Raw genomic sequence first — 57173 nt, 5'->3', positions numbered from 1 at the left:
GGCGGGTCGGGCCGTCCGCGCGGACATGCTCGAGCGCTTCGCGGCCCGCCTGCGCAAGACTCTCCGCGAGGCCGGGACCGGAGAGGCGGGTGAGGCGGGTGAGGCGGGTGAGGCGGGGTGTCCCCTGCCGTCGGAACTGGCCCCCATGCTGGGAATGTCGCTGGAGGAGGTCGAGGCCCTGGCCGGGGCGCTGGGTTTTCGGACGTGGCGGGATGAGGCGGGCGCGGTGCTGTACCGCGCCGAGCGAGGCGGGCGGCGCGCGCGCGGTCGGGAGCGGTCGGAGACGGCCGAGGCGCGACGGCACCGGTTGGCCCGTGGTCGCGCGGCGGCCTCCGACTCTCCGTTTGCAGTCCTGGCGGAAAAGGCCAGAGCCTGACATGCCGGAAGACACATTGCGCATCGACAAATGGCTGTGGTTCGCCCGCTTTCGCAAGACACGGGGGCTGGCACAGGACCTGTGTACCGGCGGGCATGTGAAACTCAATGGCGCGACCATCGCCAAGCCGAGCGTGCTGGTCCGGACCGGGGATGAACTGGAGTTGATCCTGGGGCCGTACCGTCGGCGGGTGCGGGTGCTGGCGTTGGGCGAGCGGCGAGGTCCGGCGCCGGAGGCGCAGACGCTCTACCAGGATGTCGCGCCCCCGGAACGCCTGCATGATCCCGTGATGGCGCCCACTCCGGTGCGGCCGGCGGGGGCGGGGCGCCCAACCAAGCGCGAGCGACGCGCCCTGGAGGCCTTGCGGGGCCGCGACGTCGGGTGATCGCCGGGCCATGCGGGCGGGCGGTCAGGCCTGCGCTCGGTGGTGTGAACGGGCTTGCGGCCCCGGACCATGGGTGGTTTAGTGGCGCGCGTCTTGATCCCGGTTCCGTGCCCCCCTTTTTTCGGCGGAGATCAGGATCGGGTCCTGCTTCACATCGGTCGACGAATGGATCGCGCCCCCATGCTCGAAGCCTTGCGAAAAGTTCTGTTCGGTGACGATTCCTCCAAAGTGGCTGCCGGTCACGACGAGGTCCAGTTCGCGGTCGCCCTTCTGCTGACCGAAGCGGCGTCCATGGACGGGACCATCGACGACGCCGAACGCAATCGCATCCGGACGTTGCTGACCAAGCGGTTCTCCCTGACCCCCGCCGCGGCCGAGATCCTGATGCGTGATGCGGTGGCAGCGCAGGCTGAACGGGTGGAATTCTACGGGCCGTCGCGCACGCTGAAGGATGCCTTCACCTACGAGCAGCGAATCGAACTGCTGGAGATGCTTTGGGATGTGGTCTTCGCTGATGGCCTCGTGCATGACCACGAATCGAATCTGATGCGTCGCCTCAGTGGTCTGTTGTACGTGGACGATCAGGACAGCGGCGCGGCGCGCAAACGGGTGCTGGATCGGCGCGGTCTTTCGTAGGTTCAGCCGTGTGGCGAGTGGAGTTGAAAGCCGATGACGTACGTGGTCACCGAGAACTGCATCAAGTGCAAATATCAGGACTGTGTCGAGGTCTGTCCCGTCGACTGTTTCTATGAGGGAGAGAACCTCTTGGTCATCAATCCCGATGAATGTATTGACTGCGGTGTCTGCGAACCGGAATGCCCCGCCGAGGCCATCCTGCCGGATTCCGATGACCGTGCCGCCGACTGGATTGAGATCAACCGGGAATACGCCGCCCGTTGGCCGAACATTACCCGCAAGGGCGATCCGCTGCCCGATGCCGATGATTGGAAAGACAAGCCGGGCAAGAAGGAATTCCTGAGCGACAATCCCGGCACGGGCACAACCTGACGCGCCCCGTCCCGTCCTGTCCACTGGGGCAAATTTCTCACGGCCTTCACAAGGCGGTGGGATTTTTGGCGCATTTGTGTTAGACGGATGGGTCCGTAAGGTCTTTCGGGGCATCCTCGTAGAATCCCGAGCATCGTTGAAATCCGACGCGCGCCGTCGGGGAAGGGGCAACGTGGATTTTGTGCCCGCGAGGCATTGGTGGTTTGCGGGATACGGGGTTGTGCCCTTTATCAGAGGGGCGTTACGGGTTTCATGAGGACCGTGGACCGACCGGTTTCTGGTGTGTGTGGAAGCCGGACGAGGGGGGTCGTCATCACGGTCGCCGGCCGAAAAGGGGTTGGCGGCCGATTCCATGACCGGGACGCGCCCTGGCGTGGCGCGGACTGAAGCGCGGTGGCATCGCGTGGGAGCAGAAAGGCTGCAATAGGCGATGGGACGATCCGATGCTTGAACCGCCGTTCATTTGAAGAGTGAGGCCATGACAAAAAAGGCGCCGTTTTCCGTGGGTGATCATGTTGTGTACCCGACGCATGGTGTGGGTCTGATCGAGGCGATCGAAACCCAGACCATCGGCGGCATGGACCTTGAGTTGTTCGTCATTTCGTTCGAGCGGGATCGCATGACCCTGCGCGTGCCGGTGGCCAAGGCGCCGAAATCCGGTTTGCGCAAACTCTCCTCCCGTCAGGAAATGCAGACCGCGCTCAGCACCCTGAAGGGCCGCGCCCGCGTCAAGCGCACCATGTGGAGCCGGCGCGCCCAGGAATACGAACAGAAGATCAATTCCGGCGACCCCGTGTCGATTGCCGAGGTTGTGCGGGACCTGTTCCGGGGTGCGACTCAGCCCGAGCAGTCCTATTCCGAGCGCCAGATCTACGAACAGGCGCTGGAACGGCTCGTCGGCGAACTGGCAGCCATCGAATCCATCGATGCCGACACCGCGACCCAGAAGGTCGAGAAACTGCTCTCGGCGGCCTGACGCCGGGGCCTTTTCCGGCGCCGGGTCAGCCTTGCCCGTCACATGCCGCGTCGTCTCCGGACGGCGCGGCCTGTGTTTTGGCGCCTTGACTCCGCGTGACCGCGCGGATCCAACGGGATTGTTGTGTGATGTCCGAGTCGTCCGTTCCAGCCGCCCTTGATGCCGATGCGGAGGCCGTGCTGGCCGCCGCGCGTGAGTCCACTGCCTGGCCGTTTCAGGAGGCGCGGACGCTGCTTGATGATCGCCTGAAGGGCAGGACGCCGGACAAAGGATACGTGTTGTTCGAGACCGGGTATGGCCCCTCCGGTCTGCCCCACATCGGCACCTTCGGCGAGGTGGTGCGGACCACGATGGTCCGGCGTGCCTTCCAGCTTCTGGCGCCGGACATCCCGACCCGTCTGTTCGCCTTCTCGGACGACATGGACGGCCTGCGCAAGGTGCCGGACAACATCCCCAACAAGGAGATGGTCGCCGAACACCTGGGCAAGCCGCTGACGCGCATCCCCGATCCGTTCGGCACGCACGAGAGCTTCGGGCATCACAACAACGCTCGCCTGCGGTCCTTCCTGGATTCGTTCGGGTTCGAGTACGAGTTCCAGTCGGCCACTGAGTGCTACACCTCGGGCCGGTTTGACGCGGCGCTGCTCCAGGTGCTGCGCCATTACGACGCCGTCCGGGATGTCGTCCTGCCGACGCTGGGCGACGAGCGCCGGGCGACTTACTCGCCCTTCCTGCCCGTTTGCCCGAAGACGGGGCAGGTGCTCCAGGCCCCCGTGCTGGAGACCGATCCCGAAGCCGGCACCATCGTCTACGAGGACACCGACGGCTCCAAGGTCGAGACCCCGGTCACCGGCGGCCGTTGCAAGCTGCAATGGAAGGCCGATTGGGGCACGCGCTGGTATGCGCTTGGCGTCGATTACGAGATGTCGGGCAAGGACCTGATCGACAGCGTCCGGCTCTCCGGCCGGATCTGCAAGGAGCTGGGCGGGACACCCCCGGTCAACCTGACCTACGAGCTGTTCCTGGACGACCGGGGACAGAAGATCTCGAAATCCAAGGGCAACGGGTTGGCGGTCGAGGACTGGCTGAAATACGCCAACGCCGAAAGCCTCGCCCTGTTCATGTACAACAAGCCGCGCGCGGCCAAGAAGCTGTTCTTCGACGTCATTCCGCGCCATGTGGACGACTACCTGACGTTCCTGGGCAAGTTTCCCAAACAGGACGCCAAGGCGCGCCTGAACAATCCGGTCTGGCACATCCACGACGGCGCGCCACCGCGTGAGGCGGCGCACCTGTCCTTCGGCATTCTGCTGAACCTGACCAGCGTGTGCCATTCGGACGACCCAGCGGTGTTGTGGCACTACATCGGTCGCTACGCGCCCGGCGCGACGCCCGAGACGGCGCCGATCCTGGACGGGCTGGTGCGCCACGCCATCGCCTACTACCGGGATTTCGTGCTGCCGGCGAAGCAGTACCGCGCGGCCGGCCCGGCCGAGGCCAAGGCGCTGGAGGACCTGCGCGCGACGCTCGCCGAGGCGCCCCCGGACGCGGACGCAGAGGCCTTGCAGACCCTGGTCTACGAGGTCGGCAAGGCGCACGGCGAGACCTTCGGCGACCTCAAGGGCTGGTTCAAGGCGCTCTATCAGATCCTGCTGGGACAGGATCAGGGGCCGCGCATGGGGTCGTTCATCGCCCTCTTCGGCCGCGACGAGACCCTGGCCCTGCTCGACCGCGCCATCGCGGGCGAGGATTTGTCCACCTGACCTCACGGCAAGGGAGACGACGACCATGCTTGGCCCTAGCGACCTCACCGTCTACCTCTCCGGCGAGATCCACACCGACTGGCGCGACCAGATTATTGCCGCCTGCGAGACCGTCGGCCTGCGACTCGACTTCACCGGTCCCGTCACCGACCACGGCGCGTCGGATGATTGCGGCGCGGCGATCCTGGGCGAGGAGGAGAACCCCTTCTGGCGTGACCACAAGGGCGCCAAGATCAACGCCATCCGCACCACCGTGCTGATGGAACAGGCCGATGTCGTGGTGGTGCGCTTCGGCGAGAAATACAAGCAGTGGAACGCGGCCTTCGACGCCGGCTACGCCGCCGCCCTGGGCACACCGCTGATCGTCATGCATCCGCCCGAGCACACCCACGCCCTGAAGGAGATCAACGGCGCCGCCCAGGCGACCTGCGAGACGCCGGAGCAGGTGGCCCAGATCCTGACCTATGTGCAGACCGGGCGGCTCTCCGGCCGGTGAGTCTGGACGAGGCAGAACGGGGGCCTTTCATCCAGGCCCACACCGCCGTTGCAACGGCGCCGCTGGTGCCTGAGGTGCGTCTGCACTTGGCCACCGAGATCACGCCGCTGTGGCAGGCCTCCGAGGATCTGTTGCGCAAGACCGGCGTGCCGCCGCCGTTCTGGGCTTTCGCGTGGCCGGGCAGTCAGGCTCTGGCGCGGTATGTCCTCGATCATCCCGATACGGTGCGCGGCCGCACGGTGCTGGACTTCGCCGCCGGCTGCGGCGTCGCGGGTTTGGCGGCCGCGCGGGCCGGGGCGGCGTCGGTGACCTGTGTCGATATCGACCCCATGGCCTTGGAGGCCGTGACCATGAATGCGGCGCTGAACGGTCTGGGCGGGACCGTGGCGACCGCATGCGCCGACCTGACATCGGACGAAAGCGGGGGCGGGGAGGGCGCGTGGGGCGTCATCCTGGCCGGAGACGTCTGCTACGAAAAGCCCATGGCCGAACGCGTGACCCGGTTCCTGACGCGGCAAGCCCGGGCCGACGCCCTGGTCCTTTTGGCCGACCCGGGGCGCGCCTATCTGACTCGCGAGGGCATGGAAACCGTGGCCCGGTTCGCCGTTCCCACAACGCTGGAACTGGAGGACCGGACCCTGCGGGAGACCACGGTCCTGCGGCTTCTCAGACCGTCAAATCGTGAGCAGGAAGGTGCCTGATGCTGGAAATGTCCGAAGGGGTGGCCGAGTACGTGCGACAGGTCGGCATCGATGAACCCGCCCCCTTGGCGGCCCTCCGCGCCGAGACCGAGAACATGGAAAACGCCCATTGGGCCAGCAGCCCGGAGCAGGCGGCACTGCTGGGTTTCCTGGCGCGGTTGGTCGGGGCGCGCCGGGCGCTCGATATCGGGACCTTCACAGGCTATTCCGCGCTGGCGGTGGCCTATGCCCTGCCGCCGGATGGCGAGGTGCTGGCGTTCGACGATTCTCCGGATTTCGCCGACATCGCCCGACGCCACTGGGGCCGCGCCGGCATGAACGACCGCATTCATCTGCACGTGGGGCCGGCCACAGATGGTGTGGCCATGCTGATCGCCGAAGGCCAGGCGGGGACCTTCGACATGGCGTTTATCGACGCCGACAAGGAAGGCTACGACAGCTACTACGAACAGGCGCTCCAACTGGTGCGTCCGGGCGGCCTGATCGCGCTCGACAACATGCTGTGGAAAGGGTCGGTCGCCGACCCCGCGAACACCAATGCCCAGACCGTGGCGCTGCGGGCGCTGACGGCCAAAATCTCCGATGATAGGCGTGTGGATTCGTGCCTGGTGCCGATCCGGGACGGCCTGCTGCTGGTTCGACGGCGGCAATGACCTTGCGAGTGATTAGCATTTGCGCAAATGCATTGCTGTCGGTATAGTCCGGGCCATCCCGTGAAGCCAAACCGGATCGTCACCGCCATGTATGTCTGCAACTGCAAGGGCCTCAACGAATCCCGAGTGCGCGGGGTGATCCGGGAGGGGGCGCGCCATGTCTCCACCGTGTTCCGCGAGTGCGGGGAGAGCGCCCAGTGTGCCCGCTGCGTCCCACGCATCGCGGCCCTGATCCGCGCGGAAAGGGGGGACGGTCCCCCGGTGGCCTGCCCACTGCCGGATCGGGCCGCGGTGTCCTGAGTTCGGCGCGTTAAGCCGCGTTGCCCCTACAATATGCGCGACGGAAATCCCACATGGTTGTTTGCGCCACGCGATCCGGCGTGTCGCGAGACCAACCATGACCTTCGCCACAACTGGGGGGACCCGCGCATGAAGGGCGATAAGAGCGTTCTGCAACATCTCAACGCTGTGCTGACAAACGAACTAACGGCCGTGAACCAGTACTTCCTGCATGCCCGCATGCTGAAGAACTGGGGATACCTGCGGCTGGCCGACACCGTGTATCACGAGTCCATCGAGGAAATGCAGCACGCCGACTGGGTGATTGAGCGCATCCTGCTGCTGGAAGGGCTGCCCAACCTCCAGGACCTCCATACACTTAGCCTTGGCGAGGCGGTACCCGAGTGCCTGAAGGGTGATCTGGCCCTTGAGTATGGGGCGCGGGAGACGTTGGTGGCAGGTGTGACGCTGTGTGAGGAGAAGAAGGACTATGTCAGTCGGGATCTGCTGCGAAAGATCCTGGACGACACCGAGCATCATATCGACTGGCTGGAATCGCAGGTGACGCTGATGGAGCAGGTGGGGGTGAGCGGCTATCTGCAACAGCAGATGTTCGAGGGCAAGGAGGGCGGCGGGTAATCCCCGTTAGGCGAATTCGAACCGGTCGCGGCTGTCGCCGAACGCCTCCAGGGCCGGTCCCGTCAGTGGCGGGGGAAACCACAACCGCGTCAGCCCCCCGCCATCGCTCAGGACCTGCTTCGTCCAACGTGCGTCGGACGCATCCAACAGCGGCCAAGCGGCCGGAACGGCCGGAAGCGCGCCCGTGATGCTTGATCGTGTCGCCTGCATGTCCGGGGCAGCCAGGACGGACAGGAGCCGCCGCGCCGTCTCTGATGCCGGGGCGTTCACCGGAATCCCCAGACCGTCCAGCCACGCCCGGCTGCCCTCGGCCGGAACGACGGCGTGGATCGGGTCCGTCTCCGTCCAGGCGCGCGCCAGGTGACGGATCAGGACGTCCCAGGCGAGACCCGCCCGTCCCGCGCCCTCCCTTCGGGCCTTTGCCAGACCATCGAAAAACGTCGCCGTGTCGGTCCACAGCGAGTCCGCCTGCCGACGCCACGGCGCCAGAGTGCCGTCGACCGCGCGGAACAGGTCTTGGGCGGCCTCCTTGTCGCGGCGCGCGGCTTCCAGGCCGCGTCCGTCGGGATCGGTCAGGCGCAGGGCCAGCCAGACGGCGCCGTCGGGGTCCAGCGTGACGCGGGATTTGAGCGCGGGGTCGAGCAGGACCGACCAGGACGGTGGGCCGCCAGACTGACCCCCGGGGCCGGCGATGGGCTCGGGCATGTCCGGTCCCATTTCGAACAGGACGTCCAGGCCCAGCGACAGCGGCAGAAAGCGCGCCCGCCCCCGGGCATCCAGGGCGCCATGGGCGGCGAGAACCCCTTTCCAGGCCACGGGCATGTCCGCCGGCAAGGGCGATAGAAGGCCGCCGGCGGTCCAGTCGCCCACTGTTTCCAGGTCGAGACAGACCACATCGAAGGGAGCATGCCGCCGGTCGCTCGCGGGCGCACCGTCCAGCGTCGACCGACGCACCCGGTCCATGACCTCGTCCGGCGTGGCCGCCACCGTGACATCCAAAACAAGGCCGTGGTCGCGCGCTAGGTGCTCCCGCAGGGCCGGGGGCCACTGGCCGTCTTGAGCCAGGACACGCACCGGCCCGGACGCCGTTCGGGCCGCGCTGGATCGTGGCAAGACGGCCCCGGCGGCCGTCACAGACACCCCGGAGAGAAAGCCGCGCCGGGACAGGGGGAATGGCGCGGCGGACCGGCTCAATGATCGACGCCGGACCACTTGAGAGCTCGGCCGATCCCGACAATGGCGCGGTGAACTACGATGTAATAGGCCACAAACATGAAGACGATCCCGATGAACATGGCGAAGTAAAATAGAACGCCAAGCATCATCAGAACGATGAAGGACCAGAACGTCTGAATCGCCTGATCGAAATGCGTCTGCCACATTTCTGGCGCGTTCTTGCGAACGAAGTACGAGAACAGGGCCCCCAGGGCGAGCGGCACGACGGAAAGCCAGATCGGCAACACGGTGATGCCGTGGATGGCCATCGCCAACGGCACCAGCAGCAACGGCAGGCACAACAGGTAAAGAACGTGCACCGCGATCACCATGACACGGCTGAGCCGGTCGCGATCAGACGGGGGGGATTGCTCAACAACGCTTTCCATCATGGGCTCCCTGCCACTCTCATACTCTCGGCGGGCGAACGGCGGACGATGTAACGGGGCCGCCGGGCTCACAGGATCGTTCGGGGCCCAGTGATAGCACGCCCGCGTCCGGATCGTAGAGCAAACTCCATCCCGTCGCCCACCTCTTTCCGCGCGCCGCGCGGTCAAGCTGGATGTGGATGGCGCAGACACATCAGCGCGGTCAGGTCATCGCTCAGTGGGCGCGTCACCCGGTTCAGGAATGGGTCCAGGATATCGGTCAGGGTGACGGATGCGCCCCGTGCGGCGATGGCCCCGCCGACGAGGTCCCGGACCCCCTGCCGGCCCAGCGCGCGGCTCTCTTCCCAGCCGGATTCCAGCAGCGCATCGCTGTATAACAGAAGCAGAGAACCCGGCGGGAACGGAACCGAGCGCGTTTCATAGAGGATCCCATCGGCAATGCCGAGCGGCACCCCGGCGCTTTCACATTGTGTGGTGGCGCCGGTCGCGGTATCGGCCAGCACGGGGGGCGGGGCGCCCGCTGCCGCATAGCGCAGCACGTCGGCCCGGGTATCGACGACCGCGTACAAAGCGGTCGCGTACTGACCGGTCGGCAGAAGGCTCTTCAATCGTGCATTGAGAAGGCTGAGATAGTCCCCGGGGTGCTGCATCCACTCCGGAAATTCGCTCAGGAGTGCATGCAGGCGGAAGGTGTTCAGGGCGGCGGCGACACCATGTCCCGAGAAATCCACGGTCCACAGCGCGAACCGGTGGCTATCGATTGCATGCAGTCCGAACAGGTCGCCGCCCAACTCGGACGAGCTCTCGAAATGGCTGTCCAGCCGCACGGTGTGGCGGGCTTCGATCTCGGTCATGAGTTCGGCATCCGGCAAGAGGTCCTGCTGCATCTTGCGGGCCGTGCCCAGGTCCTCGTCGAGGCGGGCGCGATAGGCTTCGAGGTCGGCGCGTGTGTGGATCAGGCGTTCCTCGACCGATGCCAGACGCATGTGATCTGGTGGAGTATCCGCGAGGGGGGAGGCGCCGGACCGCCCTTTTTCGTGATTCGGCGTCGAGGTGCGATCCGTCGGGTCATCGGGCGCAAACACAACGGCCGTGACTTGGTTGCCCTGACCCCGATACGTCACGGAATCGAAGCTGATGCTGCGGGCCAAGGCGATTCCGCGTCCGTGGGCGTCGAAGACCCGTTGAGGGTCCATCTCCAGATAGCGCCGCCAATCGAATCCCGCGCCCTGGTCGGCGACCGTCACCTCAATGCGCCCGGGGTCTTGCCTGAGGCTTACCTCCACCGTCTTATCGCGGTGTTCGGGCTGATCGAGGCGGGCGGCCACCTCTTCATCGAGGCGTCCACTGGCCAGAAGGCTCGTTTTCTCATCGTAGGTGATGCCCAGGTTCCCGTGTTCGACGGCATTGATCATCAACTCGGATAGGCCGATGACCTGCCGGGGGGGGTCCGGGAACGCGGCCGCCAGGGATGTTGCGAGGTCGCGGGCCTCGGTAATGGTGCGGAACTGGAACCGGCCGTCGCGCATCATCAACAGCGCGGAGACCCGCGTGTTAACATCGCGTTGCAGCGCGCGCACGCGGGCATGGTCGGCCACGGCGGCGGCCGTCACGGACAACAGGGCCTGCGGTTGGTAGGGTTTGGTCAGATAGTAAAACGCCCCGGCCCGGATGCCCTCGATCACCTCGGCCTCGCTGTCGGCGGCCGTCTGCATGATGACGGGAAGCGCCTTTAGGGCGGGGGTCGCCTTGATGCGGGCCAGCACCTCCATACCGTCCATGCGTGGCATGCGGCGGTCCAGGAGCACCACGTCGAAACTGCTTCCTTCCCGCTCAAGACGATCCCAGGCCTCGTCGCCGTCGCTGGCAGGCACGACATCGTAGTCAAGCGCCCCCAGCAACCCGGCCAGCATCTCCCGGTTGCCTCGGTTGTCGTCGACCACAAGTGCGCGGGGTGTCGTCATGATACGGAACCATGCTCGCTGGCGGGGTGTCGGGCGCGACAGTTCATGTCCGCGCCTTTTCCCGGCGTGATACAACGGCCCGCAGGGATGCCGTCTGGTTTTCCGGGATCTCCAGCCTGACATGGGTAGACAGGTTGGTGTGGGCAACAATGGTGCCTGTCACGTTTCCCAAGTCCGGGAGTGTCATCCGAAACTCCTGACCGCGCTCCTGCTTGAGGACACGGTCAAGGGTCGCGACGCCGCTGAAGGCGATCTCGTTCAACAGGCAGGGCACGGCGTTACCATCGCCGAGATCCAGGGTCACGGCAACGTTGACGGTGCGAAGAATGTTGTTTTCGCGATCCTCGTCACTGGTGGACCGCACGATTCGCTCGAGCGCCTTCTGCATGTAACGGATGTGGTTTCGCACCTCTCCGGACGAATCTTTAACCTCGCGGGCGTGCCCCCCGGTCGTTTCACTGCTATCGGACACGCGATCGATGTTCTCTGAGGCGTCCTGCGTATTGTGCGCGGCCTGTTGAGCGTTCTGCGAGATTTCCTTTGTGGCCGCGCTTTGCTGCTCGACGGCCGTCGAGATGGCCGTCGTGGTCTCGTTGAGTTGTTCGATGACGGTCGAGATGGCTTGAATCGCATGCACCGCCTGATCCGTCGCGCTCTGCATGCTGGCGATCTGGTTACCGATGTCTTCGGTGGCCTTGGCGGTCTGGTTGGCCAGAGTCTTGACCTCGTTGGCGACCACCGCGAAGCCCTTTCCGGCCTCTCCGGCCCGAGCGGCCTCAATGGTGGCGTTCAGCGCCAGAAGGTTTGTCTGCTGGGCGATATCGCTGATCATGTTGACGACATCACCAATCTGGTTGGCGGCCTCGGCGAGTCCACCGATCCGTTGATTGGTGGTCTCGGCCTCCTCGACCGCCCTGTGGGCCACGGCGGCAGCATTGGTCACCTGGTGCCCGATTTCGGCGATGGAACTGGCCATCTCTTCGGCGGCCGCGGCGACGGCGTCGACGCTGTCGGACGCGTTGCGGGAGGCCGTCGCGGCGGCTCCGGCACCCTGTTCGGTCTGCGCCACCGATTGGGCCATTTCCAGGGCGGCCTCGTGCATGGCGTCGGACTGCTGCATGACGATGGATATGGCGCTGCGCACCTCTTCGTCGAGCGCGTTGGTCAAGGCCAGCATCTCGCCTTTGACGCGGCGCTCGTTGCGGCGGGCCTGGGTCGTCTGCTCGGTTTGGAGGCGTTGAACCTCCTGCGCGTTTTCCTTGAAGACCTGGACGGCGTGGGCCATTTCGCCGACTTCATCGTGCCGGTTCTGGTCGGGAACGATGGCCTCCAACTCACCCCGAGCCAGAGCGGTCATGGTCTTTGTCAAGTTCAACAAGGGGCGCGTAATGCCGCGAATGATGACGAGGGCCACGCCGGCCGCGACGGCCAGAACCAGAGCAGCAACGCCAGACAGGCGCAGCGCCTTGTTGACGGCGGCAGCGTCCACATCACTGACATAAACACCCGTACCGACCATCCAGCGCCATGGTTCGAAGGGTTCGGCCCAAGAGACCTTGGGTTCGGGGACGTCCGATCCACCGCGCGGAAAACGGTACGACACAGACCCGCCACCAGCGCGCGCCGCCGCAATCAACTCCGCGATCAAGCGCTTGCCGTCGGAATCTGTCAGGTCGAGCTTGTTGGTGCCTTCCCACTCCGGGCGAGGTCCCATGACCCGGTTGACGCCCTCATAGTCGTAAACAAAGACGTACTCCGCGCCGCCATTGTATCGCATGTCGCGAATGGCGTTTTTGGCAAGTGTCTGCGCCGTCTCCATGTCAATCTCGCCGGCTTCGACGCGGCTGTGAAACCCGGCAATGATACTGACCGCCGATTCCGCCACGGATTGCACGCGCCCGACGCGCTCACTCAGGATTTCGGCCCTGACCAGCATTGCCGCGAACGCGACCACGGCCAGCAGTCCCAATGCGGCGATGATCGTGGGAAACCAAATTTTCCGGCTGACACGAATGTTTTCCAACGACATGAAAGCCCCGCTCGTACGATTGGGTGGGACAGACAGCGATCAGAGTTCCAGATACGAACGTGCCCTCTTCGTTGATGAGGTCGCGGTGTATGACTGCACAGTATACATTTGAACATTGATTATGTATCGATTCTCAAACCCCCGCAGCCAGATAGTCCGGCCAGAGGTCGCTCTCGGCGAACCGGGCGAGGGAATCCTGACCCGCCAACAGCCCGCTCTCCACGAACAGACAGCGCAATCCCCCTCCGCGCGCCCCCAGGATGTCGGTGTGCGGACTGTCCCCGACCATCAACAGGCGCTCCGCCGCGACATCGGGAAAGCGATCCTTGAGGCGTCCATACAGGGCGGGAAAGGGTTTGCCGAGGAAGTGGACGTCAACCCCATGATCCCGAACGGCCGCGAGGCCCAAGGCGCCGGGTTCCAGCGTGATCTCTCCGTCATAAGGGCAGGCGACATCCGGGTTGGGAATGATGAGGGGGCGAGGGCAGCGGCGCAGAATCGCCCGGAACACGTCAAGGTCGTCGGGAGTCCAGTGGAAACAATCCACCAGGACGAACCCCTGGAGGTCATCCCAGGCGGACGGCGGATGCGCGGTCAGATCCTCGACAATCCGCAGGGCCGGGAACCGGGCCGCGATGTCGCGCGGATGGATGGCGATCACCCCCCAACCAGCGCCGTCGCCGACGGCAGCCAGAGCCTCCGGCAGCAGGTCGCGGCCGGAGACCACCTCGTCGGGCCGGATGTCCAGGCCGCGCCGGTGTAGGCCGGCGGCCACGCCCGCCGGCTCATGCGTCACGTCATTGGTCAGAACACACAGCCGCAGTCCTCGACGACGCACATCGGCGATGGCCTCCCGCGCGCCCGGCAGAGCTTCGCTGCCGGTGTGCAGAACGCCGTAAGCGTCCAGGACCACAGCGGCGATATCCTCTGTTTCCAGCACCTCGGCCAGTCCTGCCACCCGACGCGGGGTCACCGGCGGAGGCGGGGCGGGAAACCACGGGCCGGCGCGCAGATAGGTGTCCCAGGCGGTTTCAAAGTCCTGGGTGAGCATGGCGGGAATCCTGGACGGCGGAGAACGTGGGCGGGTGGAGGCGTGGATACGCCGCCCGGGCGCCGTTGTCCAGCGCGCGCAAGGACGTGGACGACGCGGAACGGAGCCTGATAGCCTGTGCGGCCGTTCCGACCCCGATGGACGCTTCAATCGTGTCAACCGTTTCCCTTTCGCCCGCCATACGGCGTGGGCGCAGCCTGTCCGTGATTCTGGTCGCCACGACAGTGGTTCAGGTTCTGGTGACGCTGGCGATGCTGACCGTGGCAACCCTCGGGCCGGAGATCACCCGCACGCTTGGGGTTCCGGCCCAGACGGTGGGCTATCAGATGAGTCTGGTCTACCTCGCCGGGGCGGTGTCGGCGGTGCTGGCGGGTGGGCTCGTGGTGCGCCATGGCGCCGGGCGCACCAGTCAGTTTGCTCTGCTGTTCTGCGGCGTGGGATGTGCGCTGGGTGCCTCCGGCGGACTGTGGACCCTTGCCGTGGCCTCGTTGGCCATCGGTTGGGGGTACGGGATGACCAATCCCGCCTCGTCCCATGTGCTGTTCCGGTTCACGCCGGCCGGGCGGCGCAATCTGATCTTCTCGCTCAAACAGACGGGCGTACCGCTGGGCGGTGTGGTCGCGGGGTTGATGCTTCCGGCCGTGGGGCTGGCGTTCGGGTGGCGGGCTGGCCTGCTGGTGACGGCGGCTTTGGCGCTGATCCTGGCCGTCCTGTTGCAGTTGGTTCGGGCGGCGTGGGACGATGACCGCCGTCCCGGCGCGCGGCGCGAGGGCACGCCTCTGGCTGGCCTGGGCGTGGTCTGGCGGCACCCGCCGCTGCGGGCGCTGGCGTTGATGACCTTCTGTTTTGCGGCCCTGCAACTCTGCCTGAGCACGTTTCTGGTGACCTTGCTGGTGGAAGAACTGGGGCGTTCGCTGGTGCTGGCCGGAGCGGTGGCCTCCGTGGTGCAGGTGGCCGGCGCGCTCGGGCGCGTGTTCTGGGGCTGGCTGGCCGACCGGTTGGGGGGCGGACTGCTGACCCTGGCCTTGATCGGGGGGATCTCGCTGGCGTGCGCCCTGCTGACGGGCCTGATGACGCCGGACTGGCCGTTGTGGGCGATTGTGGCTGGGCTGACGGTCTTCGGAGCCTCTGCCATCGGCTGGAATGGAGTCTTCCTGGCCGAGGTGACGCGGCTGTGCCCGGCGGGGCAGGTGGGCAGCGCCACGGGCGGCGCGCTGTTCTTCACCTTCGGTGGCGTGGCGGTCGGGCCGGCGCTGTTCTCGGCTCTCGTGCCGGTGCTGGGAGGATATGCCGTGACCTTCGCCGCCGCCGGCGTGTTCGCCGTTGCCGGAACCGCGCTGATCTTGAGGGCGCGCCCCCAAGAGACGCGGTCATGAGCCCCTGGGATCTGATGCCCCTGCCGGCCTACTCCGCGACCCAATGGGTGGTACTGGTGGTCGCTATGGCCCTGGCCGGGGTCATCAAGGGCGCCATCGGGTTCGGTGTGCCCATCGTGATCCTGTCGATCCTGACCCTAGCGCTGCCGGTCAAGGAGGCCATCGCGCTGACGGTTCTGCCGTCCTTCGCCGGCAATCTGGCCATGATGCGCGAGGGCGGGCGAGTGCGCGAGATTCTGGCGCGATTCTGGCCGCTGCTGCTGACAAAGGCAGTGTGCGTCGGGGTAGGGGCGGTGGTGCTAGCCTGGATTCCGACCCAACCCCTGTTCCTGATTCTGGGTGTGGTCATCATCACGTTTTCGCTGTTTGGGGAACGCCTGCCTCGGCTGCACCTGCAACCGCGTCAGGAGAAACTGGCCGGCGCCGTGCTGGGGGCGATCAGCGGCCTGCTGGCCGGGACCACAACGATCTTCGGTCCGCCGATCATCATGTACATGACGGCGCTACGTCTGGACCGGGCAACCTATGTGGCCACCATCGGCACGCTGTGGTCGATCACCAACGTCTTCATGCTGATCGCCTTCGGTGGCACCGCCCTGTTGACCCTTCCGCTGGCGCTGGCGTCCCTGGCCATGGCGCCGGTTCTCCTGGCCGGTTATCCAGTGGGAAAGACCCTGCGCCAGCGCCTGAACGAGCAGATGTTCCGGCGCCTGATCATGGCCGGCCTGCTGCTGTCCGGCGGCCGCCTCATCGTGGCCGCCCTCGCGTGATCGGGGAGAGGCGTGGTCAGATCTCCATGGGCGCCACGTTCCAGATGTCACGGGCATAGGTGTGGATGGAGCGGTCGGACGAGAAGTACCCCATGCGGGCGACGTTCAGGATGGCCTTTCGCGCCCAGGCGTCGGGGTCGCGGAACAGGTCATCGACCCGGGCCTGGGCGTCGACATAGGCGCGGAAGTCCGCCAGCACCATGAAGTGATCGCCTCCATCGAACAGCGTGTCGCGGATGGCCTGGTAGCGGTTGGTCTGCTGCGGGTTAAAATAGCCCGACGTGATCATGTCCAGAACCTGCCGCAGATCCGCGTCCTGCTCGACGACCTTCCAGGGGTTGTAGCCTTTGCGCTTAGTCTCGGCCACCTGCTCGGTGGTCAGGCCGAAGATGAAGATGTTGTCGTCGCCAACTTCGTCCTTGATCTCGATGTTGGCGCCGTCGAGCGTGCCGATGGTTAGGGCGCCGTTGAGCGCGAATTTCATGTTGCCGGTGCCGGAGGCCTCGGTGCCCGCAGTGGAGATCTGCTCTGACAGGTTGGCCCCCGGAATGGTGATCTCGGCGTTTGAGACGTTGTAGTTGGGCAGGAAGACGACTTTCAGACGGTCGTTCACCTGCGGGTCATTGTTGACCGTCAGAGCCACGTCGCCGATGAGCCGGATGATCTGCTTGGCGAGGTAGTAGCCGGGCGCCGCCTTGCCCCCGATGAAGACCGTGCGCGGCACCGCATCCGTCACGAGGCCTTCGCGCAACTGCCTGTAGCGATGCACGACATGAAGGACATTCAAGAGCTGGCGCTTGTATTCGTGGATGCGCTTGACCTGCACGTCGAACAGGCTTTCGGCGTCGGTCGCGACGCCGGTCTCGGCCTCCAGGTGTTCAGCGAGGCGTTGCTTGTTGGCCACCTTGATGGCGATGAACCGTTCACGGAACGCGGCGTCCTCGACCAGGGGCTCCAGGTCGTGTAGGGCCGTGAGATCGGTTTTCCACGCCGGGCCAACGGCCTCCGTGATCAGGTCCGACAGCATCGGATTGCATTGCAGCAGCCAACGGCGTTGGGTGACCCCGTTGGTGACGTTGACGAACTTGCCCGGATACATCTCATCGAACTCTGGAAACACGGTCTCGCGCAGCAACCGGGTGTGCAGGGCCGCGACACCATTGACCTTGCTGCTGCCGACGATGGCCAGATGGGCCATGCGGATGCGTTGGGTGTCCTCGTCCACCAGGGACATGCGCCGCAGCACCTCCATTTCGCCGGGGAAGCGGAAGCGGACCTGTTGCAGGTGGTCGTGGTTGATCAGGTAGATGATTTCCAGGTGGCGGGGCAGCACGTGCTCCAGCATGCCGATGGGCCAGGTCTCCAGAGCCTCCGGCAACAGCGTGTGGTTGGTGTAGGAGAATGTCTCCCGGGTGACCTTCCAGGCCTCTTCCCAGTCCAGGCCGTGGATGTCCACCAGCAGGCGCATAAGCTCGGGAACGGCCAGGGCCGGATGGGTGTCGTTGAGCTGAATGGCCACCTTGGTGTGCAGACGGCTCAGGTCTTCGTGAACCCGCAGATACCGGGCAAGGATGTCCTGCAGCGAGGCGGAAACGAAAAAGTACTCCTGCTTGAGGCGCAGTTCCTGACCCAGGACGGTGGTGTCCATGGGGTAGAGCACCTTGGAGAGAGTTTCCGACGTCGTCTTGTCCTTGACCGCCTCGATGTAGTTGCCTTCGTTAAAGAATCTGAGGTCGAAGTCGGTGGTCGCGCGGGCCGACCACAGTCTTAGATTGGAGATGACAGGGCTGTCGTAGCCGGTCACCTTGAGGTCGTAGGCGACGGCGTGGACATCGTCCGTATCCACCCATTCGCAGCGTTCGCGTCCCGTCTCGTCGCGGAAGCACGCGATCCGGCCATGGAAACGAACGGGGTAGACCACGTTGTGGCGAACGAACTCCCAAGCGTTACCCCGGCGTAGCCAGTTGTCCGGGTGCTCCACCTGCTGGCCGTCCTCAATGGTCTGGGAGAACATGCCGAACTCGTAGCGGATTCCGTAGCCGTATCCCGGATAGCCGTGCGTCGCCAGGGAATCGAGAAAGCAGGCAGCCAAGCGCCCCAAACCGCCATTTCCCAGGGCGGGATCGGGCTCCTCCTCGGCGAGGACATCGAGATCCTGCCCGAGCGCCTCCAGCGCCGTGCGCACGTTGGCCTCAAGCCCCAGGTCGAGCAGATGTTTCATCAACCGCCGGCCGGTGAGGAACTCCATCGAAAGGTAGTAGACCCGCCGCGTATCATCCCCGTACTGGGCCCGGCTGGTCTTCATGCCGCGTTCCGACAGGATGCCCTTAATCACATGCGCGAGCGCCAGGAACCACTGGCGCGGGCCCGCCGAGCGGGGGTCATGGCCCACGACCCGCACCATGTAGGCGATCAGGGCGCGCTTGATGTTCTCGGCGTCCTCCAGATTGACGCGGAAATCGTCCTCAAGAGCTTCCTTCACCAACTCGTCCATGGGTGGGCGTCCTCGTGTCGATGGCATCGCGGGGGCGGATCGGGCCGTCATCCGGCCTGGGGTGGCCGGTGTTTTAGTCAGCGTGGATGACTTCGCCGTAAAGGCCAAGATATTCTCGCGCGACTCTGTCCCAACTGTGGTCCAGGCCCATGCCGGTCAACATGGTGGCGCGCCAGGCTTCGGAGTCCTGATACAGCGCGACGGCCCGGTGGACGGCCTGGATCAGGTCGCCGGGGTCGGGATGATCGAACACCAGCCCGGTCCCGCCTCGGGCCTCGTCCACATCGGTCACGGTGTCGGCCAACCCGCCCGTACGGCGGACCACGGGCACTGTCCCGTAGCGCATGGCGTAGAGCTGGGTCAGGCCGCAGGGCTCGAAGCGCGACGGCACCAGCAGGGCATCGCACCCGGCCTGGATGCGGTGCGACAGCCCTTCGTCGTATCCAATGTGCGCCGCAACGGAGCCCGGCAGTGCGCCGGCGGCGCCCCGGACGTGCCATTCAAGGCCCGGGTCGCCGGAGCCGAGAATCACGATCTGCCCGCCGCTGTCCACGATGGTGGAGATCACCGACAGGGCCAAGTCAATCCCTTTCTGTTCCACGAATCGGCTGACAACGCCGAAAAGTGGCGCGTCCGGCCGCTCGGCCAGTCCCATCTCCCTTTGCAGGGCCGCCTTGCATACGGCCTTGCCGGAAAGATCCTCGGCGCTGAAGGGCGCGGCGATATGGGGGTCCGACGCCGGATTCCAGTCGTCCATATCGACGCCGTTTAGAATCCCCTGAAGGGTTGGCGCGCGGTTCGACAAGAGTCCGTGAAGACCCTCGCCGCCCATCTGCGTCTGGATTTCGCGCGCGTAGGTCGGGCTGACGGTGGTCAGGAAGCGGCTGTAATACAGACCGGCCTTCAGGTACGAGACGTGGCCGTAAAACTCCAGACCCTCGATGGAGAACATCGAGTCCGGCAGGCCCAGCATCGGCAGAACCTCGCGGCCGAAAATCCCCTGATAATGCAGGTTGTGGACGGTGAAGACGGTGGCTGGCCGCCGCGCGCCCAACAACCGCAGATAGGCCGGGGTCAGGCCCGCCTGCCAGTCGCTGGCGTGGACCACGTCCGGTGTCCAGTCGGGCAGGGCACCCTGGGCGCCGACCATGGCGCCGACTCGTCCCAGCAGGCCGAAACGCAGGAAGTTGTCCGGCCAGTCGTGGCCGTGCTCGTCGAGATAAGGACCGCCGGGGCGCTCGAACAGAGCCGGGCAGTCCACAAGCAGAAGCGAGCGACTGCCCTCTGGGTCACGCGCGGGGATCAGTCGGGCGCGCACATTGGGCAGGACGTCGCCCAGGTTCAACGCCGGCCCCGTCACCTCGACGCGGTCGAGCAGACCGGCATAGGCCGGCATCAGGATACGGGCATCCACGCCCAGGCGACCAAGGGCCAGGGGCAGGGCGCCCGCGACATCGGCCAAGCCGCCCGTCTTGACCAGCGGATGCGCTTCCGATGTCACGAAAAGGACACGCATGAAAGGGTTTCCCGGTGTCTGTGGCAATGTGGGCGGGACATTACCCTTCCGCGACCGCGAAGCAAAGCCTCGCGGCGCGAATGGTGGGGTTTTGGTCCGGATCGTACCGAGAGTTTCCGCATTTGCGCACCGTCACATTCCGTTCATTGATTGACTGGCAAGGTCATGTAATTGTCCCGACAACGGGTTGACGGGACCCGGCAAACGGTCACGGCATGGAAGAGGAGCGGACTGAATGACAGACCACACGGGCGGGCCATCGTCGCGGTATGGCCACGCGATCGCGGATGAGCTCGCTTTCGCCAACGATGTCAATCGGGCGATGCGCGGGACTCTGGCGCTGGTGCTCGCCGGTGGTCGTGGGTCCAGATTGCTTGACCTTACCGACAAGGAAAGCAAACCGGCGGTGCCGTTTGGCGGCAAGTACCGCATCGTGGACTTCCCGCTGTCGAACTGCATCAACTCCGGCCTGCGCCGTATTTGCGTGTTGACCCAGTACAAGGCGCATACGTTGATCCACCACATTCAGCGCGGCTGGGGCTTTTTCCGGGCCGAAGTCGGGGAGTTCGTGGAACTGTGGCCGGCCCAGCAGCAGACCGCTTCCGCCGCCTGGTACCAGGGCACGGCGGATGCCGTGTATCAGAACATCGAACAGATTCGTGCCCACGGCGCCGATCATATCCTCGTTCTGGCAGGGGACCATGTGTACCGCCAGGACTACTCAAAGATGATGGCCTCTCATCTGCGCGCGCACGCCGACGTTTCGGTGGCCTGCATCGAGGTGCCGCGCATGGATGCCACGGCGTTCGGCGTGGTGGATGTCGACGACAACGACACCATCACCGGCTTTCTCGAAAAGCCCGCCGATCCGCCGAGCATTCCGGGCCAGCCCGATAAAGCCTTCGCCAGCATGGGAATCTATCTGTTCAATGCGGATTTCCTTGTGTCCGTGCTGGAGGAGGATGCGCGCGATCCCAACTCGTCCCGGGACTTCGGCAAGAACATTCTGCCCGCGCTGCTGGGCCGGGCCCGCATGGTGGCGCATCGTTTTCAGGAGAGCTGTGTCTATCCGCCGCATGCCAACGACGAACCGTACTGGCGTGATGTCGGCACAGTGGATGCGTACTGGGCGGCGAACTTGGACTTGGTGGCCGTGACGCCCGATCTGGACCTGTACGATCCGGCGTGGCCGATCTGGACTCACATGGTGCAGCGCCCGGGCGCCAAGTTCGTCTTTGACGAGGATGACCGGCGCGGCATGGCCGTCGATTCCGTGCTGTCGGCGGGCTGCATCGTCTCCGGCGGTGCGGTGCGCGGCTCGCTGCTGTTCCATGACGTGCGGGTCAACTCGTACTCGTCGGTTGATCAATGCGTTCTGCTGCCTGAGGTGGACATCGGTCGCCACGTGCGGCTGAGCAAGGCTGTCGTCGCCGCCGGGGTGCGCATTCCGGCCGGTCTCGTTGTCGGCGAGGACCCCGAGGAGGACGCCCGCCGATTCGTCCACACCAAGGGCGGAGTAACCCTCATCACCCAGGACATGCTCGACAGGCTGGAGGATTAGCGCAAATCCCGAGCGATCCGCTTTCCTCGTCGGCGTCATCGGGGCACACTGGTCATCGGCATGGGCGGGCGGTGACCGGTGAAAGGGGGAAAGGCGGATGACACCTGTCGAACAGTACAGGAGCCGGGGTTTGAGTGAACCGATCCGGATTCACGCGGGGCTGCGGTTTCATGCCTTGTTGTGGGGCGGGGGCGGGTTCCTGATGCTGGGCTCCGTCATCGCCATGGAGGAAGGCGGCGCGCTGGAACAGATGATCGGCGCTTTCGGGTTTGTTTTTTTCGGCGTGTGTCTGAGCATTCTGCTCTACGCGCTGGTTCGGGGAGCCCGGCGCGGACTGCTGGAAATCTCCGGGGACGGGCTTTACATGTCCCACATCGGGATCGTCCTGCCGTGGCGGGATATCGGGCCGGCCTGGATTCAGACAGTTCGGCAGTCCGGCATGGCGATTGAGGACGTTGGGTTCGTGGTCCGCAACGCCGATCAACATATGGACCGGATGGGATCGGTCGGCCGGTTCCTGTTCTCCATCTCGCGCATGCTGTCGCGCAGCCGCAAGGGCGGAGTCCTGGACTGGGGCCTGCACGGCCTCCTCGCGGCGGCCGACGCGGGCTTCGGCTCTCACCGTCAGATGGGGGACGCGCTGGAGAAGGCGCGCACGATGGCCATGGCGGAGCCGGGCTCCGTGGTGTTCAACGTGCCGGTCCCTCTGCGGATGGGGATCTCCGCCTCCGACCTGCTGGGGATCATCAATGCCGAGGTGCTGTCGCGCACGGAGCCAACTCAGCCAGAGGCGGACGGGCGGTCATCATCCCAGGGCGCCTGAAGCGCCGCCCCTATCCGGGCGCGGCGGCCATGGTGTGCGGCATGCGCACCGCCACCACCCGGCCGCGCGCGCAGACCTGGCCCTGGGCCGAGACCGAAATGGCGACCACGATCTTGCGCTCGCCAAGGGATTCGATTTGCCCGCGCACCTCAAGCGGGCCGCCCATCGGGGTGGGGCGCAGAAAGTCCACATGCAGCGAGCCGGTGACGAATCGAAGCGGTGGCTCGCTTCCCATGGCCCGCCCTTCCGCGTTGTAGGCTGCCGCCGACGCCGTTCCCGTGCCGTGGCAGTCCACCAGGGATGCGATCAGTCCCCCATAGACGTATCCGGGGATGGCCGTGTGATGCGGCTCCGGCGTGAAATGCGCCACGGTCTCGTCGCCGTCCCAGAAACTTTTCAACTGATGACCGTGCTCATTCAATCGACCGCAGCCATAACAATGGCTGACATCGTCCGGATAGAAGTCCTGGAACGCCTTCTCCTGCATGTTCTGCTGATCCTTGTGACGCAGTTCCGCCCCGGTGGCGAAACCCCCGGGGCATTCAGACTGCGGTCACTCAAACTTCAGGAAGGCATCCACGTCCATGACGACCATCAATTCTCCCTCAAGGCGGACGACGCCCTGGGAGACGCTGCGCCAGCGCGGGTCCAGGGTGGAGGGGTTGGGTTCAATGGCGTCGAGGGACAGGCTGTGCACATTACCGACGGAATCGACCATCATGCTGTAGAGTTCATTTCCCTGCTCGACGGTGACGCACATCACGTTCTTTTTCGGGTCCTTGGGCGCGGGCAGACCGAGCCGCTTGCGGACCTCGATGACCGTGACAATCCGTCCCCGCAGGTTGATGGCCCCGGCCACCTCAACAGGCGCCAGCGGGATGCGGGCGACCTTCTCCGGGATCAGGATGTCCTGAACCCGCTCGACCGGAATGCCAAACAACTGGCCATGGACGTAGATGGTGACAAAGACCTGTTCGGCGGAAACCCGGGCGACAGCAGTCCCCGTCCCGGACTGCTTCTGGGGCACGGTGGCGACTTGGTTCATGACTGACCTGTCCATTGTCGTGCAGGCACGCTCCGGCGCGCCGACTATACCCCGGAACTGTGCGCGCGGTCGGGTATCCTGTCAAGATGGTACAGCAATGCCGTCGGCGATAATGAAAAAAACGGCCGCAGGATTCTGCCTAATATTAGAGAAGGGAAGAAAGAGTCAAATGAGGATAACACCGCTCTCGTCATGTCTTGTCGGTGGTGAAAATCACACCACCTTTACAAGCGGGCCACCGAATGTGTTTTGTAATATGGCCGACGATGTCGTTATGCCAGACGACGATCCGCCGCATCGGTGAGGACGTCCGAAGCCGCGACCATAGCCGGCTCGATCCGCCACGCGTCGGGTCGCGCGAACAAGGCGCGCAACAGCATGTTGTTGAGCCGGTGGCTGGGGCGGGAGGCACTGTAGACCGCGACCATCGAGTGACCGGCCAGGAACAGATCGCCCAGCGCGTCCAGGGCCTTGTGACGCACGAACTCGTCGGGATGACGCAGCCCCTCGGGGTTCATCACGGTGTCGCCGTCCACCACCACGGCATTCTCCAGCGAGCCGCCCTGGGCCAGTCCCATGCTGCGCAGCCCGTCGACCTCGTGCCGGAATCCGAAGGTCCGGGCATCGGCGAGTTCGCGGCGGAAGGTCTCAGGCGTGACCGTGACCACACGATGCTGGCGGCCAATGGCGGCGCTGGCGAAATCGATGGCCGCGTCAATCGTCAGGCCGCGCGGTGCCGGGCGCAGAGTGGCCTCGCTCTCGCCGTCCTGGACGGTGACCGTATCCAGAACCCTTACGACCCGGCGCGGCGCGGCCAGATCGCGGGTGCCCGCGCCAAGGATTGGCGCAATAAACGCGGCCGACGAGCCGTCCATGACGGGGAACTCGGGGCCGTCAACGACCAGTTCCACGTTGTCCAAGCCCAGGCCGGCCAGAGCCGCCATCAAGTGCTCCACCGTGGAGACCGTCACACCGGCCTGATTGCCCAGAACGGTGCACAGTCGGGTATCGACCACATGGTCCCAGCGGGCAGGGATCATCGGATCGCGATCCGTGATGTCGGACCGGCGGATCCAGAGCCCGCTATCCGCGCCGGCCGGCCGGAGCGTCACCGAAACCGGAAGGCCGGAATGCAGACCGACCCCGCTGATGGTGATCGGCTCAGCCACAGTCCGCTGCGGCGTGGCGGTCAGCGAATCGCGGCGGGTCGTGCCGTCAACGGCGCCGCCATTACGCCACGCGGTCACACCGGCCCACTCGTCGGTGAAACCGAAGCTGTCAAGCCCCGGGTCGACGGTCAGGGAGGTGTTCGGGGTGGTGTCCATCATGATCACGGGTCCTTGACGGTCTGACACGGTGCACGGCAGTGAACGTCCCAAGAGCGCTGATAACCGAAAAATCCCCAGCCGGACGTTCGCCTTTTCATGATCAAGAGTTAGACGGACCACTGTCGCTGCGCAAATCAATCATTGTTTCAAAATGTTGCGAGCGACACGGGGCAGGAAAAGCGCCGAAATCAGTATATTGGGCTTTCTGCCTCAACCGGTCTGATAACATAGGGATGCTGCGGCCCCCTACTCCGGCGGCGACGCGAAAGCTCAGGGCGCACGCCTTCAACCTATCAAGGGATAGTGGCGGGCGGCCGAGAGTCGGTCAAGATATATTAAGGAGGAGGCGATTGGCTCGCTGTCGCCGTCAGACAAGCACCGTGGGAAAGCCCACGACCACGACACCTCCATGGGCGGTGTTGCTGGTAATGCGGGCCGCCGGCATGCCGCTGATCAAAACGGTCGGGGATCCAGACGCAATGGTGTCGGGCGGACCCACGCAGGTGCACATGTCCGACACGCGCGCGGCCGGCATGCCGCCGATCAGCGTGGTGGGCGCGCCGGTGATGATCGGACCACCGACGTGGGGCACCACGCCGGTCACCAAGGGGCAGACATGATTGTCGCCGATACGCGAGGCGGGCATGGGCATGGTAGAAACCTCCTGGGGTCACGAACATCAGCCTATCATGGAAGGCGGGAGGCGATCCATCGCCCTGTGACGGGTTCGGGAAGCGAAGCCTGCCACATTCTTTCCTTGGCCACGCCTTGCCGCAGACATGGTGGGGCATCATGTGTAGATATCGGGCGGTTGATCAGTGTGTGACCGTCGTTCCGAAGAGGACCGGTTGATCCCGATAACGTCGGGGGCTTGGGTCTTCTGCTTCTCTCTCTCCATCGCCTTGGCCGGGCGCACCCTCAGGTGCTCCCGGCCCCTTTTTTTTGGGTGTTTTGGTTCGTGTTCCGCCCGCGGCGCGTCTCAGAACAGATGACCGCTGCGCCGGGCCTTGGCCCGCAGGTAGCCTAGATTGTGCGTATTGGCCGGAAAACTGTGCGGCACGCGTTCCACGACCTCGATCCGGTGGCGCGCCAGGGCAGCCACCTTGCGTGGGTTGTTCGTCATCAGACGCACGCGCTGGAAGCCGAGTTGGCGCAAGATTTCGGCCGCGGGCGAGTACAACCGCTCATCGTCGTCGAAGCCAAGCTGTTCGTTGGCGTCCACCGTGTCCAGTCCGCTGTCCTGAAGGCAATAGGCGCGCAGCTTGTTGACCAGTCCGATGCCGCGCCCTTCCTGGGCCAGATAAAGCAGGGCGCCGGCACCTTCGGCGGCGATGGCCGCGATCGCGCCGCGCAACTGTTCGCCACAATCGCATCGTAGGGAGCCCAGCAGGTCGCCGGTAAAGCACTCTGAATGCAGGCGCGCCAGAACCGGCTGGGCCGGATCGGGATGGCCGATGACGATGGCCAGATGCTCAATGCCGCCATCGACCGGACGGAAGGCCACCACACGGGTGTCTTCCGCGCCGTCAAGGGGCACACGTGCCTCGCCGACCGGGCGCAGCGCGCGGGCGGCTGTGTCGTGGTACCCCATGATGTCCTCGGCGGCCACAGCCACCAGATCGCGGGCACGGGCCCACGCATCCGCCTCCAGCGCGGGGGCCGGACACGGCACGGTAACCGTGGCCGGCAGTAGGCGGGCCAGCTTGGCCAACGCCACGCTGGCGCCCGCACCGCTTCCGGCCGCAAGGGGTTCGACGCTGGAGCCGGACGGGACCGGACCGGTGTCGTTCGCCTCCGGATCGGCGAGCAGGCGCAGGCGCTCTTCCGTCAGCCCCCCTGGCATGACGAGTCGCACGGCTCCGGGTCCGGGCGCCGACAGATGCAGCACGGCCGCCCGTCGAGCCGTGACCAGAAGCGCGGGGGGGGCGTCCCCCAGCACGGACAGGCGGGCGAGAGCGGCGCCGTCCATGCCCTCTGCCGTCATCGCGATCACGGCGTCGCCGGGGCCGATGACGGCCACGGCCGCGCCCCGGCGTAGTTCGGCGATGGCACGGCCCACGCGGTCGAGCGAGGTGAGCGAAGAAGGCGGTGTCGGCGCGGGATTCGACGGCTGCGGTTGGGCGCTCATGAGAAGAACGGTACTCCGGACGCGAGAAAGGAACGGGGCGCTGGCCGAGGCCCTCCATTCGGACTAAGACAAAGGGCCGAGGCGTGTGTTGCGTCGATTGATGATATAAGACGATGCCATGACAGGGATGCAAGCATCGGCCGGTCCCTTCCACGATGGAACACGGGGCACACGGGTCTTGTTGATCGACGGCGATGAGGCGCCCCGTCGCGCGCTCGCCGGTCACCTTGGGTCGCACCTGACGGATGAGTCCGGTATCGCCGAAGTGACGGAGGCGGTGTCCGTCGAGGACGCGCTGTCCGATGCCATGCGTGAGATCGGGCCGGAGGGACCGCCGCCCTGGGATATCGCCGTGGCGTCGGCCCTGGACGATGCGGACGGACGCGCTCAGGCCGCCAGCCTACGGTCGGTTTGTCCGGGATTGCCGGTGGTGCTGATGGTGCCCGGGGGCGGCCCGTCCCGGGGCGACTGGCCGGCGGGTGTGGTCAGCACGAATCGGCCGGTGCGATTGGGGGTTCTGGTGACGCTGTTGCGGAACGCGCTGACCGAACGGATCCAGGCGACCACGCTTGGCGCACCGGGCACCGGTTTCACGCTCGGACCCTATGTGTGCGACCCGGCGGGACGGACCCTGGTGGAGCGGGCAAGCGGTCAGGTGTTGGCCCTGACGGAAAAGGAGGCGGCCATTCTGGCGTGCCTGTACGATGCCCCTTTGCCGGTCAGCCGCGAGGCCCTGTTGGCTGAGGTCTGGGGCTACGCCGACGGGGTGACCACGCACACGCTGGAAACGCACATTCACCGCCTGCGGCGCAAGATCGAGGCGGACCCGCGCGAGCCGCGCCTGCTCGTGACCGACGAGCGCGGTTACAGTCTGGGGCCGTGATCCGGGCGCGTCATCGTGTCCAAAGAACCGCTCCGTCCCACCGCCGCGCCAAGGCCAGGCCGGCGACCAGCGACCCCGCGCACAGGACCGTGCCCAGCAGGAACACGGGGCCGCCGATGACCTCGTACAGCCAGCCGGAGGCAATCATGGCCAGCCCCAACAGGGCGCCCATGGCCAGGGCGGAATAGAGCCCCTGTGCCCGCACGGCATATCCGGGCGGCACCGCGCGGGCGATGAAGTGCATGGCGCCCAGGTGTCCGGCGGCGTAGGTCAGGGCGTGCAACCCCTGCACGGCGAACAGCGCGGCCGGGTCCGTCGTGATCGCCAGCACGCTCCAGCGCAGCAGCCCGCCGGCCCCCGCGATCAGCAACAGTCCCATGGGGCCGAGCCGCGCCAGCGCGCGGTTGCCGACGGCGAACAGGGCGATCTCGACGATCACCCCCAGCGCCCACAACAGGCCGATGGTGGGGTCCGACAGACCGGCGGCGCGCCAATGCAGCGTCGCGAAGCCGTAGTACGGCGCGTGACTGGCCTGGGACAGGCCGACGCACGCCAGGAACAGCGCGAAGCGCGGCTCTTTCAACAAGGACCACAATCCGTGGCCCGGCCATGGCCCCGACTGGCCGGCGACAGACGAGCGTCGCTCGTCGGGCGGCAACCGGGCGGCGCTGACGGCGGTCAGCGCCAGGGCGGAGAGAATGGCGACCGGGACCAGCACGGTTACCGGAACCACCTCCAGCAGCGCGCCGGCGGTGACCGCCGCGACGATGAAGGTCAGAGAACCCCACAGCCGCATGCGGCCATAGTCGGCCCCTGTGCCCTGAGCGACGCCCATGGCCACGGATTCAGCGAGCGGTAGAAGGGCCGCCATGCATGCCGTCGCCGGCACGGCCAGCAGAAAGATGGGCCAGAACCCCGACAACGGGGTCAGCAGGGCGAAGCCAATCAGGCTGGCCAGAGCCAACCCCACCATGGTCCCGCGCCGGGCGCCGGTCTGATCCACGCGGCTGGAAACAACCGGGTTGGTCAGGACCTTCGACCACTGGCTGGCGGCCATGACCAGACCGATTTCCACGGCGCCCAGGCCCCGCGTTTCCAGCCACGCCGGCCAGAACGGCATCATGACGCCGATGCCGGTGAACATCGTGGCGTAGAACAGGCTGACCCGCGCCACAGGGCCACGAGGAAGGGCAGGGGCCAGCTTCATGCCGTCACCGCATCTACCCCAGCCGCAATGGCAGGGACCGCAGCCGCTTGCCGGTGGCGGCGAAGACGGCATTGGCCACGGCCGGAGCCACGGTCGGCACGCCGGGCTCGCCGACGCCGGTGGGCGGCTCGGTCGAGGGCACGATATGCACCTCGATCTCCGGCGCGCCGCCCATGCGAATGATCTCGTAATCGTGGAAGTTCGACTGGCTGACAAGCCCGGTGTCATCCAGGGTCACCCGCCCGCGCAGCGCCGCCGACAGGCCGAAGATGGAGCCGCCGGCAATCTGGGCGCGGATGACATCGGGGTTGACGGGCAGGCCGCAATCCACCGCGCAGATCAGGCGGTCCACACGGATAGCACCATCCTTGACGGTGACCTCGGCCACATGGGCAACATGGGTGTTGAACGAGGTATGCACCGCCAGTCCTTGCCCCTGGCCCTCTTGCTGGGGCAGGCCCCACCCCGCCTCCTTCGCCGCCACGTTCAGAACATTGAGCAGACGCGGATGATCCTGCAGCAGGTCACGGCGCATCACCAGAGGGTCTGCGCCGGCGGCGTGGGCCATCTCGTCGATGAAGCTCTCGACCGCGAAGGCCGTGTGGGAGTGCCCGACGGAGCGCCACCACAATCCGGGAATGCCGGGTTCCGGGGAATGCAGTTCGCCCTTCACGTTGGCGATGGCATAGGGCAGGTCGATCACGCCCTCGACCGACGTCCGGTCGATGCCGTCCTCGATCAGTGTGGCTGCGAACGGCGTGTTCTTGAGGAGGGATTGCGTGACCACGCGGTGCCGCCACGCACTCGGCTGGCCGTCCTGGGTCAGGGCACCGGCCACGGCATGCACGGCCATCGGCCGATAGTATCCACCCCGGATGTCATCTTCCCGCGTCCAGGTCAGCGTGACGGGCGCCTCAATGCCCTGATCGGCGAGGCCGCGGGCAATCGCGGCGACTTCGACGAGGGAGTCACTGTTCGGGCTGGCGCGGCGGCCGAAGCTGCCGCCGGCCTGGATGATGCGCAACCGGACCTGATCCGGCTTCAGGCGGGCGGCGGCGGCGATGTTGAGAACATCGAAGGTGGGGGACTGCGCCCCCGCCCAGACCTCGATCCCGGTATCGGTCATCATGGCGCCGGCGCTGAGCGGTTCCATCGGCGCGTGGGCGGCGAACGGCACATCGTAGACCGCCTCGATGACTTGTGACTCCGGCTCGGCCAATGCCGCGAGCGCGTCACCGTCGCTCCGGAACGTTGTTCCCGAGGTGCCGCCCAGGTCTCGATACTGTTCCAGCAGGGCCTTGGAGCCGGTCTTAACGGCGCCCGACTCGTCCCACTCGATCTTGATGGCTTCGCGGGCCTTCACGGCCTGCCAGTGGCTTTCGGCGACAACCGCCACGCCGTGAGGCAGGGGCAGCACCGCACGCACACCGGACATGGCCAAGGCGGCCTCGCCATCGATTCTGCCCGGCACCGCGCCGAATCGGGATGGACGGCGCACCAGGGCGGAGAGCATGCCGGGCAACCGAACGTCGGCGGCGTATGTGGTCTGGCCGCGAACCTTCTTGGCGCTGTCCGGGCGGGACAGGTGGTCGCGACCGATCAGTCGGAAATCCTCGGAACTCTTAAGGGTCACCGACGCGGGATCCGGCGCTTTGAGGACCGCGGCCCGCTCGGCCATGGCGCCGAAGGTCGCCTCCCGCCCGGAAGCTGCGTGGCGCAGCAGGCCGTCCCGGGTTTCAATCTCGCCGGCCGGGACACCCCAGGCGTCGGCGGCGGCCTGAACCAGCAGAATGCGCGCGACCGCGCCGGCACGGCGCATCTGCTCGAACGCGTTGGCCAGCGAGGAGCTTCCCCCGGTGCCCTGGACCGGTCCCCAGTGCAGATTGTTATACAGCTTGGCATCGGCCGGCGAATGCTCCGGCCGCATCTGCTCCCAGGCGGTGTCCATTTCCTCGGCGACAAGGGTGGTCAGGCCGGTGAAAACGCCCTGGCCCATTTCCAGGTGCTTGATGAGCACGGTGACGGTGTTGTCCGGCAAAACACGGACAAAGGCGTTGGGGGCGAAGGTGTCCGAGTCGTCAGCGGAGGGTGAGGCGTCCTGTGCCCTTGCCTGGGGAAGGGTGATCCCAAGGGTCAGGCCGGCTCCCGCACCAGCCATGACCTTCAGCACGGTGCGCCGCGAGGGATGAAGTGGGGAGGAGGTGGGGCGCTCGAAAACACGGGTCATGGCGTCACCCCCTTTCGGTCTGCTTCAGGGCTTCGGCCGCCGCATGGATGGCCGCGCGAATCCGCCCGTAGGTGCCGCACCGGCACAGGTTGCCGTTCATCGCCGCGTTGATGGCCTCGTCGTCAGGCTCTGGGGTGCCAGCAAGAAGGGCGACCGCCTCCATGATCTGTCCCGGCTGGCAGTAGCCGCACTGACTGACGCTCAGATCCTCCCAGGCCTTCAGCACGGCGTCCGCGACGGGGCCGGACAGTCCCTCGATGGTGGTGATCTCGGTGTCGGTCACATCGCCGACATACGTCTGGCAGGCGCGCACCGCTTGCCCATCGACATGCACCGTGCAGGCGCCGCATTGCGACAGGCCGCAGCCGTATTTCGTGCCGGTCAGGCCCAGCGTGTCGCGCAACGCCCACAACAGGGGAACGTCCGGGGCCAGATCAAGATCATGCTCCGTGCCATTGACGGTCAGGCGGGCCATGGGAGCTCCATCGCATTGGGGATCAGGCGTGCGCGCCGGGCCGCGCGGGTCGCCCCAGACATAGCCCTCCGGGACCGCCACAGAAAGGGGGATCCGAAACGGACGCGACCGGACGCCCCTTTTTCGGGGTGCGCGTTTGGACTATCCAGGGAGCCGTACCGTTCGTTTCCGGGAGAACGACCGCCATGCCCCGAACGCCCAACAAGTACGATCAGCATCTCGACCGGACTCCGGCCAATTTCGTGCCGTTGACGCCGCTCCAGTTCCTGGACCGCGCGGCGCTGGCCTATCCGGACAAGGTCGCCGTGATCCACGGCGCCCGCCGCTACACCTGGAGCCAAACGCGGGAGCGGGCGCGGCGACTGGCCTCGGCGCTCTCGAAGCGGGGCATCGGCAAGGGCGCGACGGTGGCCGTGGTTGGCTCCAACACACCCGAACTCTACGAGGCCCATTTCGGCGTGCCGATGATCGGGGCCGTGCTGAACGCCATCAACGTCCGCCTCAGCGCGGAGGAAATCGCCTTCATTCTGTCCCATGGCGAGGCCGAAATTCTGATTACGGACAGGGAGTTCTCGCCCAGTGTGAAGAAGGCACTTGGGACGTTGGACGCACCCATCCCGGTCATCGACATCGACGACTCCGAAGCCGGTGGTGTCGGGGAACTGCTGGGCGAGACAACCTACGAGGCGTTGCTGGAGGAGGGCGATCCGGACTTCGCCTGGACGTATCCGGCCGATGAGTGGGACGCGATCACGCTGAACTACACGTCGGGCACCACGGGCAATCCCAAGGGCGTCGTCTATCACCATCGGGGCGCCTATCTGAACGCCGTCGGCAACATCGTCACCTGGACCCTGCCGCACGAGTCGGTCTACCTGTGGACCCTGCCCATGTTCCACTGCAACGGCTGGTGCATTCCGTGGACCATGGCGGCGCTGGCAGGCACCAACGTCTGCTGCCGCAAGGTCAACGCCAAGGCCATCTTCGATGCCATCGCCGACCATGGGGTCACGCATTTCTGCGGCGCGCCCATCGTACTGGGCTTCGTCATCAACGCCACCGAGGCGGAGAAGCGCCCGTTCGATCATACCGTCAAGGTGATGACCGCCGCCGCGCCGCCGCCGGCCATCGTGCTGGCCCGCATGCAGGCCGACGGCTTCCATGTCACTCACACCTACGGTCTGACGGAGGTCTACGGGCCGGCCACGGTGTGCGCGTGGCATGCCGAGTGGGATGATCTGAAGATCGAGGAACAGGCGCGCCTGAAGTCCCGCCAGGGCGTGCGGTATCTGGTGGAAGACGACCTGATGATCGCCAATCCCGACACCCTGGAGCCGGTGCCGTGGGACGGCGAGACCATCGGCGAGGTCTTCTTTCGCGGCAACATCACCATGCGCGGCTATCTCAAGAACCCGGACGCCACGAAGGCCGCCTTCGCGGGCGGCTGGTTCCACTCCGGCGACCTGGGGGTGGTGCATCCGGACGGCTACATCCAGCTCAAGGACCGCTCCAAGGACATCATCATCTCGGGTGGCGAGAACATTTCGTCCATCGAGGTGGAGAGCGTCCTGTACCGCCATCCCGATGTGGTGGCCTGTGGGGTCGTGGCGCGGCCGGATCCGAAATGGGGCGAGACCCCCGTTGCCGTTGTGGAACGGCGCGACGGCGCCACGGTAACCGAGGACGACCTGCTCGCCTTCTGCCGTGAAAGTCTGGCCGGATACAAATGCCCGCGCGCGATCTATTTCGACGAGTTGCCGAAAACCTCCACCGGCAAGATCCAGAAGGTTCGTCTGCGCGACCATGTGCGACGGCTGGCCGAGGCGGACGGATCTTGACCGCAACCGATCACGTTGAGGGTGAGGCGGCCAGCCCGGGAACGATCGTCCGCGTTACGCTTCTTCTCGCGTCCTGCATGACGGTGATGGCGGGGGCGACCATCTCGCCGTCGCTGCCGGCCCTGTATGATCATTTCAGCGGGACCCCGGGCGTGGACTTCCTGGCCCGTCTGGTGCTGACGCTGCCGGCCCTGTTCATCGCCGTCTGCTCGCCGCTGGCCGGGTTCATCGTGGATCGCCTGGGGCGCAAGCCCGTGATCATCGTCGGGGCGATTCTGTATGTCCTGGGCGGAACAACCGGGCTGTACGTGGAAAGTCTGACCGCCGTGCTGGTCGGGCGCGCCGTGCTGGGCGTTGCCGTGGCCTGCGTCATGACCACCACGGTTACCCTGATCGGAGACTACTGGGAGGGCGAGGCGCGCGGGCGCATGATGGGCTGGATGTCAGCCTTCATGTCCTGGGGCGGTGTGGTGTTCGTTCTGCTCGGCGGAGCCCTGGCCGAACTGCACTGGCGCGGCCCATTCGGCGTCTACCTCGTGGCCCTGGGACTGCTGCCGTTCCTGGTTCTGGCATTGAGGGAACCAGTGCGGCATTCCGGCGCACCAGACGGTGCCGGGACCGGCGGGCCGCCTTCTTCCGATCATCCAGCAGAAACGAATTGGCCTTTGATCGCAGTGGTTTATCTCGCGGCCTTCCTTCTCAACATCACGTTCTACATGGTGCCCACCCAAGCGCCCTTCCTGCTGCGGGACCTGGGCATTGTGGCACCGTTCGCGGCCGGCGTGGCCATTGCCGCGATGAACGTCGCCGGCGGCATCGGCTCTTTGCAGTACGGTCGGGTGCGGCGCCGTTTGTCGGAGCCGGCGGCGTTCGGGGTATCCTTCAGCTTGGTTGCCCTGGGGTTTCTAGGAGTCAGTCAGGCCCAGGGGCAGGTAACCTTCATGCTGGCCATGTTGGTCTCCGGACTCGGGGTGGGCAGCGCGTTTCCTAACATCACCTCGTGGCTGATGAGCCTTGCGCCGCCGCATCTGCGCGGCCGGCTCGTGGGGGGGACCACCATGAGCATCTTTTTCGGCCAGTTCGCCTCGCCGGCCCTGAGCCAGCCCCTGGTCGCGGCGGTCGGCAAACCCGGGGCATTCGCCGTGGTGGCCGGTCTTCTGGCCCTGATCAGCGCGGGGTTCTGGACTCTGGCGGCGCGGGTTTCAAGGTAATCGCCGCCTGCCTATGATGGGCTCCGGAGACGGGCGCGCATTGGAAACCAAGAAAGGAAGCGGATCGTGACGGTATCCCCGGAGACCACACACGTCGGGTTCATCGGCCTCGGCATCATGGGACGCAGCATGGCCGGCCACATCCAGGCCGCCGGTTATCCGCTGCATGTGTATACCCGCTCGCGCGATAAGGCCGCGCCCCTGGAACAGGCGGGCGCGACGTGGCACGACGATCCGGCCGCGCTGGCCGCCGCCTGCGACGTCGTCATCACCATGGTGGGCTACCCCGCCGACGTCGAGGCGGTGTACTTCGGGGCCGACGGCCGGGCCGGGAGCGGGATTCTCGCCAACCTAAAGCCGGGCGCGGTGGCCATCGACATGACCACCTCGGCGCCCACGCTGGCGGAGCGGATCGCGGCGGCGGCGGCCGAACGGGGTGCGGCGGCGCTGGACGCGCCGGTCTCCGGCAGCGATGTGGGGGCGCGCGAGGCCAAGCTGGCGATCATGGTGGGCGGTGACCGGGCCGCCTTCGACCGGGTGAAACCGCTGTTCGATCTGATGGGTACGTCCGTCGCCCTGCTGGGGCCGGCCGGGGCCGGCCAGCACACCAAGATGGTCAACCAGACGGTGATCGCCGGGACCATCACCGCCGTGGCGGAGGCTCTGGCCTACGCCGATCGGGCAGGGCTGGACGCCGGGCAGGTGCTCGACGTGATCGGCGGCGGGGCCGCCGGCGGATTCCAGCTCAACGTGCTGGGCCGGCGCATTGTGCAGCGGGACTTCGCGCCGGGCTTCTATGTCCACCTCTTCATCAAGGACATGGGCATCGCCGCTGGCGAGGCCGAGCGGATGGGCCTTGACCTTGAGGTTCTGACATTGGCCAAGACCCTGTTCGAGCGCTTTGCCGCCGAGGGCGGGCGCGAAGACGGCACCCAGGGCATTTTCCGCATGATCGCGAAGGACTCGGGCTGATGGAATTCAACGGCGAATACACCATTCCCACGGACCGGCTCTCCGTCTGGCGGGCGCTGCACGATCCAGACGTTCTCAAGCCGTGCCTCGACGGGTGCGAAAGCCTGGAGTGGACCACGGACACCGAGATGGCTGCGCGGTTCAAGACCACCATCGGCCCGGTGTCCGCCCGGTTCACGGGCACGCTGGCGCTGTCGGAGGTCGATCCGCCGGAGAGCTACCTCCTGACCGCACAGGGGCAGGGCGGCGCGGCTGGATTTTTCAAGGGCAGCGCGCGGGTGACCCTCAGCGAGACGGGGACGAAACTCACCCTGCTGCGCTATCAGTCGGACGCGACCGTGGGCGGCAAACTGGCCAGCGTGGGCAGTCGCCTGTTGGGGGGCGCTGTGGAGAAGACGGCCGATGACTTCTTCCGCAAGCTGTCGGAGCGTATCGGCGAAGGCGGGGCCGCCGCCATGCCGGCGCCGCCGATGCATCGGCCGGATGCCCCGACGCCCATCACCGGGCGTGCCATTCTGATCGTTCTCGGGATTGCCCTGGGCGTCACCGCTATCCTGGCGACCGTCATGGCCTTGCCGGGGTGATCAGGCGCGCCGACACGGAGTCGCCCCGGTCGGACGCGAGGAGGTCGTTCGGGCCGCCGCCTCCGATCTGGTCCAACGGAGCGGCGGGCGTGGCGGCCCCTACGTCAACTTACGGACGGGCGGAGAGCCTCGCACCATGCTCTTTCCCAGGCCGAACCGGGACACTATGATCGGCGCCCCAAATGCGGGTCGACCGGTCAACGGCGGCCATCGGAACCGGTCAGGGAGGAGAGGGGATCGGCATGGAGTTTGGTCTCACCGAGGATCAGGTGCAGTTCCAGGATGTGGCCCGCGCGTTCGCGGCCGAAGAAATGGCCCCGCACGCGGGACACTGGGACGAAGCCAAGGTGTTTCCGGAGGAAACCCTGCGCAAGGCGGCCGAGCTGGGCTTCGCGGCCATCTATGTCCGTGACGACGTCGGCGGGTCCGGCCTGGGGCGCCTGGACGCCGCCGTGATCTTCGAGGAACTGGCCGCCGCCTGCCCGTCCACGACCGCCTACCTGACCATCCACAACATGACGTGCTGGATGATCGACCGCTTCGGCACGGACGAGCAGCGGCACCGGTTTCTGCCTTCGCTCTGCTCCATGGAGCATTTCGGCAGCTACTGCCTGACGGAACCGGGCGCGGGCTCGGACGCGGCCTCGCTCAAGACCCGGGCCGAACCCGACGGCGACCACTATGTGCTGAACGGCGAAAAGGCCTTCATCTCCGGCGGCGGGCGCTCCGACGTCTATCTGGTCATGGCCCGGACGGGAGACGCCGGACCCAAGGGCATTTCGACCTTCGTCGTCGAGACCGGCACGCCCGGCCTGTCCTTCGGCAAGCAGGAACGCAAGCTGGGCTGGAACAGCCAGCCGACCGCCCCGGTCATCCTGCAGGACTGTCGCGTTCCGGCTGAAAACCGCTTGGGCGAAGAAGGCGAGGGCTTCCGCATCGCCATGATGGGGCTGGACGGCGGGCGGGTGAACATCGGCGCGTGCTCGCTGGGTGGGGCCCGCGCGGCCATGGAGGCCGCCATCGCCTACACCCGCGAGCGCAAGCAGTTCGGCCGCGCCATCGCCGACTTCCAGGCCAGTCAGTTCAAACTGGCGGACATGGCCACGACGCTGGAGGCCGCGCGCCTTCTGCTGTATCGGGCGGCGGCGGCGCTGGACGGCAAGGATCCACAAGCCACCATGCTGTGCGCCATGGCCAAGCGGTTCGCCACCGATGCCGGCTTCGCGGCCTGCGACGAGGCCTTGCAACTGCACGGCGGGTACGGCTACATCCGCGAGTACCCGATCGAGCGCATTCTCAGGGACCTGCGGGTCCACCGCATCCTTGAGGGCACCAACGAGATCATGCGCGTCATCATCGGCCGTCGCCTGCTGGCGGAGTGAGCAGACTGAGCGGACTGACCCCCTGACGCCGGAGACCCAGTGAATGAGCGATCCCGAGATCCTGTTCGATGTTGCCGACGGCATCGGGCGCATCCTTCTGAACCGGCCCAAGGCCCTCAATGCGCTCACGCTGGCCAAGATCGCCGAGATGGACCGCACACTGCGGGCTTGGGCCGACGATCCGGCGGTCAAGGCGGTGATCATAGAGGGCGCCGGTGACAAGGCGTTCTGTGCCGGCGGTGACATCCGCGTGCTGTCCAACGCCGCCAAGGCCGGCGACGACGAGACCATTCATCGCTTCTTTCGAGAGGAATACCGGCTCGACCGGTTGATCAAAACCTATTCGAAGCCCTACCTGGCTTTCCTGAACGGTATCACCATGGGCGGCGGCGTGGGCATCTCGGTGCATGGCAGTCACCGGATTGTCACCGAGAACACGGTCTTCGCCATGCCGGAAACCGGCATCGGCATGTTCCCGGACGTCGGTGGGACGTGGTTCCTGCCCCGATGCCCCGGGGCCATCGGGGCCTATCTTGGGCTGACGGGCCAGCGCCTGCGAGCCGCCGACTGCCTGTACGCCGGCATCGGGACCCATTTCGTTCCGGCGGATCGTCTGGAGGACCTTGAGGCACGCATGCGCGAGGCGGTGCGGGAGGCGAACACACCGGAAAATGTACTCCAGGCCATCACCGATACGCTCGATGTGTTCCACGAGGACGACGACGTTATCCCCCTGGAAGCGCAGCACGCGGCCATTGATGCCGCGTTCGGGCAGCAGTCGGTGGAGGACATTCTCGCCGCGCTTGATCGCATGGGTCCAGGGTGGGGCGCCGAGACGGCGGCCCAGTTGCGGACGAAAAGCCCGACCGCGTTGAAGGTGGCACTGCAGCAATTGCATGTCGGCCCGCACCTGGACTTCGATCGCGCCATGCAACTGGAATATCGCGTCGCCACGCGCATCACCCGGGCACCGGATTTCGTCGAGGGCGTGCGTGCCGTGATCCTGGACAAGGACAACGCCCCGGTCTGGACCCCCGATACGCTGGAGGCGGTGGACGACGCGCGGGTGCGCGCATTCTTCGCACCGCTTGAGGATGGCGCGGACCTGAGTTTCGACTGACGGCGGAGAACGCCGCACTTTGACACCCCCGGCAAGCCGGAAACGGGAGGAGGACCCACTCATGGCGACCATTGGATTCATCGGGCTCGGCAACATGGGGGGGCCCATGCTGGCCAACCTCGTCAAGGCCGGCCACACGGTGCGCGCTTTCGATCTGTCGGCCGATGCCCTGGCCCGCGCCGAGACAGCCGGGGCGTCCCGGGCGGACACAGCCGCCGCCGCCGCCGACGGTGCCGATGTGGTCATCACCATGCTGCCGGCGGGTCAGCACGTCCGCGCGGTGTACATGGGAGAGGGCGGCGTGATCGGCGCGGCGCGCTCCGGGGCCCTGCTCATCGATTGTTCGACCATCGATGTGGACAGCGCCCGGGCCGTCGCGACGGCGGCCAGCGACGCCGGCCTGTTGATGGTCGATGCACCGGTGTCCGGCGGGGTCGGCGGCGCCGAGGCGGGAACCCTGACCTTCATGGTCGGCGGGCCGGACGCGGCGGTCGAGGCCGCGCACCCCATCCTGGAGATCATGGGCAAGGCCGTCGTTCATGCCGGGGGATCCGGCACCGGGCAGGCCGCCAAGATCTGCAACAACATGATGCTCGGCATTCAGATGCTGTCGGTCTGCGAGGCCTTCATGCTGGCCAAGCGCTTGGGCCTGGATGCCCAAAAGCTGTTCGACGTCAGTTCCAAGGCGTCCGGTCAGTGCTGGTCCCTGACGACGTATTGTCCGGTGCCGGGCCCGGTGCCGACCAGTCCGGCCAACCGGGACCATGCGCCGGGCTTCACCGCCACCATGATGCTCAAGGATCTCAAGCTGGCCCAGGACGCCGCCGCCACCAATGACGCGGCCACGCCGATGGGCGCGGCGGCGGCCGGGCTGTATTCTTTGTTCTGCAATCAGGGTCACGGCGGCATGGACTTCTCCGGCATCATCCGCATGATCGACGGGCAGTCCTGAGCGACGGTTAGGGAAAGGGAGACGTCATGACCATGATCGGCTTCATCGGTCTCGGCAACATGGGTGGGCCGATGGCCGCCAACCTGATCAAGGCCGGCCATGCTGTGCGCGCTTTTGATCTCGACGCCGAGGCCATGCGCCGGGCCGAAGCCGTGGGCGCGGTCGCGGTTGGTTCGGCCGTCGCCACCGCCGAGGGCGCCGATGTCGTCATGACCATGCTCCCCATGGGGCGGCACGTCCGATCCGTCCTGACCGGGCCGGACGGAGTGTTCATGGCGGCCGCGCCGGGGACGCTGTTCATCGACAGTTCAACGATTGATGTGGACACGGCCCGCGCCGTCGGCGAGGCGGCGGCCAAGGCCGGTCATGTCATGCTTGACGCGCCCGTTTCCGGCGGCGTTCCGGGCGCCGAGGCGGCCACACTGGCCTTCATGGTTGGCGGCGAAGCCGAGGCGTTCGAGCGCGCCCGCCCCCTGCTTGAGGCCATGGGGCGGACCATCGTGCACACCGGCCCGTCGGGGAGCGGTCAGGCAGCCAAGATCTGCAACAACATGATGGCCGGCATTCAGATGTTGGGCGTTTCGGAGGCGTTCGCGCTCGGTCGGCGACTGGGGCTGGACCCGGCGCGTCTGTTCGAGGTCGCCTCGCAATCTTCCGGCCAGTGCTGGGCCGTGACCAGCTATTGCCCCGAGCCCGGCTTGGTGCCCAATGCGCCGTCCAGCCGGGGCTATCAGGGCGGTTTTGCCTCCGCCCTCATGCTCAAGGACTTGAAACTGTCGCAGCAGGCGGCGGCGGCCTTCGATGCGGCCACGCCGATGGGCGCGATCGCCGCCGGGCTCTATTCCCTGTTTTGCAATCAGGGCAACGGCGATATGGACTTCTCCGGCATTATCCGGATGATCGACGGACAGACACGGTAAACAGACCGAACGCTCCAGTTCGGCTGTCGCATGGAACCCCATGGGGAACGATGGAGCCGTCCGTGCGCGAAATCCTGTTCGAGATGATCTATGACGGCGCTTACGTGCGCGTCTCGGCCATCGATGCCCGAACGAACACCGAGGTTCAGATGGTGGGAGACGCACGCCTGTCCGAGGCCTCGCTGAAGGCGGCGGCGGCGCGCAAGCTGGAATACGTGCTCAGGCGCGACGGCAAGCTGCGCTGACCGGACTTCGTCACGCCGCGGGAGATGGTGGCGGCATGCCGCGCGAAACATCTCCGGCAACGGTAACGGCCTCCCCCGGGGAGGGAAGCGTCCGATAAACCGTGTGGGCCGATCCCAGACCCACATCGGTCATCGGTAGTTCTCACCTTCGCTCCGGCGGGTTGCCGGGGAACCAGGCGAAGCAACGAAAGCCCCGAATCCTAGCTCGTTCCAGGTTTGCGGCCCAGGCCGATCTTCTTCGCGAACTCTGACCTCTGGGCAGCATAGTTCGGGGCGACCATGGGATAGTCCGCAGAGAGACCCCACTTGGCCCGGTACTCGTCCGGGGTCATGTTGTAGTTCGTGCGAAGGTGGCGCTTCAGCATCTTGAGTTTCTTGCCATCCTCAAGACAGACGATATAGTCCGCAAAGACGGACTTCTTGATCGGAACCGCCGGCTTCTGGTTTTCGTTCTTGACCTCTGCCGTCGCCTGCCCCAGACCGTTGAGCGACGTGTAGACCGTCTGGATCAGTTCCGGGATCTGGCCGGCGGGCAAGGGGTTGTTGCCCACATAGGCTGTTACGATATTCACTGCCAGTCGCAACATGTCCTCGCGCGGCAGGGGCGTGTTGGTCTCGTCGGTCATCCTTTTCGATCTTCCCTCTTTGTTGATTGCCGGGGCGCCGTCGCATAGAGCCCCCACCCCATGCCAATGCAACCCTATAAAGCGGTCGAACCTTTGGATTCACAACCGGTTTTAGGTCGACCCGACAGCGTTTTCGCGACGCTATAATATTCAATACTATACTAACCAGCGGCGCACAATAATGAATGCACATGGCCCGGATACGAAATCCGGAGCGTTGAGCCGAGGCCTAAGACCCCTTGACCCACTAATAAGCTGATGGGTCGGGGCATTTCAATATGAAAGGGGCAGTCGGGACTGTTGTTCCCCGGTTTTCGAAGGACCCATGCAATCCCCTGTCGTCCTTGGCGTTTTATCGTTCCGCCTTGGAAATTGGGCGGATCCACTCGCGTTCGGCGGCGGTGAGATGGCATGGCGGTCCTTCCGGAGAGACGCGGTTCCATTGGGCGCATGAATTGTGTGGCGTTGGCAAACCATGCGGAAATGTGGTAGGAAGCCGGAACTGACTGAAACATGGTCCCCGCGGAAAATTGCTGATTGTGGCGCCTGAAGGACCGTTCCGAAAACGGTGCTCACGACGCTTGGCCTTGGGGATGATCCGGAACGTTGATGAGGAGGGACGGCGTGTCGAAGGCCATTGCCCTGGCTTCGGATCACGGAGCCATCGATTTGCGGTGCCTGATGCGTGACCATGTGGAAAGCCGGGGTCTGATGGCCCTGGATCTCGGAACACACGGTACGGACTCGGTGGACTACCCCGATTTTGCTGCCGAACTGGCCCGAGCGATCCAGGACGGTCGCGCCGAGCGCGGCATTCTGTTGTGCGGCACCGGCATTGGGGCATCCATCGCCATCAACCGCTATCCGTTCATCCGCGCGGCCCTGGTCCACGACGTGACCGGCGCGCGCCTGTGTCGTGAGCACAACGACGCGAACGTCCTTGTGCTGGGGGGGCGCACGACCGGACCCGAGGTGGCCAAGGACTGCGTCAACGCGTTCCTGGACATCGCTTTCGAGGGTGGGCGCCATGCCCGCCGCGTTGAAAAACTGGGCGCCATGCCGTCACTGTAACGAAGGGTACTTTTCCGCCAATGGATAAGCCGATGTCTGAAATCGAGGCTTTTTTTTCCGCCGGCCTGAGTGAGTCGGATCCCGACGTGGCCGCGTCCGTGGACCGGGAGTTGGGACGACAACGCGAGCAGATCGAGCTGATCGCGTCCGAGAACATTGTTTCGCGGGCCGTGCTCGAGGCGGCGGGGTCGGTCCTGACCAACAAGTACGCCGAGGGTTATCCCGGCCGTCGCTATTATGGCGGCTGCGAGTTTGTTGACGAGGCGGAGGCCCTGGCCATCGAACGGGCCAAGGCGCTGTTCGGCTGCTCCTTTGCCAACGTCCAACCGCATTCCGGCGCCCAGGCGAACGGCGCGGTGATGCTCGCCCTGTGCAAGCCGGGCGATACCATTCTCGGCATGTCGCTCGCCGCTGGCGGGCATCTGACGCACGGGGCCGCGCCGGCCATGTCCGGCAAGTGGTTCAATGCCGTGCAGTACGGTGTTCGCCGTCAGGACGGCCGCATCGACTTCGACGAGGTCGAGGGACTGGCCCGGGAGCACAAACCGCGCCTGATCATCGCCGGGGGCTCCGCGTATCCGCGCGAGATCGACTTCGTGAAGTTCCGCCAGATCGCCGAGTCCGTCGGCGCGCTGCTGATGGTGGACATGGCGCACTTCGCCGGGCTGGTGGCATCGGGGGTTCACCCCAGCCCGGTGCCGCACGCGGACATCGTGACCACCACCACGCACAAGACGCTGCGGGGGCCGCGCGGTGGCCTGATCCTGTCCAATGACGAGGCATTGGGCAAGAAGATCAACTCTGCCGTATTCCCGGGGCTGCAGGGTGGTCCCCTGATGCACATCATCGCCGCCAAGGCCGTGGCCCTGGGCGAGGCGCTGCGGCCGTCGTTCGCTGAATACGGCCGGCGGGTGAAGGAGAATGCGCGCGTTCTCGGGGAAACCCTGATGGGACATGGCCTCGATCTGGTTTCCGGCGGAACCGACACCCACTTGGTGTTGGTGGACCTCCGCCCGAAGGGACTGACCGGCGCGGTTGCCGAGGCGGGTCTCGAACGGGCCGGAATCACCTGCAACAAGAACGGGATTCCGTTCGATCCGGAGAAGCCGGCGGTGACGTCCGGGGTGCGGCTGGGTTCCCCCGCCGCAACCACACGCGGGTTTGGCCCCGATGAATTCAAGCTGGTCGGCGATCTGATCGCCGAGGTGCTCGACGGGCTGGCGGCCCATCCCGAGGACAACAGTGCGATTGAGGCCAATGTGGGCGAACGCGTGCGCGCGCTGTGCACCCGGTTCCCCATCTACTGATCGGGCATTGGGGGGGGTAGGGCAGGCGAAGGAGGGAGCGGCGCATGCGCTGTCCATTTTGCGGTCACATGGATACGCAGGTGAAGGACTCGCGTCCGACGGAGGATGGCGCCGCCATTCGTCGGCGGCGCTTCTGCCCGTCCTGCCAGTCGCGGTTCACCACCTTTGAGCGGGTGCAACTGCGTGACCTTGTGGTGGTCAAGAAGAATGGCCAGCGCACACCGTTCGACCGCGACAAGCTGGCCCGCTCGATCCAGATTGCGTGCCGCAAGCGCCCCATCGAGAACGACCGTATCGAACGGGTCATCAATGCCATCCAGCGCCGCCTGGAAAGCTCCGGCGAGACGGAAATCCCGTCCAACACGGTCGGCGAAATGGTCATGGACGCGCTGTCCACGCTTGATCCCGTGGCGTATGTGCGGTTCGCGTCGGTGTACCGGAACTTCCGCGAGGCCAAGGACTTCGAGAGCTTCGTTGGCACACTCGGTGGCGATGAGTCCTGAGCCGACGGGGCAGGGGGACGCCGTCCGGTTGACGCAGGACGGCCACGACCACATGACGGCGGCGCTGGTCCTGGCGGCGCGCGGGTTGGGGCGAACGTGGCCCAATCCCGCCGTCGGATGCGTGATCACCCGCGACGGTGTGGTGGTCGGGCGCGGCTGGACGCAGCCCGGGGGCCGACCGCACGCCGAGGTCGAGGCCCTTCGGCGGGCCGGGTCAGCGGCGTACGGCGCGACCGCTTATGTCACCCTGGAACCCTGCTCCCATCACGGACAAACCCCACCTTGTGCCGACGCACTGGCTGCCGCTGGCGTGGCGCGCGTCGTCGCGGCGCTGGAGGACCCCGATCCCAGGGTCTCGGGCCGGGGTGTGGCGCGATTGCGCAAGGCCGGTGTCGCGGTTCAGGTGGGGTTGGGGGCGGAGGAGGCGACCGAACTCAACGCCGGCTTCTTCTCCCGGGTTCGGTCTGGCCAACCCCTCGTGACCGTCAAGGCGGCGGCGTCCCTGGATGGCCGAATCGCGACCGCCAGCGGGGACAGCCGTTGGATCACGGGCGTTCGGGCCCGCATGCTCGGGCACCGGCTGCGCGCGGAGCACGACGCCATCGCCATTGGGATCGGGACCGCGCTGGCGGACGATCCCTTGCTCGACTGCCGCATCCCGGGGCTAGAGGGGCGCTCGCCGGTGCGGGTGGTGTTCGACAGTCAGGCCCGGTTGCCGCCGGACGGTCGACTGGCGCGCTCCGCTGATCGGGTTCCGCTGTGGGTGTTGTGTACGGACGCGGCCGATCAGGCTCGCCGGGATCGGCTGGAGTCTGGCGGCGTCCGGGTCCTGCCCGTGGCGGGGACGGCGGATGGCCGGGTGGATGTTCGCGCCGCGCTCAGGGCCTTGGGAGGGCAGGGACTCACCCGCCTGTTGGTGGAGGGCGGCGGCCGCCTGATCGGGGCCCTGTTGGCGGCGGATGCGGTGGATCGTCTGGCGTGGTTCTCGGCGCCCCTGCTGATCGGGGATCGGGGACGACCGGCGGTGGCCGGCTTCGGGCTTGACCGGCTGGCCGATTGCCCCGACTTTGCGCCCCTGGATCGACGGGTGCTCGGATCCGACCTGATGACGCTGGCTCGACGGATGCCGCGTTGAGGCGAGTCGGCGGACCCCGTTTCATTTGTGGAAGAAGGCAGCCTTGCGGATGTTCACCGGCATTATCACCGACCTGGGACGGGTTCGACGCATCGACCGATCGGGCGAGACGCGGTTCGAGATCGAAACCGCCTACGCCACCGCGACCATCCCTCAGGGCGCGTCCATCGCCTGCAACGGCTGCTGCCTGACGGTGATCGAGACCGGGCCGGATTGGTTCGCGGTGCAGGTCTCCGCCGAAAGCCTGTCCAAGACCACCCTGGGCCGCTGGGTCGAGGGCTCGCGGATCAATCTTGAACGCGCGCTCGCCCTGGGCGCCGAACTGGGCGGTCATATCGTGTCCGGGCATGTGGACGGCACCGCGACCGTGACCGACCGGCGGCCGGACGGCGACTCGACCCGGTTCGTGTTCGAGGTGCCGGAGGACCTGAAGGGCTATATCGCGGGCAAGGGCTCGGTGGCCCTGGACGGCGTGTCCCTGACGGTCAACGAGGTTGAGGACCGGCGTTTCGGTGTGAATATCATCCCGCACACGCTTTCGGTCACCACGTTCGGCGGGTTGACCGTCGGCGATGCGGTCAACCTGGAAATCGACATGTTGGCCCGCTACGTGGCTCGCCTGCTGGAGACACGGGAGTGACGACCGTGGACACGAACGACGGCGTGGCGACCACGCATGCCCACTTCGGGGACTTCCTGGCCGCGCCCGAGGAGATCCTGGAAGACGCCCGCAACGGCCGCATGTTCATCCTGGTCGATGATGAGGACCGCGAGAACGAAGGGGATCTCGTCATCCCGGCCCAGATGGCGACCCCGGACGCCATCAACTTCATGGCCAAGCACGGGCGCGGCCTGATCTGCCTCGCGCTGACCGGCGAGCGCTGCCGGACGCTCGGCCTGCCCCTCATGCCGCAACAGAACAGCAGCCGACACGGCACGGCCTTCACCTACTCCATCGAGGCCAAGGAGGGCGTAACCACGGGGATTTCGGCGTCTGATCGGGCGCACACTATCGCCGTCGCCATCGATCCGTCGAAGGACAAGGACGACATCGCCATGCCGGGGCATGTGTTCCCGCTGATGGCCCGCGAGGGCGGCGTGCTGGTCCGGGCCGGCCATACCGAGGCAGCCGTCGATGTCGCCCGCCTCGCCGGCCTGATCCCCGCCGGGGTGATCTGCGAGATCATGAACGATGACGGGTCCATGGCCCGGCTGCCGGATCTGGTCGCCTTCGCGCAACGGCACGGGTTGAAGGTAGGCACCATCGCCGACCTGATCGCCTATCGGCGTCGGACGGAACGGATCATCCGCCGCGAGATCGAGGCGGAGTTCCACTCGGAGTACGGCGGCGACTGGCGGCTGGTGGTCTACGTCAACACGGTGGCCTATGCCGAACACCTAGCCCTGGTGAAGGGAGACCTTGACGCCGGAGAGCCGACCCTGGTGCGCGTTCACGCGCTGAACGTCCTTGATGACGTCCTTCACGACGCGACCAGTGGCAAGGGCGAAACGCTCCACGACGCAATGAAAGCCATCGGTGACCACGGGCGTGGCGTGATCGTGCTGATCCGTGAACCGCATCAGACCGCGCTCAGCAGCCGGGTGCGGGCGCGCCACGTCGGCGAGGAAGACGCCGCGCGTCTGGTGGATTATGGTGTCGGGGCGCAGATCCTTCTGGATCTGGGGGTGCGGGACATGATTCTGCTGTCCAACACTCACCGCAATATCATTGCGCTTGACGGTTATGGGCTGCGCGTGGTTGAGCAAAGGCCGATTCCCGTCCGGGGAGGATCGTGAGCATGGCTGAAGGCCCGCGAATTCTGGTTATAGAGGCCCGTTTCTACGAGGATATCTCGGACAACCTCGTGCGCGGGTGCGTGGAGGAATTGACGGCTCGCGGGGCCGGGTTCAAGCGGATCCTGGTTCCGGGCATCCTGGAGATTCCGGCGGTCATCCGCTACGCTATCCGGACGATGGAGTTCCGCGCCACCGATCATCGCTATGCGGGCTACGTGGTTCTGGGCTGCGCCATCAAGGGGGAGACAGACCACTACGAGCATGTCTGCCGGGAGGCGATGGGCGGGGTCAACCGCCTGGTGCTCGATTACTCTCTTGCGCTTGGAAACGGCCTGCTGACCTGTCCCACGCGTGAGTTGGCGTTGGAGCGCTCCCGGCCCGACGGTAAGAACCTGGGCGGCAAGGCCGCGCGGGCCTGCCTGCGCATGATCGAGGTCAAGCGCGAGATGGGGTTGTGAGCCGGCATCGTCCGGACTTCGGCGAGGACCGACAGAACCGATGACACAGTCTTCCCGGCGGCGCGGCACCGCCCGTCTGGCCGCCGTTCAGGCCCTGTATGCCGCCACGCTCGGCGGCCTTCCCATCGGAGACGTGTTGCGCGATGTGCTGGAGGGCCGGCTTGGCGGCGAAGCCCTGGCCGACATTCCGGATCCGGAGGGGCTGTTCGAGCCGCGCGAGGAGGCGGTGCCTCTGGCGCCGGTCGACAGCGGGTTGCTGACCCGTCTCGGACGCGGCGCAGACGCCCATCTCGCGGATCTTGACCAAAGCATCGACGCCTGCCTGAGCGGGGATTGGAGCGCCGGGCGCCTGGAAACGTTGGTCCGCTGCATTCTGCGGGTGGCGGTATTCGAACTGGTGCATCTGGACGATATTCCGCCGCGCGTGACCATCACCGAATACGTCGATCTTGCCGGGGCGTTCTATGACGGCCCGGAGGTGCGGCTGGTCAACGCGGTTTTGGACCGCATCGCGCGGGAAACGCACCCTGACGCTTTTTCGTCCTCTTAAGGTGGGTGCGCATGCCCCGGCGTGACGAGTTCGACCTGATCGCGGACCTGTTCGCTCCGTTGGCGGGCCGACACCCGGCGGCCCTGAATCTGGCGGACGACGCGGCCGTGCTGCCGCCGCCGGCCGAGGGTCAACATACGGTGGTCAGTGTCGATACGATCGTGGGCGGCGTCCATTTCCTGCCCGACGATCCGCCGGATCTGGTGGCGCGGAAGGCGTTGCGGGTCAACCTGTCCGACATGGCCGCCATGGGCGCCGAACCCGTGGGCGTGTTTCTTTCCGTGGCGTTGTCGGCGGCGGAGGACGATGCCTGGATGGACCGGTTTATCGTCGGTCTGGACCACGATCTCGGCGCGTACGGCGTGGGGTTGATGGGCGGCGATACCGTGTCCACCCCTGGGCCGGCGAGCTTCACAATCACCATTCTCGGGCAGGTGCCGCCCGGGGCGTACCTGTCCCGCGCGGGCGGCCGGGTCGGCGATGATCTCTGGGTTTCGGGCACCCTGGGCGACAGCGCGCTGGGGTTGCGGGTGCTGACCGGCACACTGACGCTCTCTGACAAAGCCGCTTCGGACTTTCTGTGTGATCGCTACCGGGTGCCGCGTCCCCGTGTGGACTTGGGGCTTGCCTTGCGTGGCGTTGCGACGGCGGCCCTGGATGTCTCCGATGGACTGGCCGGTGACCTGCGTCACCTGTGCCGGGCGAGCGCGTGCGGCGCGCGGATCGAGACGGCACGACTGCCGCTGTCCGACGCGACCCGATATTGCATCGAGTCCGACCCCGCGTTGGCCGACATCGCCCTGACCGGGGGCGACGATTATGAGCTGCTCTTTTCCGCGCCGCCGGATCAGGCCGCTCTGGTGGACGACATCGCCGAACGCCTGACCGTGCCGCTGACACGGATCGGTTGCCTTGAAGGGGGAAACGGAGTCACGGTTCTGTCTGGGGATGGCGGATCCCGTCTCCTGGAGTCCTTCGGTTGGCGGCATGGGTGGTAAAAACCGGCGCTCGAAGCCGAACGGGCGCGGTCACAGAACGGAACCTTCGCCATGAAGATTGTTGTCATCGGGCTCGTTTTGATCGTGCTTCTGCTGGGCGGGTTCGGCGCCCTGACCGTGTTCAACATCATTCCCGATGTTCTGGGCATCGGGGCGATGCTCGGCGGTCAACCGGAGGCGGAAACCGAGGCGGCGGACGCGCCTCCGCCGGCGCCCGTGAACGATCCGGAGCCGAAGTTCATGACCTTTCCGCAGATGGCCATTCCAGTCATCAGCGATGGGGTCGCGCGGGCGCATTTGGTGCTGGGCCTGCGCTTTCACTATGATCCCGACGCGGGCGCTGACATCCGGCGAGAGGAACGGAGGCTCACCGACGCCTACCTGACCGAGCTGATGCGGCAGATGCCCGGGATCCTGAAGGAAAGCGGGCGACTCGACCTGTCGGCGGCCAAGGCCATACTGAATGCTGTGACACACAAGATTCTCGGGCCGGGCAAGGTCCACGATGTCCTGATCGATATCGCTTACGCGCGCTGATGGTCGCGTTTGTCCGAACGCTCTGGAAAAATCCCCAGTGATTTTGCGGACGCGTTGGGTCTTGCGTTGCCTGCACGGGGGTCTTCTGGCAGGCTCCCGTGCCGTAGCAAAAACACAACACGCCGGGAGATCACCGGCGGCTTGGGGATGAGGAGTTCGCCGCGGGGGGCCCCGGGTCGGTCGGGAGCGCATCCCGGGGCCCGGACGGACGGTCAAACTCTCAACTGAAGGACGCAATCCAAGATGTTGATCGTACTTTATATTTTCGTCATCGCGTGCGGCCTGGCGGCGCTCGTGTATGGCGTCAGGACGGTGCGGGAGATCCTCGCCGCCGACAGTGGCACCGACGAGATGCGCCGCATCGCGGGGGCCGTGCAGGAGGGGGCACAGGCCTATCTGCGACGACAGTACCTGACCATCGCCGGAGTCGGGATCGTCGTGTTCGTGATTCTCATGTTCGTTCTGGACCTGACGGTGGCCTTCGGCTTCGCCCTCGGCGCCATCTGCTCGGGCGTTGCCGGCTTCGTCGGCATGCTCGTGTCCGTGCGCGCCAACGTGCGCACGGCCGAAGGCGCCCGCCACGGCCTGGGGCGCGGCCTGGACATCGCGTTCAAGAGCGGCGCGGTCACGGGCATGCTGGTGGCCGGTTTGGCCCTGCTGGCGGTCGTCTGCTACTACGTCATCCTGCTCATGATGGGCGCCGAAGGGCGCGGCCTGATTGACCCGCTGGTGGCGCTGGGCTTCGGCGCGTCGCTGATCTCCATCTTCGCCCGACTGGGCGGTGGCATCTTCACCAAGGGCGCCGATGTGGGCGCGGACCTGGTGGGCAAGGTCGAGGCCGGCATCCCCGAGGATGACCCGCGCAACCCGGCCGTGATCGCGGACAACGTGGGCGACAACGTCGGCGACTGCGCCGGCATGGCCGCCGACCTGTTCGAAACCTACGCTGTGACCGTGGTGGCCACCATGGTGCTGGCGTCCATCTTCTTCATGGGCTCCGACTGGCAGTCCACCATGATGGCCTATCCGCTGGCCATCGGTGGCGTGTGCATCCTGGCGTCGATCGCCGGCACCTACTACGTCAAGCTGAAGGAAGGCTCGACCAAGATAATGGGAGCGCTGTATCGCGGCTTCCTGATGTCGGCGCTGTTCTCGCTGGGCGGCATCTTCCTGATGACCATTCTGCTGTTGGGCTTCACCAACGAATGGACGGTGGGCGGCAGCACCTTCGGGCCGTTCAGCCTGTTCTTCTGCGCCGTCATCGGTCTGGTGGTGACCGGTCTCATCATCTGGGTCACCGAGTACTACACCGCGACCGAGTTCCGCCCGGTGCGGTCGGTGGCCAAGGCCTCGCTGACGGGGCACGCGACCAACGTGATCCAGGGCCTGGCGATCTCCATGGAAGCCACCGCGCTGCCGGCGATCATCATCTGCGCGGCCATCATTTCCACGTACATGCTGGCCGGCCTGTTCGGCATCGCCATTTCGGTGACAGCAATGCTCGCGCTGGCGGGCATGGTCGTGGCCTTGGATGCCTATGGTCCGGTGACGGACAACGCCGGCGGCATCGCCGAGATGGCCGAGCTGGACGAGGACGTGCGCAAGACCACCGATCTGCTGGATGCGGTCGGCAACACCACCAAGGCCGTCACCAAAGGCTATGCCATTGGCTCCGCCGGCCTGGGCGCGCTGGTCCTGTTTGCGGCGTACACCTCCGACCTCGCCTACTTCACGGCCAACCCGGCCGACTACCCGATGTTCGAGGGCATTGAGGTCAACTTCTCGCTGTCCAATCCGTTCGTCGTTGTCGGCCTGTTCGTCGGCGGCCTGCTGCCCTTCCTCTTCGGCGCCATGGGCATGACCGCCGTGGGGCGCGCCGCCAGCGCGGTGGTCAACGAGGTGCGGCGCCAGTTCAAGGAAATCCCGGGCATCATGGAACGCACGGCCAAACCCGAGTACGGCCGTTGCGTGGACATGCTGACCAAGGCGGCGATCTGGGAAATGATTGTTCCCTCAATGCTGCCGGTGTTGTCGCCAATCGTGCTGTTCTTCGTCATCCAGGCCATTGCCGGTCCGTCGGCCGCGTTCTCGGCCCTGGGAGCGATGCTGCTGGGCGTGATCGTGACCGGCCTGTTCGTGGCCATCTCGATGACCTCCGGCGGCGGCGCCTGGGACAACGCCAAGAAGTACATCGAGGACGGCAACCACGGCGGCAAGGGCTCCGAAGCCCACAAGGCTGCGGTGACCGGCGATACCGTGGGTGATCCTTACAAGGACACCGCTGGTCCGGCGGTGAACCCGATGATCAAGATCACCAACATCGTCGCCCTGCTGCTGCTGGCCGTCATGGCTCACGGCGTGTGACATCCGACCGGGGCGGGCGGCTTTCCTTTTGGGGGACGCCGCCCGCCGCGCATGAGAAACGGCGCGCCGGGGGCACCCGACGCGCCGTTCTCATTCGGCTCTCCCTGCCGATTCGTCCTGTGTGGATCGTTCAGAGGACGCTTTGTATGTCCATCCGGGAAAAATCGTCGCCCACAGACAGCAGGCGGCAGCCGTTCTCCTTGGCGACCTGATAGGCGAAGCAATCGCCAAGGTTCAGCGCCGCCGGATGGATGCCCTTGCCCCATCGCTGATAGGCCTGGGCGATGTGCCGAGCAGAGGCCAAGGATACGCCGACGACCTCAAAGCCCAGCCCCTCGATCAGTCGACCCATCTCGTCGCCCACGTTCCGCCGGCCGGCGACGATCAGGGCTTCGGCGACGGTGCCCGCCGAGATCAGTGGCGTGTCGTCTGTCTCCGGGGCGGCGGCACAGGCCTCGGCGTCCGGTTCGTTGAGGAGGATGGCCATCAGGGCCGACGTATCCACCGCGATCATTGTGGAAGGCCGTCTTCGCCGTACAGGACGTCCTGACTCCGGGCCGCGTTGGCGCCAGGGGTGGCCTTGACGGCGGCGTTCGCGCGGACCGCGTCGAGCAGCGCCTTGCGAGTCGCGCGGTTTGGTTTCGCGCTCACCGGCACAAGGCGCACGGCCGGATGACCATAACGGGTCAGAACCACCTCGTCCCCCGCTTCGGCGCGCCGCACCAGATCCGTCAGTTGGCTTTTGGCGTCTGTCACCGACACCTGCATCGGACACTCCTCCGCAAACAGTTCCCCCGCTACATCTTCAGAAATAGACCTACGAATGGTCCATCTCAAAGCATGGAGACGCCATTGAACCGGTCCGTTTTCTCGACTGGGCGCGGACTTGCTCGCCAAAGCGCATCTGCGCGCAATGAGTCCACCGCGTGAGGAGAACGGCCGGAGGGGGAAGCGCCGGGGAGACATGACGGGCCGCTTTTCCGAGTTCCAAACGACAACGCCCGCCACGACGGATCGTGGCGGGCGTTGGGGTCGTTTGATTGCGAACCGGTGCGTGGCTGAAGCGCGATGGTTCGCGGGGTCTTGCTCTGGATGTTGGGCGAACCTTGCTGAAGGGTCCGTCCGTGGAGGGGTTATGGCTGTCTTTCGGAGGTATCCCCGCTGCCACGAGGTTCAGGTTAAGCCGTGGAGTGCCGCTCCTGATGATGCGAACATAGCGCACCGCTCGTGACGGGGAGTTTTCCGCCGCATGACAATTTCGTAAGGGCTGCAACGCCCGCGAACGCTGGCTTCGGATCCGCCCAGGCGATTCAACGCGGGGCGGATCAAAAAGTGGTCATCCCGTTCAGAGTATCGCGAGATAGTTTTCTTCCACGCCATGCTCCGCGCGGAGCTTTTTCATCACCAAGCGGCCCAACGCATCGCCAACGCCCCACGGACCGGATTTTTCGCTGAACAATGCGGTTTCCGTGGCCAGATCCTCAGGCATCAATGTGAGTCTCACGACGGGTTTCCCCGGCCGGCCAAAAAGCTGAACATCCACCCAGAACATGTAATTCTGGTCGGCTAGGTATTGTTGTCGGGTTTCAATGTCGTCGCTGTCCGTCTTCATGGGAGGTATGGGAGGACCGGACACTCTGACGAGGCGGGCAAAGGAGTCCGCCGCAGGGCGTTTCAGTTTTGCGGTGAACGTCCTTCCTGAGAAGGGATCCCGCCGCTCTTCCAGATGCCAGCTTTCCCAGACGGATCGCTTCCCAATGTATTCCTGGAGGCGTTCCATGGCCTCGCCAGTCCAGCCGCCTTTCGGCAATTGGTGACCGGCCCTGCGGAGATGGGCGGACAGACACCTGTAGCAGTACGTGCCACTGCATTCGCATCGCGTCAGATTTTCAGCGTCGTAGCTCTCTCCGCATCCCCCGCATGTCTCGCGCATGACCTTTCCCTTTGGACCTCGACGCCCCTGAGGTTCCGGCAGTCCCGTCGATGACGAGCCGACGGTTCTTGCCCGGGATCCGGGCGCGAGAACACACGCCTGGATCCCTTTTCAGGTTGCCATAACATCGTTGCCCTGGGGAAGGCGGCGACGCGTGATGTCTGAGCGCAATGACCGACGTCACGCCGCTCGCTGCTGGTCCGGATCGATGATGGTGATGATGTCGTCCATGATCGCCGTCAGGTCATAGTCCTTCGGCGTGTAGATCCGGGCCGCCCCGGCGGCAAGCAGGGTGCGTTCATCCTCGGCCGGGATGATGCCGCCGGCGATGACCGGAATGTCGCCCAGACCGACGGCGCGCATGCGGTCCAGCACATCGGTCACCAGGGTGATGTGCGACCCCGACAGAATCGACAGGCCGACCACATGCACGCCTTCTTCCAGCGCGGCGTTGACGATCTGCGCCGGGGTCAGGCGGATGCCCTCGTAGACCACCTCCATCCCGGCGTCGCGGGCGCGCACGGCGATCTGTTCGGCGCCGTTGGAGTGGCCGTCCAGGCCCGGCTTGCCGACCAGGATCTTGACCCGCCGGCCGAGCCGGGCGGAGACCTCCTCGACCCGTTCGCGCACCGCGCTCATGCGCTCGCCGGCGGTGGTCTCGCTGGCGTTACGGGCCACACCGGTGGGCGCCCGATACTCGCCGAAGATGTCACGGAGCGTCTGGCCCCATTCACCCGTTGTCACGCCCGCATGGGCGCAGGCGATGGACGGTTCCATGATGTTGCGGCCTTCCCGCGCGGCCGCCGCGAGGTCGGCCAGCGCCGCCTGCGCGGCCGTGTCGTCGCGCTGAGCGCGCCATGCCTTCAGGCTTTCGATCTGGTCGCGCTCGGCCTGGGGATCGACCGCCATGATCGCGCCGTCGCCGGTGGACAGCGGGCTGGGGGCGGCCTCGGTGTACTTGTTGACGCCCACGACGACCATATCGCCCGATTCGATGCCGGCCAACCGCCGGGTGTTCGACTCAACGAGCTTCTGCTTCATATAGCTGGATTCGACCGCCGCCACGGCGCCGCCCATGGCCTCGATGCGGTCCAGTTCGGCGCGGGCCTGCTCCTTCAGAGCCTCGACCTTGCGGGTGATCTCGGCGGACCCGTCGAAGAGGTCGCCGTACTCCAACAGGTCCGTTTCGAACGCCACGATCTGTTGCAGACGCAAGGACCACTGCTGGTCCCAGGGCCGGGGCAGGCCCAGCGCCTCGTTCCAGGCGGGCAACTGCACAGCGCGGGCACGGGCGTTCTTCGACAGCACGACCGCCAGCATCTCCAGAAGGATGCGGTAGACGTTGTTCTCGGGTTGCTGTTCGGTCAGGCCCAGGCTGTTGACCTGCACACCGTAGCGGAAGCGGCGGTACTTTTCGTTTTCAACGCCGTAGCGCTCGCGGCACATCTCGTCCCACAGCTCGCAGAACGCGCGCATCTTGCACAGTTCCGTTACGAAGCGGATGCCGGCGTTGACGAAAAAGCTGATGCGGCCGACCACGACGGGGAAGTCCTCGGGCGGGACCTGCCCGGAGTCGCGCACCGTATCCAGCACCGCCCGGGCGGTCGCCATGGCATAGGCCAGTTCCTGCTCCGGCGTCGCGCCCGCTTCCTGGAGATGGTAGGAACAGATGTTGGTGGGGTTCCACTTGGGAACCTCCTTATACGTGAACGCGATCACGTCGTTGATGAGGCGCAGCGAGGGTTCCGGCGGAAAGATGTAGGTGCCGCGCGACAGGTATTCCTTGATGATGTCGTTCTGGACCGTGCCCTGAAGCTTGGAGCGATCCGCGCCCTGCTTCTCCGCCGTGGCGATGTACAACGCCAGCAGCCATGCCGCAGGGGCGTTGATGGTCATCGACGTGTTCATCTTCTCCAGCGGGATCTGATCGAAGAGCGTCATCATGTCGCCCAGGTGGCAGATGGGCACGCCAACCTTCCCGACCTCGCCGGTCGCCAGCACATGATCGGAGTCGTATCCGGTCTGGGTCGGCAGATCGAAGGCCACCGACAGACCCGTCTGCCCGCGCGCGAGATTGGTGCGATACAACTCATTCGAGGCCTTGGCCGAGGAATGGCCGGAGTAGGTCCGGAACAGCCACGGCTTGTCACGCTGCGGCGCAGCATTCTGGGCGGGGGATGCTGGCGTGCCGGTCATGCTCGTCTCCATTTTCGCGCGACCAATGGTTCACATAACCACTATGAGGTCGGTTTCCGCAGAACTATAATTACCTTGCATATAGCCCGGGCGAAATTATTTATCAGTTTGTGCATTGCGATGGAAGAGTGAAGTCGGGTATAGCCTGAAGCTAACGGGACCGCGACATTGAGGCTCTTCGCAGTCGCCGCAATCCGTCGCAGTCGAAACGCAAGAACGCCAGTTCAGGGAGTTCCGAGGCATGAGCAACGCCAACGCCGAGGTCGCTGATCCGCTGTCGAATCAGGACAAGAAGGACCTTTACGAACTGGGGGAGATTCCCCCGCTGGGACATGTGCCGAAGCAGATGTACGCCTGGGCGATCCGCCGCGAACGGCACGGCCCGCCGGAATCGGCCATGCAGGTTGAGGTCGTGGACGTTCCCAAGCTGGAGTCCCACGAGGTTCTGGTGATGGTGATGGCTGCTGGCGTCAACTACAACGGCATCTGGGCCTCGCTGGGCGAGCCGGTCTCCACGTTCGATGTTCACAAGGCGGATTTTCACATCGCCGGCTCGGATGCCTCCGGCATCGTGTGGGCCGTCGGCTCGCAGGTGAAACGCTGGAAGGTGGGCGATGAGGTCGTCGTCCACTGCAACCAGGATGACGGCGACGACGAGGAGTGCAACGGCGGCGACCCCATGTTCTCGGCGACCCAGCGCATCTGGGGCTATGAGAC

The 57173-nt window shown here is 65.9% G+C and carries 57 protein-coding genes (2 of these 57 cut by a window edge); 37 read left to right on the top strand and 20 right to left on the bottom strand.

Going from position 1 to position 57173, the window contains the following annotated elements:
* The 11 genes from BLS85_RS02380 to bfr all read left to right on the top strand — a co-directional run.
* On the top strand, positions 1-376 hold the final stretch of the coding sequence (locus BLS85_RS02380; protein WP_092782145.1) for a helicase-related protein. 2201 nt of this gene lie to the left of the window's left edge; 376 of the gene's 2577 nt are visible here — the last part of the coding sequence; its start codon lies off the left edge, out of view; the stop codon is at positions 374-376.
* Position 377: 1 nt separating this feature from the next.
* Positions 378-761, top strand: a complete 384-nt coding sequence (locus BLS85_RS02375) for an RNA-binding S4 domain-containing protein (protein ID WP_092781477.1) — start codon at positions 378-380, stop codon at positions 759-761.
* Between the two features lie 180 nt (positions 762-941).
* Entirely contained in the window at positions 942-1397 is a 456-nt protein-coding gene (locus BLS85_RS02370) for a tellurite resistance TerB family protein (RefSeq protein WP_092781474.1), read from the top strand.
* 33 nt (positions 1398-1430) lie between these two features.
* The gene (gene fdxA / locus BLS85_RS02365) at positions 1431-1769 is read left to right on the top strand and encodes a ferredoxin FdxA (protein WP_092781472.1); all 339 of its coding nucleotides are present in this window, start codon (positions 1431-1433) and stop codon (positions 1767-1769) included.
* Between the two features lie 478 nt (positions 1770-2247).
* Entirely contained in the window at positions 2248-2745 is a 498-nt protein-coding gene (locus tag BLS85_RS02360) for a CarD family transcriptional regulator (protein ID WP_092781469.1), read from the top strand.
* Between the two features lie 128 nt (positions 2746-2873).
* Positions 2874-4508: a lysine--tRNA ligase gene (locus BLS85_RS02355; RefSeq protein WP_092781466.1), complete on the top strand. Its 1635-nt coding sequence runs from the start codon at positions 2874-2876 to the stop codon at positions 4506-4508.
* Between the two features lie 25 nt (positions 4509-4533).
* Entirely contained in the window at positions 4534-5004 is a 471-nt protein-coding gene (locus BLS85_RS02350) for a YtoQ family protein (protein ID WP_092781463.1), read from the top strand.
* Between the two features lie 65 nt (positions 5005-5069).
* Positions 5070-5705, top strand: a complete 636-nt coding sequence (locus BLS85_RS02345) for a class I SAM-dependent methyltransferase (protein ID WP_245699044.1) — start codon at positions 5070-5072, stop codon at positions 5703-5705.
* Positions 5705-6358: an O-methyltransferase gene (locus BLS85_RS02340; RefSeq protein WP_092781457.1), complete on the top strand. Its 654-nt coding sequence runs from the start codon at positions 5705-5707 to the stop codon at positions 6356-6358. Before BLS85_RS02345 ends, BLS85_RS02340 begins: the two co-directional genes overlap by 1 nt.
* Positions 6359-6418: 60 nt before the next feature.
* Complete coding sequence (locus tag BLS85_RS02335; protein WP_176793279.1) at positions 6419-6658, top strand: (2Fe-2S)-binding protein; 240 nt, start codon at positions 6419-6421, stop codon at positions 6656-6658.
* Positions 6659-6787: 129 nt separating this feature from the next.
* Complete coding sequence (gene bfr, locus BLS85_RS02330; RefSeq protein ID WP_092782142.1) at positions 6788-7276, top strand: bacterioferritin; 489 nt, start codon at positions 6788-6790, stop codon at positions 7274-7276.
* 6 nt (positions 7277-7282) lie between these two features.
* Here the strand turns inward: bfr and BLS85_RS02325 are convergent, their stop codons facing one another.
* The 5 genes from BLS85_RS02325 to BLS85_RS02305 form a co-directional block, all read right to left on the bottom strand.
* Entirely contained in the window at positions 7283-8350 is a 1068-nt protein-coding gene (locus BLS85_RS02325; protein WP_218128247.1) for an extracellular solute-binding protein, read from the bottom strand.
* A 116-nt stretch (positions 8351-8466) separates the two neighbouring features.
* On the bottom strand, positions 8467-8883 hold the full coding sequence (locus BLS85_RS02320; protein ID WP_092781448.1) for a hypothetical protein: 417 nt from the start codon (positions 8881-8883) through the stop codon (positions 8467-8469).
* A 161-nt stretch (positions 8884-9044) separates the two neighbouring features.
* A complete protein-coding gene (locus BLS85_RS18990) occupies positions 9045-10844 on the bottom strand; it encodes a SpoIIE family protein phosphatase (protein ID WP_176793277.1) in 1800 nt (599 codons plus the stop codon).
* Positions 10845-10887: 43 nt separating this feature from the next.
* A complete protein-coding gene (locus BLS85_RS02310) occupies positions 10888-12873 on the bottom strand; it encodes a methyl-accepting chemotaxis protein (RefSeq protein ID WP_092781445.1) in 1986 nt (661 codons plus the stop codon).
* A gap of 133 nt (positions 12874-13006) precedes the next feature.
* Complete coding sequence (locus BLS85_RS02305; protein ID WP_092781443.1) at positions 13007-13924, bottom strand: HAD-IIA family hydrolase; 918 nt, start codon at positions 13922-13924, stop codon at positions 13007-13009.
* Between the two features lie 152 nt (positions 13925-14076).
* Between BLS85_RS02305 and BLS85_RS02300 the strand changes: the two genes are divergently transcribed.
* Positions 14077-15300 carry an MFS transporter gene (locus tag BLS85_RS02300; RefSeq protein WP_176793275.1) on the top strand — a complete coding sequence of 408 codons (1224 nt, stop codon included), beginning with the start codon at positions 14077-14079 and terminating at the stop codon, positions 15298-15300.
* On the top strand, positions 15297-16070 hold the full coding sequence (locus BLS85_RS02295) for a sulfite exporter TauE/SafE family protein (protein WP_092781437.1): 774 nt from the start codon (positions 15297-15299) through the stop codon (positions 16068-16070). The genes BLS85_RS02300 and BLS85_RS02295 overlap by 4 nt, the downstream gene beginning before the upstream one ends.
* 16 nt (positions 16071-16086) lie before the next feature.
* On the opposite strand, the gene BLS85_RS02290 is transcribed toward BLS85_RS02295, so the two are convergent.
* Together BLS85_RS02290 and glgA are read right to left on the bottom strand one after the other, a co-directional pair.
* The gene (locus tag BLS85_RS02290; RefSeq protein ID WP_092781434.1) at positions 16087-18564 is read right to left on the bottom strand and encodes a glycogen/starch/alpha-glucan phosphorylase; all 2478 of its coding nucleotides are present in this window, start codon (positions 18562-18564) and stop codon (positions 16087-16089) included.
* A gap of 73 nt (positions 18565-18637) precedes the next feature.
* Positions 18638-20080 carry a glycogen synthase GlgA gene (gene glgA / locus BLS85_RS02285; protein WP_092781431.1) on the bottom strand — a complete coding sequence of 481 codons (1443 nt, stop codon included), beginning with the start codon at positions 20078-20080 and terminating at the stop codon, positions 18638-18640.
* Positions 20081-20315: 235 nt separating this feature from the next.
* On the opposite strand from glgA, the gene glgC reads away from it, so the two are divergent.
* Together glgC and BLS85_RS02275 are read left to right on the top strand one after the other, a co-directional pair.
* On the top strand, positions 20316-21641 hold the full coding sequence (gene glgC / locus BLS85_RS02280; protein ID WP_092781428.1) for a glucose-1-phosphate adenylyltransferase: 1326 nt from the start codon (positions 20316-20318) through the stop codon (positions 21639-21641).
* A gap of 130 nt (positions 21642-21771) precedes the next feature.
* On the top strand, positions 21772-22464 hold the full coding sequence (locus BLS85_RS02275; protein ID WP_092781425.1) for a hypothetical protein: 693 nt from the start codon (positions 21772-21774) through the stop codon (positions 22462-22464).
* Between the two features lie 10 nt (positions 22465-22474).
* Here BLS85_RS02275 and BLS85_RS02270 read toward each other — a convergent pair whose 3' ends face one another.
* From BLS85_RS02270 to ribA, 5 genes are all read right to left on the bottom strand, one after another.
* Positions 22475-22951: a PaaI family thioesterase gene (locus tag BLS85_RS02270; RefSeq protein WP_092781422.1), complete on the bottom strand. Its 477-nt coding sequence runs from the start codon at positions 22949-22951 to the stop codon at positions 22475-22477.
* Positions 22952-23017: 66 nt separating this feature from the next.
* Positions 23018-23509, bottom strand: a complete 492-nt coding sequence (locus BLS85_RS02265; protein ID WP_092781419.1) for a chemotaxis protein CheW — start codon at positions 23507-23509, stop codon at positions 23018-23020.
* Between the two features lie 272 nt (positions 23510-23781).
* On the bottom strand, positions 23782-24837 hold the full coding sequence (gene lpxC / locus BLS85_RS02260; RefSeq protein WP_245699043.1) for a UDP-3-O-acyl-N-acetylglucosamine deacetylase: 1056 nt from the start codon (positions 24835-24837) through the stop codon (positions 23782-23784).
* A gap of 367 nt (positions 24838-25204) precedes the next feature.
* Positions 25205-25489, bottom strand: a complete 285-nt coding sequence (locus tag BLS85_RS02255; RefSeq protein WP_092781416.1) for a PAAR domain-containing protein — start codon at positions 25487-25489, stop codon at positions 25205-25207.
* A 327-nt stretch (positions 25490-25816) separates the two neighbouring features.
* Positions 25817-26965, bottom strand: coding sequence for a GTP cyclohydrolase II (gene ribA, locus BLS85_RS02250; protein ID WP_092781413.1), 1149 nt, complete (start codon positions 26963-26965; stop codon positions 25817-25819).
* A gap of 118 nt (positions 26966-27083) precedes the next feature.
* Between ribA and BLS85_RS02245 the strand changes: the two genes are divergently transcribed.
* Positions 27084-27848, top strand: a complete 765-nt coding sequence (locus tag BLS85_RS02245) for a response regulator transcription factor (protein ID WP_143027061.1) — start codon at positions 27084-27086, stop codon at positions 27846-27848.
* 10 nt (positions 27849-27858) lie between these two features.
* Here BLS85_RS02245 and BLS85_RS02240 read toward each other — a convergent pair whose 3' ends face one another.
* From BLS85_RS02240 to BLS85_RS02230, 3 genes are read right to left on the bottom strand one after another with little or no spacing between them, the layout of a single operon-like run.
* The gene (locus BLS85_RS02240; protein ID WP_176793273.1) at positions 27859-29055 is read right to left on the bottom strand and encodes an MFS transporter; all 1197 of its coding nucleotides are present in this window, start codon (positions 29053-29055) and stop codon (positions 27859-27861) included.
* 13 nt (positions 29056-29068) lie between these two features.
* Positions 29069-31282: a xanthine dehydrogenase family protein molybdopterin-binding subunit gene (locus tag BLS85_RS02235; protein ID WP_092781404.1), complete on the bottom strand. Its 2214-nt coding sequence runs from the start codon at positions 31280-31282 to the stop codon at positions 29069-29071.
* Between the two features lie 4 nt (positions 31283-31286).
* The gene (locus BLS85_RS02230) at positions 31287-31757 is read right to left on the bottom strand and encodes a (2Fe-2S)-binding protein (RefSeq protein WP_092781401.1); all 471 of its coding nucleotides are present in this window, start codon (positions 31755-31757) and stop codon (positions 31287-31289) included.
* Positions 31758-31942: 185 nt separating this feature from the next.
* Here BLS85_RS02230 and BLS85_RS02225 point away from each other — a divergent pair, with 185 nt between their 5' ends.
* The 9 genes from BLS85_RS02225 (at position 31943) to BLS85_RS02185 (ending at position 40981) form a co-directional block, all read left to right on the top strand.
* Positions 31943-33595, top strand: coding sequence for an acyl-CoA synthetase (locus BLS85_RS02225; protein ID WP_092781398.1), 1653 nt, complete (start codon positions 31943-31945; stop codon positions 33593-33595).
* Positions 33592-34806, top strand: a complete 1215-nt coding sequence (locus tag BLS85_RS02220) for an MFS transporter (RefSeq protein WP_176793272.1) — start codon at positions 33592-33594, stop codon at positions 34804-34806. The genes BLS85_RS02225 and BLS85_RS02220 overlap by 4 nt, the downstream gene beginning before the upstream one ends.
* 39 nt (positions 34807-34845) lie before the next feature.
* Positions 34846-35778 (top strand): NAD(P)-dependent oxidoreductase, encoded by a 933-nt coding sequence (locus tag BLS85_RS02215; protein ID WP_281242474.1) that lies wholly within the window; start codon positions 34846-34848, stop codon positions 35776-35778.
* On the top strand, positions 35778-36362 hold the full coding sequence (locus tag BLS85_RS02210; protein ID WP_092781389.1) for an SRPBCC family protein: 585 nt from the start codon (positions 35778-35780) through the stop codon (positions 36360-36362). The genes BLS85_RS02215 and BLS85_RS02210 overlap by 1 nt, the downstream gene beginning before the upstream one ends.
* A 242-nt stretch (positions 36363-36604) precedes the next feature.
* Entirely contained in the window at positions 36605-37744 is a 1140-nt protein-coding gene (locus BLS85_RS02205; RefSeq protein WP_092782137.1) for an acyl-CoA dehydrogenase family protein, read from the top strand.
* A 43-nt stretch (positions 37745-37787) separates the two neighbouring features.
* Entirely contained in the window at positions 37788-38864 is a 1077-nt protein-coding gene (locus BLS85_RS02200) for an enoyl-CoA hydratase/isomerase family protein (protein WP_092781386.1), read from the top strand.
* A gap of 61 nt (positions 38865-38925) precedes the next feature.
* Positions 38926-39816 carry a 3-hydroxyisobutyrate dehydrogenase gene (gene mmsB, locus BLS85_RS02195; protein WP_092781383.1) on the top strand — a complete coding sequence of 297 codons (891 nt, stop codon included), beginning with the start codon at positions 38926-38928 and terminating at the stop codon, positions 39814-39816.
* 26 nt (positions 39817-39842) lie between these two features.
* The gene (gene mmsB, locus BLS85_RS02190) at positions 39843-40736 is read left to right on the top strand and encodes a 3-hydroxyisobutyrate dehydrogenase (protein WP_092781380.1); all 894 of its coding nucleotides are present in this window, start codon (positions 39843-39845) and stop codon (positions 40734-40736) included.
* Between the two features lie 62 nt (positions 40737-40798).
* The gene (locus BLS85_RS02185; RefSeq protein ID WP_245699042.1) at positions 40799-40981 is read left to right on the top strand and encodes a DUF6898 family protein; all 183 of its coding nucleotides are present in this window, start codon (positions 40799-40801) and stop codon (positions 40979-40981) included.
* A 200-nt stretch (positions 40982-41181) separates the two neighbouring features.
* Here BLS85_RS02185 and BLS85_RS02180 read toward each other — a convergent pair whose 3' ends face one another.
* The gene (locus BLS85_RS02180) at positions 41182-41607 is read right to left on the bottom strand and encodes a Ros/MucR family transcriptional regulator (RefSeq protein ID WP_092781374.1); all 426 of its coding nucleotides are present in this window, start codon (positions 41605-41607) and stop codon (positions 41182-41184) included.
* 624 nt (positions 41608-42231) lie between these two features.
* Here BLS85_RS02180 and rpiB point away from each other — a divergent pair.
* The 11 genes from rpiB to BLS85_RS02125 all read left to right on the top strand — a co-directional run bounded on the left by rpiB (position 42232) and on the right by BLS85_RS02125 (position 52327).
* Entirely contained in the window at positions 42232-42678 is a 447-nt protein-coding gene (gene rpiB / locus BLS85_RS02175) for a ribose 5-phosphate isomerase B (RefSeq protein WP_281242468.1), read from the top strand.
* 32 nt (positions 42679-42710) lie between these two features.
* On the top strand, positions 42711-43985 hold the full coding sequence (gene glyA, locus BLS85_RS02170; protein WP_092781368.1) for a serine hydroxymethyltransferase: 1275 nt from the start codon (positions 42711-42713) through the stop codon (positions 43983-43985).
* Between the two features lie 44 nt (positions 43986-44029).
* Entirely contained in the window at positions 44030-44488 is a 459-nt protein-coding gene (nrdR, locus tag BLS85_RS02165; RefSeq protein ID WP_092781365.1) for a transcriptional regulator NrdR, read from the top strand.
* Positions 44489-44516: 28 nt separating this feature from the next.
* Complete coding sequence (gene ribD / locus BLS85_RS02160) at positions 44517-45623, top strand: bifunctional diaminohydroxyphosphoribosylaminopyrimidine deaminase/5-amino-6-(5-phosphoribosylamino)uracil reductase RibD (protein WP_425438456.1); 1107 nt, start codon at positions 44517-44519, stop codon at positions 45621-45623.
* 49 nt (positions 45624-45672) lie between these two features.
* On the top strand, positions 45673-46263 hold the full coding sequence (locus BLS85_RS02155) for a riboflavin synthase (protein WP_092781363.1): 591 nt from the start codon (positions 45673-45675) through the stop codon (positions 46261-46263).
* Positions 46264-46268: 5 nt separating this feature from the next.
* Positions 46269-47420, top strand: a complete 1152-nt coding sequence (ribB, locus tag BLS85_RS02150; protein ID WP_245699041.1) for a 3,4-dihydroxy-2-butanone-4-phosphate synthase — start codon at positions 46269-46271, stop codon at positions 47418-47420.
* Positions 47421-47422: 2 nt separating this feature from the next.
* Complete coding sequence (locus tag BLS85_RS02145; protein ID WP_176793270.1) at positions 47423-47878, top strand: 6,7-dimethyl-8-ribityllumazine synthase; 456 nt, start codon at positions 47423-47425, stop codon at positions 47876-47878.
* A 40-nt stretch (positions 47879-47918) separates the two neighbouring features.
* A complete protein-coding gene (nusB, locus tag BLS85_RS02140; RefSeq protein WP_092781357.1) occupies positions 47919-48428 on the top strand; it encodes a transcription antitermination factor NusB in 510 nt (169 codons plus the stop codon).
* An 11-nt stretch (positions 48429-48439) separates the two neighbouring features.
* Positions 48440-49426, top strand: coding sequence for a thiamine-phosphate kinase (thiL, locus tag BLS85_RS02135; RefSeq protein ID WP_092781354.1), 987 nt, complete (start codon positions 48440-48442; stop codon positions 49424-49426).
* 51 nt (positions 49427-49477) lie between these two features.
* The gene (locus tag BLS85_RS02130; protein ID WP_092781351.1) at positions 49478-49963 is read left to right on the top strand and encodes a hypothetical protein; all 486 of its coding nucleotides are present in this window, start codon (positions 49478-49480) and stop codon (positions 49961-49963) included.
* Between the two features lie 243 nt (positions 49964-50206).
* Positions 50207-52327 carry a sodium-translocating pyrophosphatase gene (locus BLS85_RS02125; protein ID WP_176793268.1) on the top strand — a complete coding sequence of 707 codons (2121 nt, stop codon included), beginning with the start codon at positions 50207-50209 and terminating at the stop codon, positions 52325-52327.
* Positions 52328-52457: 130 nt separating this feature from the next.
* On the opposite strand, the gene BLS85_RS02120 is transcribed toward BLS85_RS02125, so the two are convergent.
* From BLS85_RS02120 to BLS85_RS02105, 4 genes are all read right to left on the bottom strand, one after another.
* Complete coding sequence (locus tag BLS85_RS02120; protein ID WP_092781348.1) at positions 52458-52841, bottom strand: type II toxin-antitoxin system VapC family toxin; 384 nt, start codon at positions 52839-52841, stop codon at positions 52458-52460.
* Complete coding sequence (locus tag BLS85_RS02115) at positions 52838-53095, bottom strand: type II toxin-antitoxin system Phd/YefM family antitoxin (protein WP_092781345.1); 258 nt, start codon at positions 53093-53095, stop codon at positions 52838-52840. The genes BLS85_RS02120 and BLS85_RS02115 overlap by 4 nt, the downstream gene beginning before the upstream one ends.
* Before the next feature lie 577 nt (positions 53096-53672).
* The gene (locus BLS85_RS02110) at positions 53673-54107 is read right to left on the bottom strand and encodes a hypothetical protein (protein ID WP_092781342.1); all 435 of its coding nucleotides are present in this window, start codon (positions 54105-54107) and stop codon (positions 53673-53675) included.
* Between the two features lie 333 nt (positions 54108-54440).
* Positions 54441-56456: a protein meaA gene (locus BLS85_RS02105; protein WP_092781340.1), complete on the bottom strand. Its 2016-nt coding sequence runs from the start codon at positions 56454-56456 to the stop codon at positions 54441-54443.
* Positions 56457-56697: 241 nt separating this feature from the next.
* Here BLS85_RS02105 and ccrA point away from each other — a divergent pair, with 241 nt between their 5' ends.
* Positions 56698-57173 carry the 5' end (the start) of a crotonyl-CoA carboxylase/reductase gene (gene ccrA, locus BLS85_RS02100; RefSeq protein WP_092781338.1) on the top strand. Its footprint extends 808 nt past the window's final position, so the window shows 476 of its 1284 coding nt (coding positions 1-476); its start codon is at positions 56698-56700; its stop codon lies off the right edge, out of view.

The sequence above is a fragment of the Rhodospira trueperi genome (genome assembly GCF_900101965.1).
GTDB classification, from domain to species: domain Bacteria; phylum Pseudomonadota; class Alphaproteobacteria; order Rhodospirillales; family Rhodospirillaceae; genus Rhodospira; species Rhodospira trueperi.
This window is presented reverse-complemented; position numbering and strand designations above follow the sequence as displayed.

Coding starts and splice junctions, on each gene's coding strand:
- BLS85_RS02355 (WP_092781466.1), top strand. CDS start 2,874: ATGTCCGAGTCGTCCGTTCCAGCCGCCCTTGATGCCGATGCGGAGGCC.
- BLS85_RS02225 (WP_092781398.1), top strand. CDS start 31,943: ATGCCCCGAACGCCCAACAAGTACGATCAGCATCTCGACCGGACTCCG.
- BLS85_RS02235 (WP_092781404.1), bottom strand. CDS start 31,282: ATGACCCGTGTTTTCGAGCGCCCCACCTCCTCCCCACTTCATCCCTCG.
- nrdR (WP_092781365.1), top strand. CDS start 44,030: ATGCGCTGTCCATTTTGCGGTCACATGGATACGCAGGTGAAGGACTCG.
- BLS85_RS02120 (WP_092781348.1), bottom strand. CDS start 52,841: ATGATCGCGGTGGATACGTCGGCCCTGATGGCCATCCTCCTCAACGAA.
- BLS85_RS02105 (WP_092781340.1), bottom strand. CDS start 56,456: ATGACCGGCACGCCAGCATCCCCCGCCCAGAATGCTGCGCCGCAGCGT.
- BLS85_RS02350 (WP_092781463.1), top strand. CDS start 4,534: ATGCTTGGCCCTAGCGACCTCACCGTCTACCTCTCCGGCGAGATCCAC.
- BLS85_RS02270 (WP_092781422.1), bottom strand. CDS start 22,951: ATGCAGGAGAAGGCGTTCCAGGACTTCTATCCGGACGATGTCAGCCAT.
- glgA (WP_092781431.1), bottom strand. CDS start 20,080: ATGCGTGTCCTTTTCGTGACATCGGAAGCGCATCCGCTGGTCAAGACG.
- BLS85_RS02310 (WP_092781445.1), bottom strand. CDS start 12,873: ATGTCGTTGGAAAACATTCGTGTCAGCCGGAAAATTTGGTTTCCCACG.
- ribA (WP_092781413.1), bottom strand. CDS start 26,965: ATGAGCGCCCAACCGCAGCCGTCGAATCCCGCGCCGACACCGCCTTCT.
- fdxA (WP_092781472.1), top strand. CDS start 1,431: ATGACGTACGTGGTCACCGAGAACTGCATCAAGTGCAAATATCAGGAC.
- BLS85_RS02370 (WP_092781474.1), top strand. CDS start 942: ATGCTCGAAGCCTTGCGAAAAGTTCTGTTCGGTGACGATTCCTCCAAA.
- mmsB (WP_092781383.1), top strand. CDS start 38,926: ATGGCGACCATTGGATTCATCGGGCTCGGCAACATGGGGGGGCCCATG.
- bfr (WP_092782142.1), top strand. CDS start 6,788: ATGAAGGGCGATAAGAGCGTTCTGCAACATCTCAACGCTGTGCTGACA.
- lpxC (WP_245699043.1), bottom strand. CDS start 24,837: ATGATGGACACCACCCCGAACACCTCCCTGACCGTCGACCCGGGGCTT.
- BLS85_RS02125 (WP_176793268.1), top strand. CDS start 50,207: ATGTTGATCGTACTTTATATTTTCGTCATCGCGTGCGGCCTGGCGGCG.
- BLS85_RS02145 (WP_176793270.1), top strand. CDS start 47,423: ATGGCTGAAGGCCCGCGAATTCTGGTTATAGAGGCCCGTTTCTACGAG.
- BLS85_RS02245 (WP_143027061.1), top strand. CDS start 27,084: ATGACAGGGATGCAAGCATCGGCCGGTCCCTTCCACGATGGAACACGG.
- BLS85_RS02305 (WP_092781443.1), bottom strand. CDS start 13,924: ATGCTCACCCAGGACTTTGAAACCGCCTGGGACACCTATCTGCGCGCC.
- BLS85_RS02180 (WP_092781374.1), bottom strand. CDS start 41,607: ATGACCGACGAGACCAACACGCCCCTGCCGCGCGAGGACATGTTGCGA.
- nusB (WP_092781357.1), top strand. CDS start 47,919: ATGACACAGTCTTCCCGGCGGCGCGGCACCGCCCGTCTGGCCGCCGTT.
- BLS85_RS02155 (WP_092781363.1), top strand. CDS start 45,673: ATGTTCACCGGCATTATCACCGACCTGGGACGGGTTCGACGCATCGAC.
- BLS85_RS18990 (WP_176793277.1), bottom strand. CDS start 10,844: ATGACGACACCCCGCGCACTTGTGGTCGACGACAACCGAGGCAACCGG.
- BLS85_RS02210 (WP_092781389.1), top strand. CDS start 35,778: ATGGAATTCAACGGCGAATACACCATTCCCACGGACCGGCTCTCCGTC.
- BLS85_RS02230 (WP_092781401.1), bottom strand. CDS start 31,757: ATGGCCCGCCTGACCGTCAATGGCACGGAGCATGATCTTGATCTGGCC.
- thiL (WP_092781354.1), top strand. CDS start 48,440: ATGCCCCGGCGTGACGAGTTCGACCTGATCGCGGACCTGTTCGCTCCG.
- BLS85_RS02110 (WP_092781342.1), bottom strand. CDS start 54,107: ATGGAACGCCTCCAGGAATACATTGGGAAGCGATCCGTCTGGGAAAGC.
- mmsB (WP_092781380.1), top strand. CDS start 39,843: ATGACCATGATCGGCTTCATCGGTCTCGGCAACATGGGTGGGCCGATG.
- BLS85_RS02115 (WP_092781345.1), bottom strand. CDS start 53,095: ATGCAGGTGTCGGTGACAGACGCCAAAAGCCAACTGACGGATCTGGTG.
- BLS85_RS02205 (WP_092782137.1), top strand. CDS start 36,605: ATGGAGTTTGGTCTCACCGAGGATCAGGTGCAGTTCCAGGATGTGGCC.
- BLS85_RS02265 (WP_092781419.1), bottom strand. CDS start 23,509: ATGAACCAAGTCGCCACCGTGCCCCAGAAGCAGTCCGGGACGGGGACT.
- BLS85_RS02320 (WP_092781448.1), bottom strand. CDS start 8,883: ATGATGGAAAGCGTTGTTGAGCAATCCCCCCCGTCTGATCGCGACCGG.
- BLS85_RS02295 (WP_092781437.1), top strand. CDS start 15,297: ATGAGCCCCTGGGATCTGATGCCCCTGCCGGCCTACTCCGCGACCCAA.
- BLS85_RS02200 (WP_092781386.1), top strand. CDS start 37,788: ATGAGCGATCCCGAGATCCTGTTCGATGTTGCCGACGGCATCGGGCGC.
- BLS85_RS02360 (WP_092781469.1), top strand. CDS start 2,248: ATGACAAAAAAGGCGCCGTTTTCCGTGGGTGATCATGTTGTGTACCCG.
- BLS85_RS02240 (WP_176793273.1), bottom strand. CDS start 29,055: ATGAAGCTGGCCCCTGCCCTTCCTCGTGGCCCTGTGGCGCGGGTCAGC.
- BLS85_RS02375 (WP_092781477.1), top strand. CDS start 378: ATGCCGGAAGACACATTGCGCATCGACAAATGGCTGTGGTTCGCCCGC.
- glyA (WP_092781368.1), top strand. CDS start 42,711: ATGTCTGAAATCGAGGCTTTTTTTTCCGCCGGCCTGAGTGAGTCGGAT.
- BLS85_RS02130 (WP_092781351.1), top strand. CDS start 49,478: ATGAAGATTGTTGTCATCGGGCTCGTTTTGATCGTGCTTCTGCTGGGC.
- BLS85_RS02255 (WP_092781416.1), bottom strand. CDS start 25,489: ATGCCCATGCCCGCCTCGCGTATCGGCGACAATCATGTCTGCCCCTTG.
- BLS85_RS02340 (WP_092781457.1), top strand. CDS start 5,705: ATGCTGGAAATGTCCGAAGGGGTGGCCGAGTACGTGCGACAGGTCGGC.
- glgC (WP_092781428.1), top strand. CDS start 20,316: ATGACAGACCACACGGGCGGGCCATCGTCGCGGTATGGCCACGCGATC.
- BLS85_RS02290 (WP_092781434.1), bottom strand. CDS start 18,564: ATGGACGAGTTGGTGAAGGAAGCTCTTGAGGACGATTTCCGCGTCAAT.